Origin of the sequence: Streptomyces sp. NPDC047072 (genome assembly GCF_040643855.1) — a bacterium.
Taxonomy (GTDB): Bacteria; Actinomycetota; Actinomycetes; order Streptomycetales; family Streptomycetaceae; genus Streptomyces.
This window is the reverse complement of the sequence record NZ_JBEYVC010000027.1, coordinates 1-55,840: the sequence shown is the minus strand read 5'-3', so window position 1 is coordinate 55,840 and position 55,840 is coordinate 1. Positions and strand designations below refer to the sequence as shown.

Annotated in this window: 54 protein-coding genes and 1 pseudogene (1 of these 55 cut by a window edge); 34 read left to right on the top strand and 21 right to left on the bottom strand. The window is 71.2% G+C overall.

Translation table 11 applies throughout. From position 1 onward, the window contains the following. Both ABZ896_RS14970 and ABZ896_RS14965 read right to left on the bottom strand, forming a co-directional pair. A protein-coding gene (locus tag ABZ896_RS14970) for a DUF3097 domain-containing protein (RefSeq protein ID WP_360927559.1) crosses the window boundary here: on the bottom strand, nt 1-60 show its beginning. Its footprint begins 753 nt before the window's first position; the window shows 60 of its 813 coding nt (coding positions 1-60); it begins with the start codon at nt 58-60; the stop codon falls past the left edge of the window. 31 nt (nt 61-91) lie between these two features. Beyond that, entirely contained in the window at nt 92-823 is a 732-nt protein-coding gene (locus tag ABZ896_RS14965; protein WP_360927556.1) for an MBL fold metallo-hydrolase, read from the bottom strand. A 154-nt stretch (nt 824-977) separates the two neighbouring features. Here ABZ896_RS14965 and hrcA point away from each other — a divergent pair, with 154 nt between their 5' ends. From hrcA to ABZ896_RS14940, 5 genes are all read left to right on the top strand, one after another. Further along, a complete protein-coding gene (hrcA, locus tag ABZ896_RS14960) occupies nt 978-1,994 on the top strand; it encodes a heat-inducible transcriptional repressor HrcA (RefSeq protein WP_360927553.1) in 1,017 nt (338 codons plus the stop codon). After that, nucleotides 1,995-3,134: a molecular chaperone DnaJ gene (dnaJ, locus tag ABZ896_RS14955; RefSeq protein WP_360927550.1), complete on the top strand. Its 1,140-nt coding sequence runs from the start codon at nt 1,995-1,997 to the stop codon at nt 3,132-3,134. It abuts the gene before it with no gap. A gap of 197 nt (nt 3,135-3,331) precedes the next feature. Beyond that, the gene (locus ABZ896_RS14950) at nt 3,332-4,408 is read left to right on the top strand and encodes a nitronate monooxygenase (protein ID WP_360927548.1); all 1,077 of its coding nucleotides are present in this window, start codon (nt 3,332-3,334) and stop codon (nt 4,406-4,408) included. Beyond that, nucleotides 4,405-5,154: a 16S rRNA (uracil(1498)-N(3))-methyltransferase gene (locus ABZ896_RS14945; protein ID WP_360927545.1), complete on the top strand. Its 750-nt coding sequence runs from the start codon at nt 4,405-4,407 to the stop codon at nt 5,152-5,154. Before ABZ896_RS14950 ends, ABZ896_RS14945 begins: the two co-directional genes overlap by 4 nt. Before the next feature lie 22 nt (nt 5,155-5,176). Beyond that, nucleotides 5,177-5,569 carry a VOC family protein gene (locus tag ABZ896_RS14940; RefSeq protein ID WP_360927542.1) on the top strand — a complete coding sequence of 131 codons (393 nt, stop codon included), beginning with the start codon at nt 5,177-5,179 and terminating at the stop codon, nt 5,567-5,569. Here ABZ896_RS14940 and ABZ896_RS14935 read toward each other — a convergent pair. Next, nucleotides 5,511-5,915 carry a hypothetical protein gene (locus ABZ896_RS14935; RefSeq protein WP_360927539.1) on the bottom strand — a complete coding sequence of 135 codons (405 nt, stop codon included), beginning with the start codon at nt 5,913-5,915 and terminating at the stop codon, nt 5,511-5,513. The two genes, ABZ896_RS14940 and ABZ896_RS14935, sit on opposite strands and share 59 nt — an antisense overlap. 81 nt (nt 5,916-5,996) lie before the next feature. On the opposite strand from ABZ896_RS14935, the gene ABZ896_RS14930 reads away from it, so the two are divergent. From ABZ896_RS14930 to ABZ896_RS14910, 5 genes are all read left to right on the top strand, one after another. Next, complete coding sequence (locus ABZ896_RS14930) at nt 5,997-6,530, top strand: hypothetical protein (protein WP_360927536.1); 534 nt, start codon at nt 5,997-5,999, stop codon at nt 6,528-6,530. Nucleotides 6,531-6,575: 45 nt separating this feature from the next. Then, nucleotides 6,576-9,776 carry a S41 family peptidase gene (locus ABZ896_RS14925; RefSeq protein WP_360927533.1) on the top strand — a complete coding sequence of 1,067 codons (3,201 nt, stop codon included), beginning with the start codon at nt 6,576-6,578 and terminating at the stop codon, nt 9,774-9,776. 89 nt (nt 9,777-9,865) lie between these two features. Next, nucleotides 9,866-10,219 (top strand): histidine triad nucleotide-binding protein, encoded by a 354-nt coding sequence (locus ABZ896_RS14920; protein ID WP_360927530.1) that lies wholly within the window; start codon nt 9,866-9,868, stop codon nt 10,217-10,219. Between the two features lie 6 nt (nt 10,220-10,225). After that, nucleotides 10,226-11,131, top strand: coding sequence for a ribonuclease Z (locus ABZ896_RS14915; protein WP_360927527.1), 906 nt, complete (start codon nt 10,226-10,228; stop codon nt 11,129-11,131). A gap of 20 nt (nt 11,132-11,151) precedes the next feature. Next, nucleotides 11,152-12,141 (top strand): adenosine deaminase, encoded by a 990-nt coding sequence (locus ABZ896_RS14910; protein WP_360927524.1) that lies wholly within the window; start codon nt 11,152-11,154, stop codon nt 12,139-12,141. On the opposite strand, the gene ABZ896_RS14905 is transcribed toward ABZ896_RS14910, so the two are convergent. After that, a complete protein-coding gene (locus ABZ896_RS14905) occupies nt 12,026-13,312 on the bottom strand; it encodes an MFS transporter (RefSeq protein ID WP_360927521.1) in 1,287 nt (428 codons plus the stop codon). The genes ABZ896_RS14910 and ABZ896_RS14905 overlap by 116 nt on opposite strands. Before the next feature lie 213 nt (nt 13,313-13,525). Next, a complete protein-coding gene (locus tag ABZ896_RS14900; RefSeq protein ID WP_360927518.1) occupies nt 13,526-14,308 on the bottom strand; it encodes an IclR family transcriptional regulator in 783 nt (260 codons plus the stop codon). A gap of 99 nt (nt 14,309-14,407) precedes the next feature. Here ABZ896_RS14900 and ABZ896_RS14895 point away from each other — a divergent pair, with 99 nt between their 5' ends. Next, nucleotides 14,408-15,697 carry a glucarate dehydratase family protein gene (locus tag ABZ896_RS14895; protein WP_360927516.1) on the top strand — a complete coding sequence of 430 codons (1,290 nt, stop codon included), beginning with the start codon at nt 14,408-14,410 and terminating at the stop codon, nt 15,695-15,697. 204 nt (nt 15,698-15,901) lie between these two features. Continuing rightward, the gene (locus ABZ896_RS14890) at nt 15,902-17,032 is read left to right on the top strand and encodes a PfkB family carbohydrate kinase (RefSeq protein WP_360927616.1); all 1,131 of its coding nucleotides are present in this window, start codon (nt 15,902-15,904) and stop codon (nt 17,030-17,032) included. A 37-nt stretch (nt 17,033-17,069) separates the two neighbouring features. Here ABZ896_RS14890 and ABZ896_RS14885 read toward each other — a convergent pair whose 3' ends face one another. Next, nucleotides 17,070-17,789: an FAD binding domain-containing protein gene (locus ABZ896_RS14885; RefSeq protein ID WP_360927513.1), complete on the bottom strand. Its 720-nt coding sequence runs from the start codon at nt 17,787-17,789 to the stop codon at nt 17,070-17,072. 216 nt (nt 17,790-18,005) lie between these two features. Here ABZ896_RS14885 and ABZ896_RS14880 point away from each other — a divergent pair, with 216 nt between their 5' ends. From ABZ896_RS14880 to ABZ896_RS14845, 8 genes are all read left to right on the top strand, one after another. Beyond that, nucleotides 18,006-19,064, top strand: coding sequence for a PhoH family protein (locus ABZ896_RS14880; protein WP_360927510.1), 1,059 nt, complete (start codon nt 18,006-18,008; stop codon nt 19,062-19,064). 13 nt (nt 19,065-19,077) lie between these two features. Continuing rightward, nucleotides 19,078-19,575 carry an rRNA maturation RNase YbeY gene (ybeY, locus tag ABZ896_RS14875; RefSeq protein ID WP_360833383.1) on the top strand — a complete coding sequence of 166 codons (498 nt, stop codon included), beginning with the start codon at nt 19,078-19,080 and terminating at the stop codon, nt 19,573-19,575. Further along, nucleotides 19,572-20,882, top strand: a complete 1,311-nt coding sequence (locus tag ABZ896_RS14870) for a hemolysin family protein (RefSeq protein ID WP_360927507.1) — start codon at nt 19,572-19,574, stop codon at nt 20,880-20,882. Before ybeY ends, ABZ896_RS14870 begins: the two co-directional genes overlap by 4 nt. Continuing rightward, nucleotides 20,879-21,238, top strand: a complete 360-nt coding sequence (locus tag ABZ896_RS14865; protein WP_360927504.1) for an MmcQ/YjbR family DNA-binding protein — start codon at nt 20,879-20,881, stop codon at nt 21,236-21,238. The genes ABZ896_RS14870 and ABZ896_RS14865 overlap by 4 nt, the downstream gene beginning before the upstream one ends. Before the next feature lie 38 nt (nt 21,239-21,276). Further along, complete coding sequence (locus tag ABZ896_RS14860; protein WP_360927501.1) at nt 21,277-21,627, top strand: cytidine deaminase; 351 nt, start codon at nt 21,277-21,279, stop codon at nt 21,625-21,627. A gap of 218 nt (nt 21,628-21,845) precedes the next feature. Further along, nucleotides 21,846-22,319 carry a hypothetical protein gene (locus ABZ896_RS14855; RefSeq protein WP_360927498.1) on the top strand — a complete coding sequence of 158 codons (474 nt, stop codon included), beginning with the start codon at nt 21,846-21,848 and terminating at the stop codon, nt 22,317-22,319. A gap of 139 nt (nt 22,320-22,458) precedes the next feature. Further along, nucleotides 22,459-23,775 (top strand): beta-xylosidase, encoded by a 1,317-nt coding sequence (locus tag ABZ896_RS14850; protein WP_360927495.1) that lies wholly within the window; start codon nt 22,459-22,461, stop codon nt 23,773-23,775. 53 nt (nt 23,776-23,828) lie between these two features. Beyond that, complete coding sequence (locus ABZ896_RS14845) at nt 23,829-24,791, top strand: DUF916 domain-containing protein (RefSeq protein ID WP_360927492.1); 963 nt, start codon at nt 23,829-23,831, stop codon at nt 24,789-24,791. Between the two features lie 21 nt (nt 24,792-24,812). On the opposite strand, the gene ABZ896_RS14840 is transcribed toward ABZ896_RS14845, so the two are convergent. Continuing rightward, a complete protein-coding gene (locus tag ABZ896_RS14840; protein ID WP_360927489.1) occupies nt 24,813-25,151 on the bottom strand; it encodes a P-II family nitrogen regulator in 339 nt (112 codons plus the stop codon). Continuing rightward, a complete protein-coding gene (locus tag ABZ896_RS14835; RefSeq protein WP_360927486.1) occupies nt 25,148-26,440 on the bottom strand; it encodes an ammonium transporter in 1,293 nt (430 codons plus the stop codon). The genes ABZ896_RS14840 and ABZ896_RS14835 overlap by 4 nt, the downstream gene beginning before the upstream one ends. A 150-nt stretch (nt 26,441-26,590) precedes the next feature. Here ABZ896_RS14835 and era point away from each other — a divergent pair, with 150 nt between their 5' ends. Beyond that, entirely contained in the window at nt 26,591-27,544 is a 954-nt protein-coding gene (era, locus tag ABZ896_RS14830; RefSeq protein ID WP_360927483.1) for a GTPase Era, read from the top strand. A gap of 209 nt (nt 27,545-27,753) precedes the next feature. Here era and ABZ896_RS14825 read toward each other — a convergent pair whose 3' ends face one another. Further along, on the bottom strand, nt 27,754-28,611 hold the full coding sequence (locus ABZ896_RS14825) for a helix-turn-helix transcriptional regulator (protein ID WP_360927480.1): 858 nt from the start codon (nt 28,609-28,611) through the stop codon (nt 27,754-27,756). 119 nt (nt 28,612-28,730) lie between these two features. Between ABZ896_RS14825 and ABZ896_RS14820 the strand changes: the two genes are divergently transcribed. The 3 genes from ABZ896_RS14820 (at nt 28,731) to ABZ896_RS14810 (ending at nt 32,370) form a co-directional block, all read left to right on the top strand. Next, nucleotides 28,731-29,585, top strand: coding sequence for an NAD(P)-dependent oxidoreductase (locus ABZ896_RS14820; RefSeq protein ID WP_360927477.1), 855 nt, complete (start codon nt 28,731-28,733; stop codon nt 29,583-29,585). A gap of 182 nt (nt 29,586-29,767) precedes the next feature. Continuing rightward, nucleotides 29,768-30,076, top strand: coding sequence for a hypothetical protein (locus ABZ896_RS14815; RefSeq protein ID WP_360927474.1), 309 nt, complete (start codon nt 29,768-29,770; stop codon nt 30,074-30,076). Continuing rightward, the gene (locus ABZ896_RS14810; protein ID WP_360927471.1) at nt 30,073-32,370 is read left to right on the top strand and encodes a hypothetical protein; all 2,298 of its coding nucleotides are present in this window, start codon (nt 30,073-30,075) and stop codon (nt 32,368-32,370) included. Before ABZ896_RS14815 ends, ABZ896_RS14810 begins: the two co-directional genes overlap by 4 nt. On the opposite strand, the gene ABZ896_RS14805 is transcribed toward ABZ896_RS14810, so the two are convergent. Genes ABZ896_RS14805 through ABZ896_RS14790 form a run of 4 tightly spaced genes read right to left on the bottom strand, consistent with a single transcriptional unit; the run spans nt 32,367 to nt 36,365 of the window. Then, nucleotides 32,367-33,632: an MFS transporter gene (locus ABZ896_RS14805; protein WP_360927468.1), complete on the bottom strand. Its 1,266-nt coding sequence runs from the start codon at nt 33,630-33,632 to the stop codon at nt 32,367-32,369. The genes ABZ896_RS14810 and ABZ896_RS14805 overlap by 4 nt on opposite strands. Continuing rightward, nucleotides 33,629-34,963 carry a GH1 family beta-glucosidase gene (locus ABZ896_RS14800; RefSeq protein ID WP_360927465.1) on the bottom strand — a complete coding sequence of 445 codons (1,335 nt, stop codon included), beginning with the start codon at nt 34,961-34,963 and terminating at the stop codon, nt 33,629-33,631. The genes ABZ896_RS14805 and ABZ896_RS14800 overlap by 4 nt, the downstream gene beginning before the upstream one ends. A 46-nt stretch (nt 34,964-35,009) precedes the next feature. Next, nucleotides 35,010-35,276, bottom strand: coding sequence for a protealysin inhibitor emfourin (locus ABZ896_RS14795; RefSeq protein ID WP_360927462.1), 267 nt, complete (start codon nt 35,274-35,276; stop codon nt 35,010-35,012). A gap of 21 nt (nt 35,277-35,297) precedes the next feature. Continuing rightward, the gene (locus ABZ896_RS14790) at nt 35,298-36,365 is read right to left on the bottom strand and encodes a M4 family metallopeptidase (RefSeq protein WP_360927460.1); all 1,068 of its coding nucleotides are present in this window, start codon (nt 36,363-36,365) and stop codon (nt 35,298-35,300) included. Between the two features lie 304 nt (nt 36,366-36,669). Between ABZ896_RS14790 and leuA the strand changes: the two genes are divergently transcribed. The 5 genes from leuA to ABZ896_RS14765 all read left to right on the top strand — a co-directional run bounded on the left by leuA (nt 36,670) and on the right by ABZ896_RS14765 (nt 43,417). Next, nucleotides 36,670-38,391: a 2-isopropylmalate synthase gene (gene leuA / locus ABZ896_RS14785; RefSeq protein ID WP_360927457.1), complete on the top strand. Its 1,722-nt coding sequence runs from the start codon at nt 36,670-36,672 to the stop codon at nt 38,389-38,391. Nucleotides 38,392-38,578: 187 nt separating this feature from the next. Continuing rightward, the gene (locus ABZ896_RS14780; RefSeq protein ID WP_360927454.1) at nt 38,579-39,274 is read left to right on the top strand and encodes a TerB family tellurite resistance protein; all 696 of its coding nucleotides are present in this window, start codon (nt 38,579-38,581) and stop codon (nt 39,272-39,274) included. 128 nt (nt 39,275-39,402) lie between these two features. After that, nucleotides 39,403-41,475 (top strand): MMPL family transporter, encoded by a 2,073-nt coding sequence (locus ABZ896_RS14775; RefSeq protein WP_360927451.1) that lies wholly within the window; start codon nt 39,403-39,405, stop codon nt 41,473-41,475. Further along, nucleotides 41,472-42,755 (top strand): histidine kinase, encoded by a 1,284-nt coding sequence (locus ABZ896_RS14770; protein ID WP_360927448.1) that lies wholly within the window; start codon nt 41,472-41,474, stop codon nt 42,753-42,755. The genes ABZ896_RS14775 and ABZ896_RS14770 overlap by 4 nt, the downstream gene beginning before the upstream one ends. Beyond that, nucleotides 42,752-43,417: a response regulator transcription factor gene (locus ABZ896_RS14765; RefSeq protein WP_360927445.1), complete on the top strand. Its 666-nt coding sequence runs from the start codon at nt 42,752-42,754 to the stop codon at nt 43,415-43,417. The genes ABZ896_RS14770 and ABZ896_RS14765 overlap by 4 nt, the downstream gene beginning before the upstream one ends. Before the next feature lie 10 nt (nt 43,418-43,427). Here the strand turns inward: ABZ896_RS14765 and ABZ896_RS14760 are convergent, their stop codons facing one another. The 3 genes from ABZ896_RS14760 to ABZ896_RS14750 all read right to left on the bottom strand — a co-directional run bounded on the left by ABZ896_RS14760 (nt 43,428) and on the right by ABZ896_RS14750 (nt 45,940). After that, on the bottom strand, nt 43,428-44,363 hold the full coding sequence (locus ABZ896_RS14760) for a dihydrodipicolinate synthase family protein (protein WP_360927442.1): 936 nt from the start codon (nt 44,361-44,363) through the stop codon (nt 43,428-43,430). Nucleotides 44,364-44,447: 84 nt separating this feature from the next. After that, nucleotides 44,448-45,416: a hypothetical protein gene (locus ABZ896_RS14755; RefSeq protein ID WP_360927439.1), complete on the bottom strand. Its 969-nt coding sequence runs from the start codon at nt 45,414-45,416 to the stop codon at nt 44,448-44,450. Continuing rightward, nucleotides 45,413-45,940: a SigE family RNA polymerase sigma factor gene (locus tag ABZ896_RS14750; protein WP_360927436.1), complete on the bottom strand. Its 528-nt coding sequence runs from the start codon at nt 45,938-45,940 to the stop codon at nt 45,413-45,415. The genes ABZ896_RS14755 and ABZ896_RS14750 overlap by 4 nt, the downstream gene beginning before the upstream one ends. An 81-nt stretch (nt 45,941-46,021) precedes the next feature. Here ABZ896_RS14750 and ABZ896_RS14745 point away from each other — a divergent pair, with 81 nt between their 5' ends. After that, complete coding sequence (locus ABZ896_RS14745) at nt 46,022-46,468, top strand: protein-tyrosine phosphatase family protein (protein ID WP_360927433.1); 447 nt, start codon at nt 46,022-46,024, stop codon at nt 46,466-46,468. 34 nt (nt 46,469-46,502) lie between these two features. On the opposite strand, the gene bla is transcribed toward ABZ896_RS14745, so the two are convergent. Beyond that, the gene (bla, locus tag ABZ896_RS14740) at nt 46,503-47,351 is read right to left on the bottom strand and encodes a class A beta-lactamase (protein ID WP_360927430.1); all 849 of its coding nucleotides are present in this window, start codon (nt 47,349-47,351) and stop codon (nt 46,503-46,505) included. Nucleotides 47,352-47,526: 175 nt separating this feature from the next. On the opposite strand from bla, the gene ABZ896_RS14735 reads away from it, so the two are divergent. Continuing rightward, entirely contained in the window at nt 47,527-48,735 is a 1,209-nt protein-coding gene (locus ABZ896_RS14735; RefSeq protein WP_360927427.1) for an abortive phage infection protein, read from the top strand. Here the strand turns inward: ABZ896_RS14735 and ABZ896_RS14730 are convergent. Beyond that, complete coding sequence (locus ABZ896_RS14730; protein ID WP_360927424.1) at nt 48,723-50,207, bottom strand: alpha/beta hydrolase; 1,485 nt, start codon at nt 50,205-50,207, stop codon at nt 48,723-48,725. The genes ABZ896_RS14735 and ABZ896_RS14730 overlap by 13 nt on opposite strands. A gap of 66 nt (nt 50,208-50,273) precedes the next feature. Next, complete coding sequence (locus tag ABZ896_RS14725; protein ID WP_360927421.1) at nt 50,274-50,699, bottom strand: SRPBCC family protein; 426 nt, start codon at nt 50,697-50,699, stop codon at nt 50,274-50,276. Nucleotides 50,700-50,818: 119 nt separating this feature from the next. Here ABZ896_RS14725 and ABZ896_RS14720 point away from each other — a divergent pair, with 119 nt between their 5' ends. From ABZ896_RS14720 to ABZ896_RS14710, 3 genes are read left to right on the top strand one after another with little or no spacing between them, the layout of a single operon-like run. Further along, entirely contained in the window at nt 50,819-50,950 is a 132-nt protein-coding gene (locus tag ABZ896_RS14720) for a hypothetical protein (protein WP_360927418.1), read from the top strand. Then, nucleotides 50,947-51,696: a DNA repair protein RecO gene (recO, locus tag ABZ896_RS14715; protein WP_360927415.1), complete on the top strand. Its 750-nt coding sequence runs from the start codon at nt 50,947-50,949 to the stop codon at nt 51,694-51,696. The genes ABZ896_RS14720 and recO overlap by 4 nt, the downstream gene beginning before the upstream one ends. A gap of 32 nt (nt 51,697-51,728) precedes the next feature. Beyond that, nucleotides 51,729-52,577, top strand: a complete 849-nt coding sequence (locus ABZ896_RS14710) for an isoprenyl transferase (RefSeq protein WP_360927412.1) — start codon at nt 51,729-51,731, stop codon at nt 52,575-52,577. A 33-nt stretch (nt 52,578-52,610) separates the two neighbouring features. On the opposite strand, the gene ABZ896_RS14705 is transcribed toward ABZ896_RS14710, so the two are convergent. After that, nucleotides 52,611-55,013 (bottom strand): M4 family metallopeptidase, encoded by a 2,403-nt coding sequence (locus ABZ896_RS14705; protein ID WP_360927409.1) that lies wholly within the window; start codon nt 55,011-55,013, stop codon nt 52,611-52,613. Between the two features lie 208 nt (nt 55,014-55,221). After that, nucleotides 55,222-55,840, bottom strand: a pseudogene (locus ABZ896_RS14700) (hypothetical protein); the annotation flags it as partial.

The following is a 55,840-nucleotide window of genomic DNA, read 5'->3' as shown; positions in this document are numbered from 1 at the left end:
CCCGGGGACGGGCTTCGGCTTCTTCCAGGGAGGGGTCAGGTCGGCGGAGTACTGGCGCATTCGGATGACGATAGGAGAACCGGCCGCGGCGTCACCGCGACACGCCGAAACGGCGGGCCAGCGCGTCCCGCTGACGTCGGACGAACGCCGCGTCCACCACCGCTCCGTGACCGGGCACGTACAGCGCGTCCTCGCCGCCCAGCTCCAGGAGCCGGTCCAGCGCGGCGGGCCAGTGCGACGGTACGGCGTCCGGGCCGGACTGCGGTTCGCCGGACTCCTCGACCAGGTCGCCGCAGAAGACCACCTCGGGGGCGCCCGGCACCAGGACCGCGAGGTCGTGCGCGGTGTGGCCGGGGCCGACGTTCGCCAGCAGGACCTGGCGGCCGGGGCCGAGGTCGAGGGTCCACTCGCCGCTCACGTGGTGGCGGGGCGCGGCCAGGGCGTCCACCGCCTCGTCGGCGAGGTCCGCGTCGAGACCGTTGCGCACCGCGTCCGCGCGCAGCTCGGCCCGGCCGAGGCGGCCCGTCAGCACCGTCTCCACGCCCACCGCGCCGAACACCTCCACGCCCGCGAACGCTCCCGCGCCGAAGACGTGGTCGAAGTGCGGGTGGGTCAGCGCGAGATGGGTCACACGCCGGCCGGTGAGCGTCTCGGCCTGTGTCCGCAGCCGCGCGCCCTCCGCGAGGCTCGACCCGGAGTCGATCAGCAGGGCCGTCCCCTCGCCCACGACCAGCCCCGCCGTGCAGTCCCAGCCGGGCAGCCGGCACCGCCCCACCCCGGCCGCCACCCGCTCCCACCCGAGCTCTTCCCAAGTCACCGTCATACCGCGACGCTAACGGCAGGACCCCGCCGTACAGGACCGACCTTGCCCAGGGAGTACCCCGCCGCCGTACACTGGGCCGGGGAATGCTGGCACTCGAATATGAAGAGTGCCAGGCGGAAGGGCCCACGGGGACGACTTGCTGGAGGTGCGCGCGGTGCTGAGTGAACGCAGGCTCCAGGTGCTGCGCGCCATCGTCCAGGACTACGTCGGCACCGAGGAGCCGGTCGGCTCCAAGGCGCTGACCGAGCGGCACAACCTCGGCGTCTCCCCGGCGACCGTGCGCAACGACATGGCCGCCCTGGAGGACGAGGGGTTCATCGCCCAGCCGCACACCAGCGCCGGGCGGATCCCGACCGACAAGGGCTACCGGTTGTTCGTCGACAAGCTCGCGGGCGTCAAGCCGATGACCGCGCCCGAGCGGCGCGCGATCCAGAACTTCCTCGACGGCGCCGTAGACCTTGATGATGTCGTGGCGCGGACCGTGCGGCTGCTCGCGCAGTTGACGCGGCAGGTCGCCGTCGTGCAGTACCCCTCCCTGACCCGGTCCACCGTCCGGCACGTCGAACTGCTCTCGCTCGCGCCCGCGCGTCTGATGCTCGTGCTGATCACGGACACCGGGCGCGTCGAGCAGCGTATGGTCGACTGCCCGGCGCCCTTCGGGGAGGCCTCGCTCGCCGATCTGCGCGCGCGGCTCAACAGCCGGGTCGCGGGGCGCCGGTTCGCCGATGTGCCGCGGCTGGTCGAGGACCTGCCCGAGGCTTTCGACGTCGAGGACCGGGGTACGGTCTCGACAGTGCTCTCCATCCTGATGGAGACACTCGTCGAGGAGAACGAGGAGCGGCTGATGATCGGCGGCACCGCCAATCTCACCCGCTTCGGACATGACTTTCCCCTCACCATCCGGCCCGTGCTCGAAGCGCTGGAGGAGCAGGTCGTGCTCCTCAAGTTGCTTGGTGAGGCCGGGGATTCGGGCATGACCGTACGCATCGGTCATGAGAACGCGTATGAGGGACTCAACTCCACTTCCGTGGTGTCGGTCGGCTACGGTTCGGGCGGCGAGGCAGTCGCCAAGCTGGGCGTGGTCGGACCGACCCGCATGGATTACCCGGGAACGATGGGAGCGGTACGAGCGGTGGCACGGTACGTCGGACAGATCCTGACGGAGTCGTAAGTGGCCACGGACTACTACGCCGTTCTCGGCGTGCGCCGCGACGCGTCGCAGGATGAGATCAAGAAGGCGTTCCGTCGGCTCGCACGCGAGCTGCACCCGGACGTCAACCCGGATCCCAAGACCCAGGAGCGGTTCAAGGAGATCAACGCCGCCTACGAGGTCTTGTCGGACCCGCAGAAGAAGCAGGTCTACGACCTCGGTGGCGACCCGCTCTCGCAGGCCGGCGGCGGTGGCGCGGGCGGCTTCGGCGCGGGTGGCTTCGGGAACTTCTCGGACATCATGGACGCGTTCTTCGGTACGGCGTCGCAGCGCGGTCCGCGCTCGCGGACCCGTCGCGGCCAGGACGCGATGATCCGGCTGGAGATCGAGCTCGACGAGGCTGCCTTCGGCACGACGAAGGACATCCAGGTCGACACAGCGATCGTCTGCAACACCTGTAACGGTGAGGGCGCCGCGCCGGGGACCTCCGCGCAGACCTGTGACATGTGCCGCGGGCGCGGTGAAGTGTCGCAGGTGACGCGGTCCTTCCTCGGTCAGGTCATGACCTCGCGGCCGTGCCCGCAGTGCCAGGGCTTCGGGACCGTGGTTCCGACGCCGTGCCCGGAGTGCGCCGGTGACGGGCGGATCCGTTCCCGTCGGACGCTGACCGTGAAGATTCCGGCCGGTGTGGACAACGGCACGCGGATCCAGCTCGCGGGTGAGGGCGAGGTCGGGCCCGGTGGTGGTCCCGCCGGTGACCTCTACGTCGAGATCCACGAGCTGCCGCACGCGATGTTCCAGCGGCGCGGGGACGATCTGCACTGCACGGTCACGATCCCGATGACGGCCGCGTCCCTCGGCACCAAGGTGCCGCTGGAGACGCTCGACGGCATGGAGGAGGTCGACATCCGGCCCGGCACCCAGTCCGGCCAGTCGATCCCCCTGCACGGCCGGGGCGTCACGCACCTGCGCGGCGGCGGCCGCGGCGACCTCATCGTCCACGTCGAGGTCCAGACCCCGACCAAGCTCGACCCGGAACAGGAACGCCTCCTGCGCGAGCTGGCGAAGCTGCGGGGCGAGGAGCGGCCGACGGGGCAGTTCCAGCCGGGTCAGCAGGGGTTGTTCTCGCGGCTGAAGGACGCGTTCAACGGGCGTACCTGAGCTGTGGGACGACTGCCGGGGGTCCGGGGGTCGTCCCCCGGGTAGGCACAGTCAGCCCGGGCAGCAGGGGTTGTTCTCGCGGCTTAAGGACGCGTTCAACGGGCGTACCTGAGCCGCGTTCGGGCCCGGTGCCGGTGGTCTATGCCGGTGGGAAGGCCGGATTCGGACTTGTTCGGAGGACGTGACAACATGCCGTCATGTCCTCCGCACTGACCGATCTCTTCCCTCACCCGATCGTGCAGGCCCCCATGGCGGGCGGCGTCTCCGTGCCGCAGCTCGCCGCCGCCGTGTCCGAGGCGGGCGGGCTGGGGTTCCTCGCCGCCGGGTACAAGACCGCCGACGGCATGTACCAGGAGATCAAGCAGCTGCGGAGCCTGACGAGCCGCCCCTTCGGCGTCAACCTCTTCATGCCGCAGCCCGAATATGCCGACCCGTCGGCCGTCGAGGTCTACGCCCACCAGCTCGCCGGCGAGGCCTCCTGGTACGAGACCGAGCTCGGCGATCCGGACAGCGGCCGCGACGACGGATACGACGCCAAGCTCGCCGTACTCCTCGACAACCCCGTCCCCGTCGCCTCCTTCCACTTCGGCATCCCCACCCCCGAGGTCCTGGAGTCGCTGCGCCGGGCCGGCATCTTCACCCTCGTCACCGCGACCACGCCCGAAGAGGCCCTCGCCGTCCAGTACGCGGGTGCCGACGCGGTCATCGCGCAGGGCGTGGAGGCCGGCGGCCACCAGGGCACCCACCGCGACATCCCCGAGCACGACGGCTCCGGCCTCGGCCTGCTCTCCCTCGTCGCCCAGGTCCGCGAGACCGTGACGATCCCGGTCGTCGCCGCCGGCGGCATCATGCGGGGCAGTCAGATCGCCGCCCTGCTCGCCGCGGGCGCGAGCGCGGCCCAACTCGGCACCGCGTTCCTCGCCACCCCCGAGTCCGGCGCGCACGCCCTGCACAAGCAGGCCCTCACCAACCCCCTGTTCGTCCGCACCGAGTTGACGCGGGCGTTCAGTGGCCGGCCCGCCCGCGGACTCGTCAACCGCTTCCTGCGCGAGCACGGTCCGTACGCCCCCGCCGCCTACCCCGAGGTCCACCACCTCACCTCGCCGCTGCGCAAGGCCGCCGCCAAGGCCGACGACCCGCAGGGCATGGCGCTGTGGGCGGGCCAGGGCCACCGGCAGGCGCGCGAACTGCCCGCCGGGCAGCTCGTGGAGGTCCTCGCCGCCGAACTCGACGCGGCGAGGACAGCGTTGTCGACCAAGGGAGACTTCGCGTGACCGCGCCCGTCTTCGTCGTCGAGCACCTCGACGCGGGCGCCGGGGACCAGTACGTCCTCGACGGGCCCGAAGGACGCCACGCCGTCTCCGTGAAGCGGCTCCAGCCCGGCGAGGAGGTCGTCCTCACCGACGGGGCCGGGCGCTACGCGGAGTGCTCCGTGCTCGCCGCCGAGGGCAAGGACCGGCTGGTCGTCCGACTGGGCCCGGTGAGCGAGGAACCTCCGCCGCGGCCCCGGATCACCGTCGTCCAGGCGCTGCCCAAGGGCGACCGGGGCGAGGTCGCCGTGGAGACCATGACCGAGGTCGGCGTGGACGCCATCGTGCCCTGGCAGGCCGCCCGTTGCATCACGCAGTGGCGGGGCGACCGGGGTCTCAAGGCGCTCGGCAAGTGGCGGGCCACCGCGCGCGAGGCCGGCAAGCAGTCCCGCCGGGTCCGCTTCCCGGAGGTCGCGGACGCGGCAACGACCAAACAGGTTGCCGCGCTTCTCGCCAAAGCCGACTTCGCCGCCGTCCTGCACTCCGACTTCGGGCACGACAGCGCGCCGCTCGCCACCGCCGAACTCCCCGCCGAGGGTGAGATCGTGCTGGTCGTGGGCCCTGAAGGGGGCGTCTCCAAGGACGAGTTGGCGCTCTTCGAGGAGGCGGGCGCGAAGGCGTACGTGCTGGGGCCCAGCGTGCTGCGCACCTCGACCGCCGGTACCGCGGCGACCGCCCTGCTCCTCGGCCGCACCGGCCGCTGGTCCTGACCCGACCCCCGGAAGGACGTCCGTGGAACTCGCCCAAGTACGTCTGCTCGTCACCGACTTCGCCGCCTGCTACCGCTTCTACGGTGAAGTCCTGGGCCTCAAGCCCCAGTCGGGGGCGACGGGCGGACCGTACGAGAAGTTCAGCCCCGCGACCGGCTCGGCCGGCATCGCGCTCCAGGACCGCGCGATGATGGCCGCGGTCCTCGACGAACTCGGCGACACGGCCACGGGTCATCGTTCCCTGGTGGTGCTCAGGGTGGACGACCTGGACACGTACTGCGAGCAGATCACCGGCCGAGGCGCCGAACTCCTCCACGGCCCGGCCCCGATGACGGACCGCATGCGCGTCGCCCACCTCAGGGACCCGGAGGGCAACCTTGTGGAGCTTCAGGAGTGGCTGCTGCTGCGCGGCTGACGACGGCCGCCTCGAACAGCTCCCAGCCGTCCAGTTCACGGGAGCCCGGCAGCAGCCCGCGCCCTCGCGCCTCGTCGACCAAGGCCCGTACGACACCGGGTTCGTGCAGGTTGAGGAAGTTGCCCTGCCCGTCGGCCACACAGCCCGAGTGCCAGTAACCGGCGGCGACGTAGCGTCCGGAGCCCGAGCCGCCCGTCCGGAAGACGATCTTCGTGCGGTGGTTGCCGAGGGACAGGCTGAGCACCTCCCGGCACACGTCGCCGTCGTGGTGCTTGTGTCGCACGGTCCAGATGTAGGTGGTGTGCGCGTCCACGACGAGCTTTCGCGGCCGACGGTCGTTACGCATCCTCCCACCGTAGCCGTCAGGGCGCACGCGTGGCCGTATGCGCCCTTCCGTCGGACGGCACCCGGTGGCAGGCTGCCCTTCATGGGGGCGTTGAGACTGAACTGGCGTCGGCCGCGCGGTACCCGGGTGGCGGGCGGGGTGATGCTCGCCGTCATGGCGATCGGCGGGGTCGCCGCCTGTGATCCGGCCGGGGCGGTCAGTTCCGCGACCGTCGCGTACACCGCCGACCAGCTCGTCACCAAGGAGCTCAACCGGCAGAAGGCCGACGTCAACTGGCTGACCTGCACCGCCTCCTACGACGACAGCGGTCAGACGCCGAGTGCCAGTGTGAACGCCGTCGCCACCCTCGACTGCGAGGGCAAGACCAAGGACGGCAAGGACATCACCGTCAAGGGCAAGGTGACCAGGACCGTCAGCGGGGCGTGTGTGCGCGGCAACCTCACGGCCACCGTCGGCGGCAAGCAGTGGTTCCACGTGGAGGGGCTCGGCGACTGCACCGCCACCCCCACCCCGCCCGTCAACAACCCGAACCAACCCGGGCCCACGGTCACCGTGACGGTCACCAAGACCATCTGGTGCCAGAAGGACCCGCAGTGCTGGCCGGACGGCAAGTGATCGAAACCCCTGTGCACGGGAGCCGCCCGTGCTTAGGGTGATCGGGTGACACAGCCTGCGACGTCTGCATATCTCCGGTTTCCGCATCTGCGGGGCGAGTTGGTCACCTTCACCGCCGAGGACGACGTGTGGGTCGCGTCCCTCGACGGCGGGCGCGCCTGGCGGGTGAGCGCGGACAACGTCCCCGTCAACCACCCCCGGATCTCGCCCGACGGCACCACCGTCGCCTGGTCCTCCACCCGTGACGGCGCCCCCGAGGTGCACATCGCCCCGGCCGACGGCGGCCCCTCCAAGAGGCTGACCCACTGGGGCAGTTCGCGTACCCAGGTGCGCGACTGGACCCCCGACGGCCAGGTCCTCGCGATCACCACCCACGGCCAGGCGAGCCTGCGCCGCAGCTGGGCGCACGCCGTCCCGCTCGACGGCGGACCGGGCACCCGGCTGCCGTACGGCCCGGTCGGCCATGTCGCCGAGGGCCCGGCCACCGTCCTCCTCTCCGCGCCCATGGGCCGCGAGGCCGCCTGGTGGAAGCGGTACCGGGGCGGTACGGCGGGCAAGCTGTGGATCGACCGGGAGGGTGAGGGCGAGTTCGTCCGGCTCCACGACGACCTGGACGGGAACCTCGAATACCCCGTGTGGGCCGGCGACCGCATCGCCTTCCTCTCCGACCACGAAGGCACCGGCGCCCTCTACTCCTCGCTCGCCGACGGCTCCGACCTGCGCCGCCACACGCCCCTGGACGGCCACTACGCCCGCCACGCGGCCGGTGACGGCACCCGGATCGTGTACTCCTCCGCCGGTGAACTCTGGATCCTCGACGACCTCGACGGCGCCGAACCCCGCCGCCTGGACGTCCGGCTCGGCGGACAGCGCACCGACCGGCAGCCGTTCGCGGTCAACGCCTCCCGCTGGTTCGGCGCGGCCGCCCCCGACCACACCGCGCGCGGCAGCGCGATCGCCGTGCGCGGCGCCGTGCACTGGGTCACCCACCGCTCCGGCCCCGCCCGCGCCCTCGCCGTCACCCCCGGCGTCCGGGCCCGGCTCCCGCGCACCTTCCGCGCGGAGGGCGAGGAGTGGGTGGTGTGGGTGACGGACGCGGAGGGCGACGACGCCCTGGAGTTCGCGCCCGCGACCGGCGTCGCCCCCGGCGCCACCCCGCGCAGGCTCGCCGCGGGCCAGCTCGGCCGCGTCCTCGGCCTCGCGATGGCCCCCGACGGCAAGCGGGCCGCCGTAGCCGCGCACGACGGCCGCGTGCTGCTCGTCGAGCGCGAGACCGGCGAGGTCCGCGAGGTCGACCGCAGCGCCGACGGAGACGTCTCCGGGCTGGTCTTCTCACCCGACTCCGCCTGGCTCGCCTGGTCGCACCCCGGCCCGCGCCCGCTGCGCCAGCTCAAGCTGGCCAACACCACCGACCTGTCGGTCACCGAGGCCACCCCGCTCCGCTTCCAGGACTACGCCCCCGCCTTCACCCTGGACGGCAAGTACCTCGCCTTCCTCTCCAACCGCTCCTTCGACCCGGTCTACGACGAGCACGTCTTCGACCTGGCCTTCGTGGTCGGCGACCGTCCGCACCTGATCACCCTCGCGGCGACCACCCCGTCCCCCTTCGGCCCGCAGCGGCACGGCCGCCCCTTCGAGGCCCCCGACAAGGACGAGACCCCCGACAGCGAGGGCACCCCGGCCACCCGCATAGACCTCGAAGGGCTCGCCGACCGGATCGTGCCCTTCCCCGTCGAGGCCGGCCGCTACTCCACCCTGCGCGCCGCCAAGGACGGCATCCTCTGGCTGCGCCACCCCGTGCAGGGCGTCCTCGGCTCCTCCCGGGCCACCCCGGACGACCCCGACCCCAAGACCGACCTCCAGCGCTACGACCTCGCCCAGCAGCGCCTCGAACACCTCGCCGCCGACGCCGACCACTTCGCCGTCAGCGGCGACGGCAAACGCGTCCTGCTCTGGACCGACGAGCGGCTGAAGGTCGTACCGAGCGACCGCCGTGCATCGAACGACGACGAGAGCGACACCAACATCACCGTCGACCTCGGCCGGATCCGGCAGATCTGCGACCCGGCGGCCGAGTGGCGGCAGATGTACGAGGAGACCGGCCGCATCATGCGGGACCACTTCTGGCGGGCCGACATGTCCGGCCACGACTGGCCCGGCATCCTCGACCGCTACCGCCCGGTCGTGGAGCGGGTGGCCACCCACGACGACCTCGTCGACCTCCTGTGGGAGGTCCAGGGCGAACTCGGCACCTCGCACGCCTACGTCACGCCGCGCGGCGGCCACGGCCACGGCCCCCGCCAGGGCCTGCTCGGCGCCGACATCTCCCGCCACGACGACGGCACTTGGCGCATCGACCGGATCCTGCCCACCGAGACCTCCGACCCCGACGCCCGCTCCCCGCTCGCCGCGCCCGGCGTCGCCGTCCGCGCCGGGGACGCGATCGTCGCGATCGGCGGCCACCCGGTCGACCCGGTCACCGGTCCCGGACCGCTCCTCGTCGGTACGGCCGGCAAGGCGGTCGAGCTGACGATCTCGCCCTCCGGCGGCGGCGACCCGCGGCACGCGGTCGTCGTGCCCATCGCCGACGAGGAGCCGCTGCGCTACCACGCCTGGGTCGCCGACCGGCGCGCCTACGTCCACGAGAAGTCCGGCGGCCGCCTCGGCTACCTCCACGTCCCCGACATGCAGGCTCCCGGCTGGGCCCAGATCCACCGCGACCTGCGCGTCGAGGTGGCCCGCGAGGGCCTGGTCGTCGACGTCCGCGAGAACCGCGGCGGCCACACCTCCCAGCTGGTCGTCGAGAAACTCTCCCGCCGGATCGTCGGCTGGGCGGTGCCGCGCGGGATGAGCCCGTACAGCTATCCCCAGGACGCCCCGCGCGGCCCGGTCGTCGCCGTCGCCAACGAGTTCTCCGGCTCGGACGGCGACATCGTCAACGCGGCGATCAAGGCGCTCGGCATCGGCCCGGTCGTCGGCACCCGCACCTGGGGCGGCGTCATCGGCATCGACAGCCGCTACCGCCTGGTCGACGGCACGCTGATCACCCAGCCGAAGTACGCGTTCTGGCTGGAGGGCTACGAGTGGGGCGTGGAGAACCACGGCGTGGACCCGGACGTGGAGGTGGTCCAGCGCCCGCAGGACCACGCGGCGGGGAGGGACGTACAACTGGACGAGGCGGTGAGGATCGCGCTGGAGCAACTGGAGTCGGCTCCTGCCAAGACTCCGCCAGGCTTGCCGACCTAAAGGGGCGCGGGGAACTGCGCGACCAGCCACGAAATACCCGCACCCGCCGACGCTACGATGCACCCCAGACCCGACGCGAAAGGATCACCATGCCAGGGGAACCCCAGGACGACTGCCTGTTCTGCAAGATCGTCGCAGGCCAGATCCCCGCGACGATCGTCCGCGAGACCGACACCACCGTCGCCTTCCGGGACATCAACCCCCAGGCCCCCACCCACATCCTGGTGATCCCCAAGGTCCACTACGAGAACGCCGCCGCCCTCGCCGCCGAAGCGCCGCAGGCAGCCGCGGACGTCCTGCGCGAGACCCAGGTCATCGCCGACGAGGAGAAGCTGGAGGCCTACCGCACGGTCTTCAACACGGGCGCGGGCGTCGGCCAGACCGTCTGGCACGCCCACGCCCACATCCTCGGCGGCCGCGGCATGCAGTGGCCCCCCGGGTAACGACCGATGTCCGTACGCGAACTCGTCGTCCTCGGCACCGCCAGCCAGGTCCCCACCCGGCACCGCAACCACAACGGCTACCTCCTGCGCTGGGACGGCGAGGGCATCCTCTTCGACCCCGGCGAGGGCACCCAGCGCCAGATGCTGCGCGCCGGTGTCGCCGCGCACGACCTCAACCGGATCTGCGTCACCCACTTCCACGGCGACCACTCCCTCGGTCTCGCCGGGGTGATCCAGCGCATCAACCTCGACCGGGTCCCGCACGAGATCACCGCGCACTACCCGAAGTCGGGCCAGCGCTTCTTCGACCGCCTGCGGTACGCGACGGCGTACCGCGAGACGGTCGCGCTCACCGAGGCTCCGGTCGCGGCGGACGGGCCGATCGCACGGACTGGCGGCTACACGCTGGACGCCCGCAAGCTCTCGCACCCCGTCGAGTCCTACGGCTACCGCCTCACCGAACCCGACGGCCGCCGCATGCTCCCCGACCGGCTCGCCGCGCACGGCATCAAGGGCCCGGACGTCGGCCGCATCCAGCGCGAGGGCTCCCTGAACGGCGTCACCCTCGACGACATCAGCGAGGTCCGCCGCGGACAGCGCTTCGCGTTCGTCATGGACACCCGGCTCTGCGACGGCGTCCACGCGCTCGCGGAGGGCTGCGACATGCTCGTCATCGAGTCGACGTTCCTGGACGAGGACGAGCAACTGGCGGTCGAGCACGGCCATCTGACGGCAGGTCAGGCGGCGCGAGTCGCTCGCGATGCCGGCGTACGGCACCTCGTGCTCACCCACTTCAGCCAGCGCTACTCCGACCCGGACGAGTTCGAGCGGCAGGCGCGGGCCGCCGGGTACGAGGGCGAGCTGACCGTCGCGCACGACCTCCTGAGGGTGCCGGTTCCGAAACGGCGGTAAAGCGGCCGTACGATGCTTTGATGTCCCTCCCCAAAGCAGAACTGCACCTCCACATCGAAGGCACCCTGGAGCCGGAGCTGGCGTTCGCGCTGGCCGCGCGCAACGGCGTCGAGCTGCCGTACGGCTCCACGGACGAGCTGCGCAAGGCGTACGCCTTCGACGACCTCCAGTCCTTCCTGAACCTGTACTACGAGCTCATGGCCGTCCTGCGCACCGAGCGGGACTTCGAGGACCTGGCGAACGCGTATCTCACGCGGGCCGCGGCGCAGGGGGTGCGGCACGCGGAGATCTTCTTCGACCCGCAGGCGCACATCGCCCGGGGTGTGCCGATGGGGACGGTGGTCGAGGGGCTGTGGCGGGCGCTCGGCTCCAGTGAGGCCGTGCATGGTGTCTCCACGCAGCTGATCATGTGCTTCCTGCGGGACGAGTCCGCGGAGTCGGCCCTGGAGACGCTGGAGGCCGCGAAGCCGTATCTCGACCGGATCGTGGGGGTCGGGCTCGACTCCGCGGAGGTGGGGCATCCGCCGGTGAAGTTCCGGGAGGTGTACGAGGCCGCTGCCGCGCTGGGGCTGCGGCGGGTGGCCCACGCGGGGGAGGAGGGGCCGCCGGAGTACATCGTCGAGGCGCTCGATGTGCTGGGTGTGGAGCGGATCGACCACGGGCTGCGGTGCATGGAGTCGCCGGAGCTGGTTTCCCGGTTGGTGCGGGATCGCGTGCCGCTGACCTTGTGCCCCTTGTCCAACGTGCGGCTTCGTACGGTTGATGTTCTGGGGGATCATCCGTTGCCGGCGATGTTGGACGCGGGGCTCTTGTGCACCGTGAACTCCGATGACCCTGCCTATTTCGGGGGGTATGCGGGGGACAACTTCGATGCCGTGCGCTTGGAGTTGGGGCTCAGTGAGGAGCGGTTGCGGGAGCTCGCTCGGAACTCCTTCCTGGCGTCGTTCCTGGAACACGATGAGTCGTTGCGGGCCAGGTATCTTGCGGAAGTTGAGGCGTACGAGTTCTGAGTTCGGCTGCGGGTTCGGTGGGGGCTGGTCGCGCAGTTCCCCGCGCCCCTGGGTGGGTTGACATTGCCACAGTTGTCATGGGGACGGCGATGATCAACAGGCCCACCGCCAGCGACGCTCCCATCGCTGCGAAGCCCACCTGTGTTGACAGGACGCTGCCCGTCAAGGGGCCTGCTGCCGTGCCCAAGGATGAGGCTGAGCCGACCAGCACAGCCCAGCGGCCCTTGGGGTCCAAGGACGCGGCCAAGCCGATGACGTACGACAGGACTATCGGGTAGAGGGTGTTCCACGCGATCTCGCCTGTGGCGAAGGTGGTGAGGTCCGTTGCTGAGGCGCTCAGGGTGATGCAGGCCGCGATCAGGACCGTGCCCAGGCCGATCGGTAGTGCTCGGCCCAGGCGGGGGCCCAGTGCGCCCGCGCCGATCACGCCCAGGAGGCCCGCGCCCAGGGCGATCGCGAAGACCGCGCCGACCGTTGTCTCGGAGAGGCCCGCCTGGGTGAGGCCGATGCGGCCGCTGACGCCCCAGAGGGCGTTCTGGGCGAGGGACCAGCAGGGGAGAGTGGCGGCGAGGAGGAGACCTGCGCGGAGGTGGGGGAGCGGGGTGCGTTCGCGGTGGGTCGCGCGGGTGGTCGTACGGCGAGGCAGGCGGGCTGTCAGAGGCCAGACCGCCAGGGCCGTGAGGGCGATCGCGGCCAGCGGTTGGCCGTGGCCCGGGCCCAGGTGCGGGACCGTCAGGTAGACCACGCCCGCGAGCGCGGAGACCGCGAGGAGGCCGACGGTGGTGGTGCGGTGCGGATCCCGCTGGGCGGCGATGCCGGTCGCGGCCACCGCCGTCGTCGTACCGGATCCGAAGCCGCCGAGCAGGGCGCCGACGACGACGGCCCACACGGTGTGGGTGAGCGCGGCGCCGCCGTAGCCGAGGACGGCCAGGGTCAGGCCGACGCGGGCCAGTCGGCGGGCGCCGACGCGGTCGACGCGGGAGGCGAGCAGGAACCCCGCCGCGGCCGAGCAGAGGAGCAGGGCGCTGCCGACGGCACCCGCCTCCGTGGCGGTGAGGGGGAGTCCCGTGTCGAGTCTGCCGACGGTGGTCGGCAGGAGGTACGGGGCGAGATACCCGGCCGTGAAAAGGGCGACGAGGGGCCAGGGCAGGGTGGAGCGACGGGCGGACACGGGCGTTCCCAGGGCATGCGAAAGAAGCGGCTCAAGAAGGGGGTTGGGCGCAGGCCGTCGACGGACAGGAACGCGCGAAGAATTTGTATCAAGCACACGGTTCCCACAAGTAGCCCGGGATGCGTGATGTGGCTCACGTTTCGTTTGGGGTGCGTGGGGCCGGGTAGACGAGCGCTTTTCTTCTCGCTGGGCCGGGGGCGGCGGCCGTGGCCGCTAACGCCAGTGCGGGGCGCCGCTCGTGCTCGGGGGCGTGGCCTCGATCCTCGTCCTGATGTCCTGCATCACCGTGACGATCCGGCGTTCGTGGTCCGGGGTGAGGCGGGTGAGGGGGACCGAGCAGCTGATGGCGTCCTGGGCGGGGGAGTCGTAGCGCAGGGCGAAGCCGAAGCCGGTGATGCCGAGGACGCCCTCCTCGCGGTCGACGGAGTAGCCGCGGGCGCGCACCTCGGCGAGGTCGGCGAGGAGTGCGGCCCGGGTGGTGTGGGAGTTCGGGGTGAGCGCCTCGTACGGTCCCTCGGGGAGCTCGGCGTCGGGGCGCTCGGCCAGCAGGGCCTTGCCCAGGGCGCCGACGTGCGCGGGGAGCCGGCGGCCCACCCGGCTGATGGTGCGCAGGTACTCGTGCGACTCGCGTGTCGCCAGATACGCCACGTCCCGGCCGTCGAGGCGGCCCAGATGGATCGTCTCGCCCAGCGCCTCGGACGCCTCGTCGAGATACGGCCGCACGGTCCGCACCCGGGGGTCGGAGTCGAGATAGCCGGTGCCGGTGAGCAGGGCGTGGATGCCGATGCCGTAGAGCGAGCCGGTGGTGTCCGTGCGGACCCAGCCGCGCGAGATCAGGGTCTGGAGCAGCGCGTACATCGAGCTGCGCGGCACCTCCAGGCGGTCCGCCAGCTCCTGCAGCCGCGCCGGGCGGTCGCCGCGCGCGGCCAGCAGTTCGAGCAGCTCGACCGTGCGCGCCGCGGACTTCACCTCGCGCACGCCTGGTGTCTCCGACATGCGCCGATGGTAATCGGGCCGGGTGCCATTGACGGTTGCGGTTCGCATATCTAGCCTTCATCTTCATATGTAGATGACTTCTGGACAGGGAGCCGGACTGTGAACCTCACGATCACCGACGTACGCCTGACCCCGATCCTCGTCGCCGACCCGCCCCTGCTGAACACGCAGGGCGTCCACCAGCCGTACACCCCCCGGCTGATCGTCGAGGTCGAGACCGCGGACGGGGTCGTGGGCATCGGCGAGACCTACGGCGACACGAAGTACCTGGAGCTGGCACGGCCGTACGCGCGAAAGCTGATCGGTCGTCAAGTCGGCGACCTGAACGGGTTGTTCACCGTCGCCGACGAACTGGCCGTCGACCGGGCGCGGGTCTCGGGACAGGTCGACGTCGGCGGGCTGCGCGGGGTTCAGACCGCCGACAAGCTGCGGCTGTCCGTCGTCTCCGGCTTCGAGGTCGCCTGCCTGGACGCCCTCGGCAAGGCGCTCGGCCTGCCCGTGCACGCGCTGCTCGGCGGGAAGGTGCGGGACGCCGTCGAGTACAGCGCGTACCTGTTCTACAAGTGGGCCGACCACCCCGAGGGCGTGGCCTCGGAGAAGGACGACTGGGGGGCCGCCGTCGACCCGGCGGGCGTGGTGGCGCAGGCGCGGCTGTTCACGGAGCGGTACGGCTTCACCTCCTTCAAGCTCAAGGGCGGGGTCTTCCCGCCGGACGAGGAGATCGCCGCGGTGCGGGCGCTGGCCGAGGCGTTCCCGGGACATCCGCTGCGCCTCGACCCCAACGGCGCCTGGAGCGTGCCGACTTCGCTGCGGGTGGCGCGCGAACTCGGGGACGTCCTGGAGTACCTGGAGGACCCCGCGCTCGGCACCGACGCGATGGCCGAGGTGGCCGCCGGGACGGACGTGCCGCTCGCCACCAACATGTGCGTGACGACCTTCGCGGAGATCCGGGAGGCGTTCACCAAGGGAGCCGTGCAGGTCGTGCTCTCCGACCACCACTACTGGGGCGGGCTGCGCAACACCCAGCAACTCGCCGCGATCTGCCGGACGTTCGGGGTCGGGGTGTCCATGCACTCCAACACCCACCTCGGCATCTCGCTGGCCGCGATGACCCACGTGGCCTCGACCGTCCCCGACCTCCACCACGCCTGCGACTCCCACTACCCCTGGCAGAGCGAGGACGTCCTCACCGAGCGCCTGGTCTTCGAGGGAGGGAAGGTCACGGTCCCGGACGCGCCCGGGCTCGGCGTCGAACTCGACCACGGGAAGCTGGAGTTGCTGCACCGGCGGTGGCTGGACGACGACGGTTCGCTGCGCGAGCGGGACGACGCGGCGGCGATGCGGGTCGCGGAGGCGGGGTGGGAGACACCGGCGGTGCCGCGGTGGTGACGGCGGGAGCGGGGGCCGGATTCGGACACCGCCGGCCGGGGTGCCGGTGACCCGTGGGGCGTACGACCGTACTGACGCACCCCGCGTACGCCCGTACACCGTCGGTGATCCGACACGGACCTTCACGCTCCGCAGGTGGACCGGCCCCCGAAACGGGGGTGGCAGACTGGCCTGATCGGTACCACGTCCAGGGAGCTCGCCGTGATCGCGTTCGGGAAGGGACCCTCGTACAGCAACGGAAAGACCGGGCAGTGCCAGGCCCAGGTCGATCCCCTCGCCGCCCTGCGCGCGCCCGGCGATCCCCCCTGGGACGTCTACCTCACCGGCACCGTCTTCCTCGACATCGTCTTCACCGGCCTCGGCTCCGCCCCCGTGCGCGGCACCGAGTCCTGGGCCCGCGGCATGGGCTCCAGCCCCGGCGGCGTGGCCAACATGGCGACCGCCCTGGCCCGCCTCGGCCTGCGCACCTCCCTCGCCGCGGCCTTCGGCGACGACCACTACGGCGAGTACTGCTGGGACGCCCTGGAGCAGGGCGAGGGCATCGACCTCTCCCCGTCCCGCAAGGTCCCCGACTGGCACTCCCCGGTCACCGTCTCCATGGCCTACGAGGGCGAGCGCACGATGGTCTCCCACGGCCACGAACCGCCCCCGGAGGAGCCCGCCCCCGACTGCCCGCCCCGCGCGCGTGCCGCCGTCGCCTCCCTCGAACCCGGCAAGCGCGCCCCCTGGATCGCCCAGGCCGCGGGCAAGGGCACCCGGATCTTCGCCGACGTCGGCTGGGACGACACCGGCGCCTGGGACCTCGCGGGCCTCGTCGACCTGGAGCACTGCGAGGCGTTCCTGCCCAACGCCGAGGAGGCCATGCGGTACACCGGCGCGTCCTGCCCCCGGGCCGCCGCGCACGCCCTCACCGCGCACGTGCCGCTCGCCGTCGTCACCCTCGGCGCGGAGGGGGCGTACGCCGTGGACCGGCGGACCGGGGAGACCGCGGAGGTCCCGGCGATCGAGGTGGAGGCGCTGGATCCGACCGGCGCCGGGGACGTCTTCGTCGCCGGGTTCGTCGCCGGGACGCTCGCGGGCTGGCCCCTGGCCGACCGGCTGGCCTTCGCCGGACTGACCGCCGCGCTCTCCGTCCAGGAGTTCGGCGGCTCGCTCTCCGCGCCGGGCTGGTCCGAGATCGGCGCGTGGTGGCGCAAGGTCCAGTCCGTCGACGCCCAGGACCCGGCGGCCCTGCGCCGCTACGCCTTCCTCGCCGACCTGGTCCCGGCGGCGGATACCCGCCCCTGGCCGCTGCGCCGAGCGGTCCCGACGATCGGCTTCGGCAGATCGGCCTGACGGCTTCTGCGGTACGGCTTCCAGGGGGGGCGTCGGCCTAGCGCTCGCCCGCCCGCTCCAGCACCGACGCCACCTGCTCCCGGACCACCGCCCGCCCCTCGGCCGACAGCGTCCCCATCGACGTACGGGACAACTCGTCGAGTACGGCATCCGCGCCCGCGTCGCACGGCACGCCCTCGCTGAGGAACTCGTAGCCGTCGCGTACGGCGATCCGCAGCACACGCCTCGCGCCCGCGCCCGCGGACGCGTGGACCGCCGTCGCGACGACGAACGGGATCTCGCCGCCCGGAACCTTGCGATAGCCGCTGACCACCGGTTCGCGCCAGCTCAGGCTCAGCAGCAGCGGCTTCTTGGCGAGGAGTTCGGCGAGGTCCGTCTCGAACGGCCCCTCCGCCGCCAGCACCCGCGCCCGCGCGTCCAGCACCAGCGCCGCGGGCAGCAGACAGCGCAGTGTGCTGCCGACGATGTTCCCGCCGACCGTCGCGGTCCGGCGCACCGCGCCCGTGCCCACCCCGGCGGCCGCCCGCCGCAGCACCTCCGGCACCCGCTCGTCGATCCGGTGCAGCAGGACCGCCCCGCCCAGCTCCCCGGCGCCGAGGACGTTCGCCTCCGGCACCTCGCGCAGGGAGACCGCCTCGTCCGGGAACCCGTCGCGTTGCCAGGCCGCCCACACGAGGGTGGCACCACCGACGGGTATCGCCCCCTCGGCCAGGCACCGTTGTGCCTCCGGCAGGGACGTGGGCAGACGCAACAGCACGTGCTTCCTGCTTTCTTTCGAACGCGTGTGGCAGTGAGCGCATTCTTCCCCGCCCCGGCGGGGGAGCATGCAGGGCTCACCGTTTCACTCAGGGCGCCCTCACCGTCGAAAAGCCCTACGGCGTTGTCAGTGCACCGTCGTACCCTGGAAGCCGCGAGGCCGCCTTCAGCTGTGCGGCCCTGACGAGGAGGAACCGCAGGCGTTGAGCGCCGGCCCATGACTCAGACACCCACAGGTCACAGCCCCGCGCAGGGGCAGGCGAGAGCTCAGTTCACCGTCCCCGCCCAGCACCCCATGGTCTCGGTCCTGGGGTCCGGAGACTCCCTCCTGCGCGTGATCGAGAAGGCCTTCCCGGCGGCCGACATCCATGTCCGGGGCAATGAGATCAGCGCGACCGGCGCGGCGGCGGACGTCGCCCTCGTGCAGCGCCTGTTCGACGAGATGATGCTGGTGCTCCGCACCGGACAGCCGATGACGGAGGACGCAGTGGAACGCTCGATCGCCATGCTGCGAGCGAGTGAGAACGGGACGAGCGACGGCCAGGAGACCCCGGCCGAGGTGCTCACACAGAACATCCTGTCCTCGCGCGGCCGCACCATCCGCCCCAAGACCCTCAACCAGAAGCGGTACGTCGACGCGATCGACAAGCACACGATCGTCTTCGGCATCGGCCCCGCGGGCACCGGCAAGACCTACCTGGCCATGGCCAAGGCGGTCCAGGCCCTCCAGTCCAAACAGGTCAACCGCATCATCCTGACCCGCCCCGCGGTGGAGGCGGGAGAGCGTCTGGGCTTCCTGCCCGGCACGCTCTACGAGAAGATCGACCCGTACCTCCGCCCCTTGTACGACGCCCTGCACGACATGCTGGACCCGGACTCGATCCCGAAGCTGATGGCTTCGGGGACGATCGAGGTCGCGCCGCTGGCGTATATGAGGGGTAGAACCCTCAATGACGCCTTCATCATTCTCGACGAGGCTCAGAACACCTCGCCCGAGCAGATGAAGATGTTCCTCACGCGGCTGGGGTTCGAGTCGAAGATCGTGATCACGGGTGACGTGACGCAGGTCGACCTGCCGAACGGCACCAAGTCGGGGCTTCGGCAGGTGCAGGACATTCTGGAGGGGCTGGACGACGTCCACTTCTCCCGGCTGTCGTCCCAGGATGTCGTCCGGCACAAGCTGGTCGGCCGTATCGTCGACGCGTACGAGAAGTACGACAGCCAGAACGGTACGGAGAACGGCACCCACAAGGGCGGCCGCACCAAGCGGAAGTAGCAGACACAGCACCATGTCGATCGACGTCAACAACGAGTCCGGAACCGAGGTCGACGAGCAGGCGATCCTCGACATCGCCCGCTACGCGCTCGCGCGGATGCGCATCCACCCGCTCTCCGAGCTCTCGGTGATCGTCGTGGACGCGGACGCCATGGAGCAGCTGCACATCCAGTGGATGGACCTGCCGGGGCCGACCGATGTCATGTCGTTCCCGATGGACGAGCTCCGGCCGCCCAGCAAGGACGACGAGGAGCCCCCGCAGGGGCTCCTCGGTGACATCGTGCTCTGCCCCGAGGTCGCCAAGAAGCAGGGCGAGGAGGCCGAGACGCAGCACTCCATGGACGAGGAGCTCCAACTCCTCACCGTCCACGGGGTGTTGCATCTGCTCGGTTACGACCACGAGGAGCCGGACGAGAAGGCCGAGATGTTCGGCCTCCAGGCGGCCATCGTGGACGGGTGGCGCGCCGAGAAGGGTCTGACCGGCCCGTCTCCCGCCCCGACCGTCTCATGAGCCTGCCCCTCGTCTCCGGCGCGATCGCCCTGGTCGTCGTCGCCTGGCTCGCCGCCTGCGCGGAGGCGGGCCTCGCGCGCGTCTCCAGCTTCCGCGCCGAGGAGGCCGTCAAGGCGGGCCGCCGGGGCAGCGCCAAGCTCGCCCAGATCGCCGCCGACCCGACCCGCTATCTCAACGTGGCGCTGCTGGTCCGCGTCGCCTGCGAGATGGCGGCCGCGGCCCTGGTGACGTACGCCTGTCTCCAGGAGTTCCCGGGCACCACCCGCGCCCTGCTGGTCGCGATCGGGGTGATGGTGCTCGTGTCGTACGTCGCCGTCGGGGTCTCCCCGCGCACCATCGGGCGCCAGCATCCGCTCAACACGGCGACGGCGGCGGCGTACATCCTGCTCCCGCTGGCCCGGATCATGGGCCCGATCCCCTCGCTGCTGATCCTCATCGGCAACGCGCTGACCCCCGGCAAGGGCTTCCGCCGCGGCCCCTTCGCCTCCGAGGCGGAGCTGCGCGCGCTGGTCGACCTCGCCGAGAAGGAGTCGCTGATCGAGGACGACGAGCGCCGGATGGTGCACTCCGTCTTCGAGTTGGGCGACACGCTGGTGCGCGAGGTGATGGTGCCGCGCACCGATCTCGTCGTCATCGAGCGCTATAAGACGATCCGTCAGGCGCTGACGCTGGCGCTCAGGTCCGGTTTCTCGCGGATCCCCGTCACCGGGGAGAGCGAGGACGACATCGTCGGGATCGTGTATCTGAAGGACCTGGTCCGCAAGACGCACATCAGCCGGGACGCGGAGTCCGAGCTGGTGTCCACGGCGATGCGGCCGGCCGCGTTCGTGCCGGACACCAAGAACGCCGGTGACCTGCTGCGCGAGATGCAGCAGGACCGCAACCACGTGGCCGTCGTCATCGACGAGTACGGCGGTACGGCGGGGATCGTGACGATCGAGGACATCCTGGAGGAGATCGTCGGCGAGATCACCGACGAGTACGACCGCGAGCTGCCGCCGGTGGAGGAGCTGGGCGACGACCGCTTCCGGGTGACCGCCCGTCTCGACATCACCGACCTCGGCGAGCTGTACGGCCTCGACGAGTACGACGACGAGGACGTGGAGACGGTCGGCGGACTGCTCGCGAAGGCGCTCGGCCGAGTGCCGATCGCCGGGGCGTCCTCGCTGGTCGAGCTGCCCGACGGCCGTGCGCTGCGGCTCACCGCGGAGGCCGCCGCGGGGCGCCGGAACAAGATCGTGACGGTGCTCGTCGAGCCGGTGGGTCCGGGTGACCCACCGGCGGATGAGAAGGAGTCGGAGGAGTGACCCCTCAGGAGCTGCGCGCCTTCTGCCTGTCCTTCAACGCGGCGGTGGAGGACTTCCCGTTCAGCCCGGAAGTCTCGGTCTTCAAGGTGCTCGGCAAGCTGTTCGCCCTGAGCCGGCTGGACAACCAGCCGCTGACGGTCAACCTCAAGTGCGACCCGGAGGACGCGATCCGGCTGCGCGCCGACCACCCGGGCCTGATCATCCCCGGCTACCACATGAACAAGCGGCACTGGAACACCGTCACCGTCGACGGCGACCTCCCGGACCGCCTGGTCCGGGAGCTGGTCGAGGACTCGTACGACCTCGTCGTCGCCGGTCTGCCGCGGGCCGAGCGGCTGCGTCTGGACCGCCCCTGAGCGCGCCCGCCCGAGGGCGTGATCCGTATGCTCGGGGCATGACCGAGAGTGTGCTTGATCCCGAGGACCGCAAGATCGTCACCCTGGCCCGTTCGGCCCGCGCGCGCAACGGCGTGGCCGAGGGCGCGGCTGTGCGCGACGAGACCGGGCGGACCTATGTGGCCGGAACCGTCGCCCTGGAGTCGCTGCGGCTGAGCGCGCTGCGGACGGCGGTGGCGATGGCCGTGGCGTCGGGCGCGAAGTCCCTGGAGGCGGCGGCGGTCGTCACGGAGGCCGGGTCCCTGCCGGGGGAGGACCTGGCGGCCGTGCGGGACCTGGGGGGCGTGGGCACTCCGGTGCTGGTGGCGGGGACCGACGGCACGGTACGGGCCACGCTGGCGGCGGGCTGACCCTGCTGAAGCCCGAGCCCGGGCTGATACCGCCGGTAACACATGGCTGGAATTCCGCCTTGCCGTTCCGCTTCCCTCACGCATCAATGGAACCGGTGGTTCCGACGGACCGTCAGATTCCAGCTCGCGCGGCGTACCGCACCACGTCCGTGCCGACCCGTCGGTACCCCTCCCGTCCGTCCCCACATGGCATCCCCACGGGAAGGAACCCGGTACCCATGAAAGGCAAGCGCATAGGAACTGGTGCGGCACTCGCGGTCGGCACGCTCGCGGCCACCGCGCTCGCGTTCGCCCCCGCCGCTCTGGCCGTCACCCCCGACACGGCGACGATCACCGCGGACTGCGGCGCGTTCGGCAGCGGCGAGGCCACCCTCGTCGCCACCCAGGACGGCACCGCCGCGACCGTCACCGTCACCTCGGCGATCGCCGCGCCCATCCCCCTGTCCGAGGACTCGATCACCTCGACGCTCACCTTCGTGAACGGCAACGGCGGCACCACCGTCTTCACCGGCACGGAGAACCCCGCCATCGCGACCGGCGACCCGGTCACCGTCGGCCCGCTCAGCGGGACCGTGGCCTCCGGCGACAGCCTGGAGTCCTACGGCGGCTCGCTCCAGATCGTGGTCCTCGGGATCACCGTCACCTGCACGGCCACCGGGCCGCAGTCGCCGGGCCCGTTCGTGTTCGACTGAGAAGTGCCAACGGGCCGTCAGTTCCCGTGTGCCACATGGGAACTGACGGTCCATCAGCTCATTTCGCCGCCTCCATTGACTTCTCACGCGATCCCCACATCAATGCCCCCAGTGAGCGCAGAAGGAAGGGGGCACACCCATGGGTTTCACAACCCGAAGACGCCGCTGGGGCACGCTGCTCGGGGCGACCGCGCTCGCGGTCACCGCGGGGGGCGCGCTGGCCTGTCCCGCCCAGGCGGGCACGGACGTCCAGTTCGCCACGCACTGCATTCCGCCCGCCATCGCGGGCCTCCCGCCGATCGACGGCACCACGACGGCCAACATCACGGTCGACGACCCCACGCCCGACGTCGGCCAGACCGTCACCGTGACCTACACGGTGGTCCAGCCGGCCGCGAGCAACCCGACCGCGATCAACCTGCCGGCCGACATCATGACCCCGTCCGGCAAGGTCGTGCTCGGCGGCGACCAGACCGGCACGGTCACGGTCACCGGACCGAAGAAGAACGACCCGGTGGCGGGCAACGCGCCCTTCCCGTCGTTCAGCATGACCGGCACCTTCACGGTCACCCACGCCGGTTCGATCACCCTCTCGCCCGGCGACTACAACATCCACACCAGCTACCTCCTGGAGCTGGACACCCCCTGCACGGTGACCAACCCGCCCGCCCCGGTCTCCCAGACCGTCACGGCGACGGACGTCCCCGTGCCCAACACCCGGGCCATCCAGCTGGGTTCGGCCTCCGGCAACCCCGGTGACAGCGTGACCGTCACCGGTCAGAACTTCACGCCGGGTGCCACCGTCACCCTCGTCGGCCGCTCCGGGTCCGCCCAGACCGCGGACACCGCGACCGTGACGGCGAACGCCTCGGGTGCCATCAGCGGTCCGATCACCGTCAACGACAAGACGACGACGGGGATCGTGGCCTACGAGGGCGCGGCCTGGAGCGACTCTCTCGGTGCGGGCCCCGCGGCCTACACCGTGATCGACAACACGCCTGTTCCGGACGGGAGTCAGAAGCTGACGACCACCGTCAGGGCGGGCAGCCTGTCCATGTCCCAGACCGGCGACACCGTCGGCCTCTCGCCGGTGGACTACGGCAAGGGCGGGGCGTCGACCGGCAACCTGAACACCGTCACCGTGCAGGACTTCCGCGGTGGCCCCGCGGGCTGGTCGCTGACCGGCAAGGTCACCGACTTCACCGGTCCCGGCGCCAAGATCGATGCCGGGGCGCTCAGTTGGACCCCCGCCTGCACGACCAAGGCGGGCAGCCCGAGCACCTGCCAGGCGGGTTCCGCGGGCACGGTCGGCTCCTTGGGGGCGACCCTGGCGTCCACCCCCAACGGCACGCTCACCGGCGGTGAGTTCACCGTGGACGCGGGACTCTCCCTGAACGTACCGGCGTACACGCCTGTCGGCACGTACTCCGGCGTCCTCACCCTCACGCTCAGCTGACCGACCGTACGGGCGTCCGCACCCGCCCGTCCAACTCGTGGGGGTCCGCACCCATGCGCAAGCTGTACGTGGTTGTCCTGAGCCTGCTGTCGATGGTCCTGACCGTGCCGGCGTCCTCCGCGGCCGACAACGGCAGTTGGTCCGTCTACCCGGCCGCCTCCGCGATCGCGGCGCGGCCGTATTTCTATCTCTCGGCCGATCCGGGGCAGAGCGTCTCGGACAAGGTCGTGGTCACCAACAAGACCGGTGAGGCGCTGAAGTTCCGGCTGTACGCGGCCGACGCGTACAACACGGCGCGGGACGGGGGGTTTGCCGTCCGGTCCCTTGAGGAGAAGCAGCGGGGGGTCGGGGTGTGGGCGAAGCCCTCGAAGACCCGGGTGACTGTTCCCGCCCACGGGAAGGTCACTGTTCCGTTCACGCTGACGGTGCCCGTGGGGGCCGAACCGGGAGATCATCCGGGGGCGTTGGTGGCGCTCGACGAACGGGTCGACAAGGGGGACGGGTCGGTCGCGCTCGGGGTGCGGCGGGCTGTCGCCGCGCGGATCTATCTGCGGGTCGGTGGGCCCGTGGTACCCGCGATCGCCGTCGAGGATGTGCGGGTCAGTCATCATCAGCCGCTGGTACCGGGGTTGGGGGAGAGCGGGGCGACCGTCTCCTACACGCTGCACAACACGGGGAATGTGACGCTGAATCCGAAGGTGGAGTTGCGGGCTACGGGGTTGTTCGGGCGGACGTTGCTCGCTCGTGAACTTGCCCGGATTCCCTCGGAGTTGTTGCCGGGGCAGCGGGTTCGGTTGAGGGAGCCCTGGAAGGGGTCTCCTCAACTTGACTGGGGGCAGGTGAAGTTGACGGCGAGTGCGAAGGACACGCGTGAGTCGGCGAGTGCGGGGTTCTTTGCGTTGCCGTGGTTGGTTGCGGTGGTGTTGTTCGGGGCGGTTGTGGTGGGTGGGGGTGTTTGGGTTCGTGGTCGGGTGCTGCGCCGTGGGGGCTGGTCGCGCAGTTCCCCGCGCCCCTAGGTTGCGATAGCCCCGCTGATTTCAAAGTGCGTCGGGACCACGTTCGCCCGTCCTCACCCGTACGACCGTCTCCACCGGCAGGGCCCAGACCTTGCCGTCGCCGATCTTGCCGGTCTGGGCCGCCTTGACGATCGCGTCGATGACCGGCTCGGAGTCCGCGTCGTCGACCACTACCTCGATGCGGACCTTGGGGACCAGGTCGACCTGGTACTCGGCGCCGCGGTACACCTCGGTGTGGCCGCGCTGGCGGCCGTAGCCGCTGGCCTCCGTCACGGTCAGGCCGTGGACGCCCAGCTCCTGGAGCGCGGTCTTGACCTCGTCGAGGCGGTACGGCTTGACGATCGCGGTGATCAGCTTCACTGGGTCTTGACCTTCTGGGCGGAGGAGACGGGGGACGCGCCGACCGGGGCACCGTGGCCCAGGACGCCGTGATCGTATGCGGTCTCGGCGTGCACCGTAAGGTCCAGGCCGGTGTGCTCCTGCTCCTCGCTCGCGCGGAAGCCCATGGCCTTGTCGATCAGCTTTCCGATGCCGTACGTCATGAGGAAGGCGTACGCCCCCACGGCCACCACGCCCACCAGCTGCTTGCCGAGCTGGGCGAGCCCGCCGCCGTAGAGGAGACCCTCGGTGCCGCCGGTCATCGCCTCCTCCGCGAAGACGCCGATCAGGAGGGTGCCGATGATGCCGCCGATCAGGTGGACGCCGACGACGTCGAGCGAGTCGTCGTAGTTGAGCCTGAACTTCCAGCTCACGGCGTACGAGCAGACGACGCCCGCGGCGAGGCCGACGACCAGGGCGCCGAGCAGCGAGACCGAGCCGCAGGACGGGGTGATCGCGACCAGGCCCGCGACCGCGCCGGACGCGGCGCCGAGCGTGGTGGGGTGGCCGTCGCGCTTCTGCTCGACGAAGAGCCAGCCGAGCAGGCCGGTGCAGCCGGCGGCGAGGGTGTTGAGGAAGGCGGCCGCGGCGAGGCCGTTCGCGCCGAGGGCCGAGCCCGCGTTGAAGCCGAACCAGCCGAACCAGAGGAGACCGGCGCCGAGCATGACCATCGGGAGGTTGTGCGGGCGCATCGCGTCCTTCTTGAAGCCCAGGCGGGGGCCGAGGACCAGGGCGAGGGCGAGGCCGGAGGCGCCGGAGGTGATCTCGACGGGCATACCGCCCGCGAAGTCGAGTGCGCCGAGTTTGTCCAGGATCCAGCCGCCCGGGCCCCAGACCCAGTGGGCTACGGGAACGTATACGAGGAGCGTCCAGACGGGGACGAAGACCAGCCAGGCGCCGAACTTCGCGCGGTCCGCGATCGCGCCGCTGATCAGGGCCGCCGTGATGATCGCGAAGGTGAGCTGGAAGGTGGCGAAGAGGAGGGTGGGGACCGTGCCCTGGACGCTGTCGGGGCCGATGCCCGCGAAGCCGGCGTGGTCGAGGCCGCCGATCAGGCCGGCGAAGGTGTCGTCGGTGAAGGCGAGGGAGTAGCCGGCGGCCAGCCACACCACCGTGACCAGGGCGATCGACACGAAGCTCATCATCAGCATGTTGAGGACGCTCTTCGTGCGGACCATGCCGCCGTAGAACAGGGCGAGGCCCGGGGTCATCAGCAGGACGAGGGCGGTGGCGGCGAGCAGCCAGGCGGTGTCGCCGGTGTCGATGCGCATGCGGGTCTCCAACGGGTGGGGGCTCGTCAGAGGGTCACCGCTGTGTATTTCTGCTTGCGTACGTATATGTTTCCGAGACGTTTCGTTGCGTACGGGTTACCGGAACCTCACCGTGCGGCAGGGGTCTGTGGATCAGGGAGAATGGGCCGCATGAGCGTTCGCAGTCAGTCATCCGAGCCGTCGGCGGCGGCCCCCCACCGCGCCGGCTTCGCCTGTTTCGTCGGGCGCCCCAACGCGGGCAAGTCCACCCTCACGAACGCTCTGGTCGGCCAGAAGGTGGCGATCACCGCCAACCAGCCGCAGACCACGCGGCACACGGTACGGGGGATCGTGCACCGGGAGGACGCCCAGCTGATCCTGGTCGACACCCCCGGGCTCCACAAGCCGCGCACGCTGCTGGGGGAGCGGCTGAACGACGTCGTCCGTACCACCTGGGCCGAGGTGGACGTGATCGGCTTCTGCCTGCCGGCGAACGAGAAGCTCGGTCCGGGTGACCGCTTCATCGCGAAGGAGCTGGCGTCGATCAAGAAGACGCCGAAGATCGCGATCGTCACCAAGACCGACCTCGTCGATTCCAAGACCCTCGCCGAGCAGCTCATCGCGATCGACCAGTTGGGCAAGGAGCTGGGCTTCGAGTGGGCGGAGATCGTGCCGGTATCGGCGGTCGGCGACAAGCAGGTGGGTCTGCTGGCCGACCTGATCGTCCCGCTGCTGCCGGAGGGCCCGGCGCTCTACCCCGAGGGCGACCTCACGGACGAGCCTGAGCAGGTGATGATCGCCGAGCTGATCCGTGAGGCGGCCTTGGAAGGCGTCCGCGACGAACTGCCGCACTCCATCGCGGTGGTCGTCGAGGAGATGCTCCCCCGCGAGGACCGCCCCGCCGACAAGCCCCTCCTCGACATCCACGCCTTCGTCTACATCGAGCGCCCCAGCCAGAAGGGCATCATCATCGGCCCCAAGGGCAAGCGCCTGAAGGAGGTCGGCATCAAGAGCCGCAAACAGATCGAGGCGCTGCTCGGCACACCTGTCTTCCTGGACCTGCACGTGAAGGTGGCGAAGGACTGGCAGCGGGATCCTCGGCAGTTGCGGAAGTTGGGGTTCTGAGCAGGGGTGGGCGGGGGTGCGGTGGTGGCCGCCCTGGCTTGCGTCTGAAGGAGGTCGGCATCGAGAGCCGCGGGCAGAGCGAGGCTCTGTTGGGCACGCCGGCCGCGCGGCGGTAGCCGCTAATTGATGCAGTCTGGACCTCCGTGTGAAGGTGGCGAAGGACTGGCAGCGGGATCCTCGGCAGTTGCGGAAGCTGGGGTTCTGAGGGGTTACGGGGTTTCGGCTGTTGAGGGGGTCAGGTCCTGTAGGCCCACCACCCTCAGGAGCTGGAGGCGTTCGTAGGAGTCCGTGCCCGGGCGGGCCGAGTGGACGATCAGGAGGTGGTGGTGTTCGTGGCTGAGCATCACCTCGCAGTCCAGTTCCAGGAGACCCACCAGCGGGTGCAGGAAGCGTTTCGTCGCGCGGTGACGGTAGGAGACCTCGTGTTCGTCCCAGAGGGTCGCGAACTCCTCGCTTGACGCGCGGAGTTCGGCGACCAGTGCGGACGGTTCCGGGTCGTCGGGGCGGGCCGCGGCCACCGCACGCAGGCTCGCCACATGCGCGCGGGCATGCACATCGTGGTCCTCGGGAGGGATGAGCGAGCGCGCCTCCGGGTCCAGGAAGAAGAGCCGCAGCAGGTTGCGCTCCCGCCGGGGCCGTGACATCACGTCCCCCACCAGCGCCTTCGCCATCGCGTTCTGCGCCAGCACCTCCCCGCAGTCGTTCAGCAGCTGCGCCGGAGTGTCGTACAGCCGGTCCAGGATCAGCAGCAGTCCCGGCCGCACATGCGACGACGCCGTCTCCCGCCGCGGCGGCTCCTCGCCGACCAGGTGGAACAGATGGTCCTGCTCGGCGACGGTCAGCCGCAGCGCCCGCCCGAGCGCCGTCAGCATCTGCCGGGAGGGCCGCGGCCCCCGCGACTGCTCCAGGCGCGTGTAGTAGTCCACCGACATGCCGGTCAGCTGGGCCACCTCCTCCCGGCGCAGTCCCGGAGTGCGGCGCCGGGCGCCCGCGGCCAGGCCCACGTCCGACGGGTTCAGGCGGCTTCGGGAGCGGCGCAGGAAGTCGGCGAGTTCGTCACGGTCCACCCCTCAAGACTGCGGCAGCGCGCCCGGCTTATCCAGGGACTGCGGGTCCCCCGATCAGGAGGTCTCTCCCAGCCGCCGGCCCCTCTCCCGAAGCTGGTCCGTGACGAGAGGAGCAGCACATGCTGACACTGGTGACAGGTACGACGGGACAGGTCGGACGGCGCTTCGTCCCGAGGCTGCTGGCACAGAGCCGGCCGGGGGAGCGCGTACGCGTACTCGTACGGGACGCCGGCCGAGGAGAGCCCTTCGCCGAACTCGGCGCCGAGGTCGTCGTCGGCGACCTGCGGGACACCGAGGCGCTCGGCAAGGCGGTCGCCGGGGTGGACGCGGTCGTGAACGTCGCCGCGTCCTTCCGAGGGGTTCCGGACGAGGAGGCGCGGGCCGTCAACCGGGACGCGGCGGTGGAACTCGGCCGCGCCGCGCTGGCCGCGGGGGTCAGCCGGTTCGTGCAGGTCAGCACGGGCCTGGTCTACGGCACCGGACGCGGCCGCCCGCTGACCGAGGACGACGAGTCCCGGCCCGGCGGCACGATGTGGGGTGCCTACCCCGAGTCCAAGGCGGCGGCCGAGCGGGAGCTGCGCGCACTGGAGGGCCTGGACCTGCGCATCGCCCGTCTTCCGTTCGTGTACGGCGAGGGGGATCCGCATCTCGCGCAGTCGCTGATGTGGGCGAAGAACTGGGCGTCGAACCAGCGGCTGCACGTGGGCCACCACGCGGATGTCGCCCAGGGGTTGCTGCGGATCCTGCACGCGCCGGGGATCGGGGGACGGGCGTACAACATCGCCGACGACGCTCCGGTGACGGCGGTGGAGTTGCACCAGCTCAACGGGGCCGAGATTCCGGGGGAGTTGTACGAGCGGGTCGACCCCGACCCGTGGCTGGTGATCATGTCCACGGAGCGGATCCGGCGGGAGCTGGGGTATCGGCCGGTGTACCCGTCGGTCTACGCGGCAAGGGACGCCGGCGCCCTCTAGATACAGCGCGGAGACCCGGGGCGAAGGACAGTTGGCCGTTTACCTGACAAGGCGTCAATCGGATGCTTTGCTGTGAAATGGTTTCGCCGCAAATCGGGATCTCTGCCATCGGGGGAAGCGAAATGACAGAAAACGTCACGTTCAATACTCATGGCGACCATAGTGGTAATCAAATTGGTCATGTGGCGGGCAATGTCCACATCACCATGGGCCGGGACGGGCAGCCGCAGAACCTGTCCCTCGCCGACCGCGTCACCTCCCTCCGCCAGGCCTTGGAATCGGCCCGCGAGCGGAACGACGTCGATGCCGGTACCTACGCCGAAGCCCAGCAGGTACTGGACGAGGCCGCCCGACTCACCGAGCCCGCCGGAGAGGAGGAGAGGGGCGCCTTCGTCCGGGCGCTGCGCAAGCTCAAGGGCCTGGTGGAGGACGTGGGCGGACTCGCCGGCGCCGTGACCGCCGTGATCGCCGTCGTGACGGGGCAGCGATGAACCCGGTACCCGGGCAACCGGGCGGCCCGGGACCGGCGTTCAACGCCATGGCCGGCTCCTGGGTGGGTGCACAGATAGGCGTCGTCCACGGCGACGTGTACCAGCCCGGCTCCCAGGCACCCCCCGAGGAACTGTTCAGATTCGGCGTCCGCGAACTCGGGAGCAACAACCGGCTCAGTGCCCTGCGGTTCCTCGAAAAGGCCTTCGAGGCGGAACGAACCCCCGAGCACGCCTACTATCTGATGCTCGCGATCCTCAGCGACCGGCCCTATGAACTCCTGGGCGAGAAACACATGGAGTTACTCCGCCAGGCAGCCGCCTTCGCGGACGCACCGGATGAACCGGGCGGGGCGGGCGGGCCGAGTGGGCCGGGCGGGCCGGGTGGGCCAGGCAGGCCGCGTGCGCCGGGTGCCTCGGACGATCCCGACGGACACCGGGCGGCCATCGGCATCGTCTGCCGGCTGCTGAGCCTCGTGAGCCGGCCGCCGGAGGCCGTGCACGCCGACGGCAGTCTCCTTGCCCTGTTCGAGGGCGTCGACGCACTGCCCGCCAGCCGGCGTTCGGAGATCCTGCAGCACCTCCAGATGCTCATGAACGGAGCGGTCCGCGACCGGCTGGACGCATGGGACGCGGCGGAGGTGCGGGAGAACCGCCGGGCCGGCCGACGCGAGGCCCGGGCCCACAAGTTCTTCCTCCCGGACCCCGTGGCGCCCAAACAGCGCACGGCCGCCCCCGCCGGTCTCACCGGCGTCGACCAGGCCGCGCTGGCGGGCGCCGCGGTCCTGGGCGTGGTCGGCTTCGCCCTCGCGCTCGCGGTCCTCCTCCGGGGCTCGGTCGCCACCGCCTTCTTCGTCCTGCTCGCCGTCGGCGCGGGCGGGGCGGCCGCCGCGTGGTGCGGTGTCGAACGCCGGTGGCTCGGCGAACGCCTCGCCGAGGAGAACCGCCGCCACTTCCCTTCGACGGCGGGGCAGGGGCCCTGGCACCACGGTGCCGTCCCCTTCGACCCGGCGGTGGTCCCCGGTGCCTACCGCATCGCCTGGCCCACCCGGCAGTACGAGGACTTCCACACCGCCATCTCCCACGTCATCGCCGCGGCCTTTGAGAGCCGGCTCCGCCAGGGCGAGGACCCGTCGGCCTGGGCCCGGCACTCCGCGGGCATCCGTCTCACCCTGGCCAACGAACTCACGGTCGCCTTCGCCGGCACGAACAGCACGGCAGGGCTGGAGTGGCTCGTCGGGATGCACGCGGAGGACACCGCCGTCGCCTGGCGCAACGGCACGCTCTTCGACTACCAGCGGCGGCTGCGCACTCCGGTGCAGATCTCCTTCGGTTTCTGGGCCGGCGTGGTCTGCTTCGGCATCGGCGCACTCGCCGGCGTGGGCGACCTCTTCTCGCTCGACGCGGGCAAGGGGTTCGGGGCCGTGGTCGTGCTCGCCGCGGCCGTCCTTCTGGGTCTCAGGACCGGATACGAGGTCCACGCCAGGCGCCGCACCCGCGCCGCCGACGTCCATGACTTCGGCGTCCGGTACGAGAACGAGCTGCGGGTCTGGCAGCAGTGGCGCGACTACCTCGCCGACCGCCCCACCGACAACGAGATGGCGAAGTGGCTCGACTACGACCTGCGGGCCCTGCGCCGCGAATCACTCGACCACTACGGCCTGAGCAACCACGACGTCCGCACCTCCTTCTTCGTCACCGAAGCCGCCCCCGGCTGCCATCGCGCCCGCGTCCGCTGCGGTCCGCCGCGCTACTCGTCGTACATCATCCGTCTCTTCCTGCTCACCGAGGGCGGTGTCCGCCAGCACAGATGGACCATGGACTTCGTCACCGCCGACCACTTCCGGGAGGACCGCACGGCCTTCCGCTACGACGCCATCGGCTCGGTCGCCGTCGCGCAGGTCAGCATCCGCGGCGTCGGTGAACTCCGCAAGGTCGTACGCCTGGACAAGGACTCCGCCGCCCTCGGTACCGGAACCCGGCCCCAGGACGAGGTCATCCTCGGGCAGGCGCTGTGCCTCTCCCTGCTCAACTCCGAGAGCATCGAGATCGTCGTCGAGAACTTCCGCGACTTCGTCGACCGCATCGCCGAGGACCCCGCCCAGCTGTACCAACTCGCCCTCGACTCCTCCGGCATCTCCACCGCCCTGCGCATCCTCGAGTCCGTCGCCGCGGAAGGCCGGGACTGGTTCGCGGCCCAGCGTGCCTCGATCCAGCGCCGTCTCGGGGGCGCGAACCTCCTCGCCACCTCGGAGTCGCGCGGCCTCGCCCCCGGGACGAACGGCGAGGAACCCTAGTCGACGCTTCTGATACGGCCCACCAGGACCGCTCCCGCCAGACCCACCGCCGCCGCCACCCCGTACAGCACCCGGTATCCCCCGAGGTGCGTGACGATCGGTGCGGCCAGGGCGGGGGCGGCGACCTGGGGGAGGGCGTTGGCGATGTTGATGACGCCCAGGTCCTTGCCCCGGTCCAGGGCCCTGGGGAGGACGTCGGTCATCAGGGCGAAGTCGACCGACATGAAGACGCCCAGGCCCACCCCCAGGAGCGCCGCCGCGACGATCGCGCTGGGCCAGGTCTGCCAGAAGGACAGCAGGGCGGTGGCCAGCGCCATCAGGACGCCGGACCACTTCACGAAGGGCTTGCGGCGGCCCGTCCGGTCCGACCAGACGCCGCCCACCACGACCGTGGCCAGCAGGGCCACGCTGTCGACCGCGGTCAGGATCAGGACGCCCTGCTCGGGATCGTCGTAGTGCAGCCGGTCCCGGAGGTAGTACAGGAGGTAGAGGATCACCAGCGCGTTGCTGAGGTTGATCAGGAAGCGGGTCAGCCAGGCCCAGCCGAAGTCCGGGTAGCGGCGCGGGCTCAGCCAGAAGCCGCGGACGAAGGCGCGCGAGGACCAGGGCGGCCGGTCCGCGGGCGCCAGCCGGAGGTCCCGGTGGCGGAGCACGTACGGCGCCACACCCGCCAGGGTGAACACCGCGCAGGCCGCGTACCCCGCCGCGATCCCGCCCGCCGCCGTCGCGAGCGCCGTGCCGACAACCGCGCCGAGGATCTGTGCCGCGCCCAACCAGCCTCCCACCACGCCCCGTTGGAGCCGCGGCACCCGGTCGGGGACGGCCGCCGTGACGGCCGCGAAGGACGCGTTCAGGGTCAGCTGGACCAGGCACCAGCCGAGCGTCATCAGCCACAGGCCGTCCGCGCCGGCGAGCAGCAGCAGCGACAGCGCGCCGCCCGCGGACCCGGCCACGATCCACGGCGTACGGCGGCCCCGGCGGGCCGTGGTCCGGTCCGACAGCGCGCCGAAGAACGGGTTCGCGACCAGGGACACGGCCGCCCCCACCCCCGTCACCCACGCCAGCAGCGTCTCCTTCGACATGCCCGTGCCCGGCGCGAAGTCCTCCGCCTGGCGGGCCAGCAGGATCTGGAGCGGGCCGTACCAGCCCACCCAGATCGCCACGTTGGCCAGCGAGAGCGAGGCCGTCCAGCCCCGGCCGACCCGCGCGACGGGCTCGGCCAGGGCGTCCCCTAACGCGTCCGACGGGTCGGTCGTGGTCACCGCTGGTCCCTCAGAAGGTCGCGGTACCAGGCGTACGAGGCCTTCGGCGTCCGCACGAGGCTGTCGAAGTCGACGTGCACCAGCCCGAACCGCTGCGCGTACCCCTCCGCCCACTCGAAGTTGTCCATCAGCGACCACACGAAGTACCCGCGCACGTCCACGCCCGCCTCAACTGCCTTGTGCAGGGCGCGGACATGGCCGTCGAGGTAGGCGATGCGCGCCCGGTCGTCGAGGCCGTCGTAGGAGCAGCCGTTCTCGGTGATGACGACGGGCGGGAGCCGGTCGCCGTAGCGCTCGTGGAAGGCCGTGAGCACCTCCGTGAGCGCCTCGGGGACCACCGGCCAGCCGAAGTCCGTCACCGGGACGCCCGCGATCTCCTGGACGGAGAAGGGGAGTTCGGCCGGGATGGTCAGTCCGCCGAACTCGATGTCCTCGCCCTGCGGGGCGCCCACGCGCGTCGGCGCGTAGAAGTTGACGCCGTAGAAGTCCAGCGGCTCACTGATCACCTTGAGGTCCGCCGCCACGTCCCCCGGCATCAAGTCGCCGAGCCCGGACGGGTATTCGCCGAGCAGTACCGGGTCGGCGAAGAGCCGGTTGAGCAGCAGGTCGTAGAAGTCGGCCGCCTCCAGGTCGGGTTGGTCCTGGGAGGCGGGCCAGGTCGGGCCGTGCGAGTTGGCGATGCCTATGTCGCTCGCCCCGGCCGCGCGCAGCGCCTGAACGGCCAGTCCATGGCCCAGGAGTTGGTGGTGGGCGGCGGGCAGCGCGTCGAACATCAGCTGCTTGCCGGGTGCGTGGGCGCCCAACGCGTGGCCGAACAGGGTGTGTTCGGCGGGCTCGTTGACGGTGATCCACTTCTTGACGCGGTCGCCGAGACGGTCGGCGACGGCGGAGACGTACTCGGCGAAGGCGGACGCGGTGTCCCGGGCCAGCCAGCCGCCCTTCTCCTCGAAGAACACCGGCAGGTCCCAGTGGAAGAGGGTCGGGACCGGACGGACGCCCGCCGCGACCAGGTCGTCCACGAGACGGTCGTAGAAGTCGAGGCCCTTGTCCGTCCGGACCCGCGGCCAGGAGATCGAGAAGCGGTACGCGTCCACGCCCAGGCCCGCCAGCAGGTCCACGTCCTCGCGCCGACGGTGGTAGTGGTCGCAGGCCACCGCCGCCGTCGAGCCGTCCTTCACCCGCCCCGGCTCGGCCGTGAACGCGTCCCACACGGAGGGCTCGCGCAGATCCACCGCCCCCTCGATCTGGTGGGCCGAGGTCGAGACACCCCACAGGAAGCCGGCCGGGAACTGGGGGATCGCACGGTCTTGAGTCGCCATGCGCCGGATCATCGGTACCGGCGGGTAGCTAAGTCAACGGGTGGGCGTGAACTAGCAGTTACGCGCCCTCTTTGAGTACCTTCGAGACCAGTTCGCGCTGCTCCTGGGTCAGTCGGGGATCGGCCGCGTACACCGTCTTCCCGTCCACCGTGATCTCGTAGCTGAAGCCGTCCGGCACGCCGATCGGGCGCGTGGTCCGGCCGGCGGCCAGCGCCTGTTCCGCCAGGGCCTGCCATTCGTGGGCATCGGGCCGCCCGGAGGTGTCGACCTCCTTGTGCCGCTCGATGCCCGCGAACCCGCCCGTGCGCCTCACCTGAATACGCATGGGTCCCTGTCTAGTACGGACTTACAGGATCCGCACCCCGACCTGCTCCCACGCCTTCTGTACGGCCTGGAGTTCCTCGCCGTCGTTGAAGCGGGACTTCGCCGCCGCGACCGTGAGCTTGGCGAAGTCGGTGAACAGCGCGCGGTCGCTCAGTTCGCCGCCGGTGAGGACGTCGTACCAGATCTGTCCCGCCTTCTCCCAGGCGTGGCCGCCGAGGGCGGTCGCGACCAGGTAGAACGCGTGGTTGGGGATACCGGAGTTGATGTGGACGCCGCCGTTGTCGCGGCCGGTGCGGACGTAGTCGTCCATCGTCGCGGGCTGCGGGTCCTTGCCGAGCACGTCGTCGTCGTACGCGCTGCCCGGCTCCTTCATCGAGCGCAGGGCCTTGCCGGAGACGCTGGGGGCGAGCAGGCCCGCGCCGATCAGCCAGTCGGCCTCGGCGGCGGTCTGGCCGAGCGTGTACTGCTTGATGAGCGAGCCGAAGACGTCGGACATCGACTCGTTGAGAGCGCCCGGCTGGCCGTAGTACGTGAGGTTCGCCGTGTACTGCGTGACGCCGTGGGTGAGTTCGTGGCCGATGACGTCGATCGGGATGGTGAAGTCGAGGAAGATCTCGCCGTCGCCGTCGCCGAACACCATCTGCTCGCCGTTCCAGAAGGCGTTGTTGTAGTTCTCGTCGAAGTGCACGGTCGCGTCGAGCGGGAGGCCGTCGCCGTTGATCGAGTGCCGCTGGTACGCCTTCAGGTAGAGGTCGAAGGTGGCGCCGAGGCCGGCGTAGGCGCGGTTGACGGTGGCGTCCTGACCGGGGTCGCTTCCCTCGGCGCGGACTTCCGTGCCGGGGAGGTCGGTCTTGTGCTCGGCGTCGTAGATGGTGCGGAGCGGTTGGTCCGACGGTGCCTTCGCCTGCGGCACGGCGGCGAGGTTGAACTCGGTGGTCACGCGGCGACGGCCGCGCAGTTCGCTGTCGCGGACCAGGGTGCGTTGTGCCGGGCCGGCGAGTGCGGGGTCCTCGTTTCGGGCCAGCTTGTCGAGGACGTGTGGTGGTACGACCGTGCAGAAGACGGGCTCGAAGCCCCCGTTTGTCGTCATGCCCGGCACCCTTGCACTGAGTCATGGCCGTGTCACCACCCGCAACCATGATTGGTGAAATGTAGGGATACGTAGCCCCGTGGCTGGTTGCTCTGTGCTACCGAAGGCTTCCGCGGTCCCGCATACTGATACGGAACCGCCTATCCGGAATCGGCTCGGCTAGAGTGGCTCGCATCATGCGTTTCGGGCTGCTTCTTCTTAGCTGCCGCGGCGAGGGCCTGTAAGCCAGGTCGACTCCCTCCCCGCGGAGCTTCGTGTTGCGTGTCGGCCGTCCTTTCCGGACACCAAGAGGAGCCCCGCAATCATGGCGAACCGCCAGCAGCCCAGCAGCATGCCGATCCACAAGTACGGCCGCTACGAGCAGGTCGACATCCCCGACCGCACCTGGCCGAACCAGCGGATCACCCAAGCCCCCCGCTGGCTCTCCACCGACCTGCGCGACGGCAACCAGGCCCTGATCGACCCGATGTCGCCCGAGCGCAAGCGCCGGATGTTCGACCAGCTGGTCAAGATGGGCTACAAGGAGATCGAGGTCGGGTTCCCGGCGTCCGGGCAGACCGACTTCGACTTCGTACGCTCGATCGTCGAGGAGCCGGGCGCGATCCCCGACGACGTCACGATCTCCGTGCTGACCCAGGCCCGCGAGGACCTGATCGAGCGGACCGTGGAGTCGCTGAAGGGCGCCAAGCGGGCCACCGTCCACCTGTACAACGCCACCGCGCCGGTCTTCCGCCGGGTCGTCTTCCGGGGCTCCAAGGACGACATCAAGCAGATCGCCGTCGACGGCACGCGCCTGGTGATGGAGTACGCGGAGAAGCTGCTGGGCCCGGAGACGGAGTTCGGCTACCAGTACTCGCCGGAAATCTTCACCGACACCGAGCTGGACTTCGCGCTGGAGGTCTGCGAGGCGGTCATGGACGTCTACCAGCCCGGCCCGGGCCGCGAGATCATCCTGAACCTGCCGGCGACGGTCGAGCGCTCGACGCCCTCCACCCACGCGGACCGCTTCGAGTGGATGCACCGCAACCTCTCCCGCCGTGAGCACGTCTGCATCTCGATCCACCCGCACAACGACCGCGGCACCGCCGTCGCCGCCGCCGAGCTGGCCCTGATGGCCGGCGCCGACCGCGTCGAGGGCTGTCTGTTCGGACAGGGCGAGCGCACCGGCAACGTCGACCTGGTCACCCTGGGCATGAACCTGTTCTCGCAGGGCGTCGACCCGCAGATCGACTTCTCCGACATCGACGAGATCCGTCGTACGTGGGAGTACTGCAACCAGATGGAGGTCCACCCGCGCCACCCGTACGTGGGCGACCTGGTCTACACGTCCTTCTCCGGCTCCCACCAGGACGCCATCAAGAAGGGCTTCGACGCGATGGAGGCCGACGCGGCCGCGAAGGGTGTCACCGTCGACGACATCGAGTGGGCGGTGCCGTACCTGCCGATCGACCCGAAGGACGTCGGCCGCTCCTACGAGGCGGTCATCCGGGTCAACTCGCAGTCCGGCAAGGGCGGAATCGCGTACGTCCTGAAGAACGACCACAAGCTGGACCTGCCGCGCCGGATGCAGATCGAGTTCTCGAAGATCATCCAGGCGAAGACGGACGCCGAGGGCGGCGAGGTCAAGGGCTCCGACATCTGGGCGGTCTTCCAGGACGAGTACCTGCCGAACCCCGAGAACCCGTGGGGCCGGATCCAGGTCAGGAACGGCCAGTCGACGACGGACACGGACGGCGTGGACACGCTGAAGGTGGAGGCCGTCGTGGACGGCGAGGAGACCGTCCTCACCGGCTCCGGCAACGGCCCGATCTCGGCCTTCTTCGACGCGCTGGCGAAGGTGGACATCGACGCCCGGCTGCTGGACTACCAGGAGCACACGATGAGCGAGGGCGCCTCCGCGCAGGCCGCCTCCTACATCGAATGCGCGATCGACGGCAAGGTCATGTGGGGGATCGGCATCGACGCGAACACGACGCGTGCGTCACTGAAGGCGGTCGTCTCGGCCGTCAACCGAGCCGCTCGATAATCCCTCTGACCGGCGGTTTCGGGGCCTTGATCGCTGTATACGGCGATCAAGGCCCCGTCGTTTATCGGCCATCCGCGGGTGAAGGTCACGAGCAGGTCTCGTCAGGGGTGCTGACTGGGGATGCCTGATGTGGCTAACATCACGCAAGCGCGGCGATGTTGCCGCGGCGTTAAGCGGAGGTGCTGACGTGCTGCCTGGACGGGGACGAAACGGCCGTGCCGTAGGGCCTGCGCGCCTCCTGGGCATGCGCACCGCGTGGACGACCGTCGGTGACGGCGAGTTCTTCTGCCCCGGCTGCGGGGGCGACCGCAACTACCAGCGCCTGACGGGCCGTCGACGGCTCGTCCTGCTGGGCGTGCCGGTGCTGCCCCGCGGCGACACCGGGCCGGTCGTCGAATGCGCGGCCTGCCAACGGCACTTCGGCACGGATGTGCTGGACCACCCCACCACCACCCGCTTCTCCGCGATGCTCCGCGACGCCGTCCACACGGTCGCCCTCGCGGTCCTGGCGGCGGGCGGCACCTGCTCCCGTACGTCCCTGGAGGTGGCGGCCACCACGGTCCGCGCCGCCGGCTTCGAGGACTGCACCGAGGACCAGCTCGCCGCGCTCGTCGAGGCCCTCGCCGCCGACACCGGCCGCACCTACGACCGCCCCTGCGGAGCGGGCCTGGCCATAGAGCTCCACGAGGCCCTCGACCCCCTGGCCCCCCACCTCGCCCCACCCGGCCGCGAGTCGATCCTCCTCCAGGCGGCCCGCATCGCCCTCGCGGACGGCCCGTACACCCCCGCGGAACGCGACGCCCTGACGACGGTCGGCTCGGCCCTGACCATCTGCGCGGACGACGTGACCCGCCTACTGGCAGCGGCCCGCACGCCCTCCTGATACTCCCCGGGGAGTAGTCGCGCCCCCGGGTCACCCCTGGCAGTAGCCCCCAACTCGCCCTCCCGTCCGACGAATCGGATCCTCCCCGCCGGGAGGCTGGGACCGGATCGGACAGTCGAGTGGAGGGGATGGGGGCCATGGGGACAGGTGTGCGGGGGCGGGGGGTGCCCTGGGTGGTGTTGGGGTTGTGGGTTGTGTTGTTGGCGGTGGCCTCGCCGTTCGCTTCCAGGCTTGCCGATGTGCAGCGGGACCGGCCGGTGGACTATCTGCCCGCCAGTGCCGACTCGACGCAGGTCGCGAAGGTGCAGGAGCGGTTGCCCGGGGGCGGGGCGACGCAGATGGTCGTCGTGTATCACCGGGATGGTGGGCTGAGCACCGGGGATCGGGCGACCGCGGCGAAGCAGGTCGCGCGGATCGCCGACGCGCACGCGCTCACCGCCGAGCCGAAGGGGGTTCCGTCCGCCGACGGGACCACGCTCATGTACCCGATCGCCAGTACCGAGCCGGGGACCGACGAGAAGGCCCGGGACCGGCTCGTCAATGACGTGCGGGGCATCGCCCACGAAGAGAACGGGCTCAGCGTGGACGTGGGCGGCGAGGGCGCGCTCGCCACCGATGCCGGCGAGGTCTACAACTCGCTCGGCGGGCCGTTGCTCTACACCACCGCCGCCGTGGTCGCGATCCTGCTGGTCGTCATCTACCGCAGCCCACTGCTGTGGCTCGTGCCGCTCGGTGTCGCCGGGATGTCGGAGTTCCTCGGACGGGCCGTCGCCTACGGGCTCCACCAGGGGTTCGGGACGTCCGTGACCGGCCAGAGCTCCGGGATCATGACCATCCTCGTGTTCGGCGCGGGCACGGACTACGCGCTGCTGCTCGTCTCCCGGTACCGGGAGGAGCTACGGCGGGTCGAGCGGCCGTACGACGCCATGCTCGCCGCCCTGCGCGGCTGCGGGCCCGCCGTGCTCGCCTCCTCCGGCACCGTGGCCGCCGCCCTGCTGTGTCTGCTCGCCGCCGACCTCAACAGCAGCCGCGGGATGGGCCCGCTCGGCATGGTCGGCATCCTGTGCGCGCTGGCCGCGATGATGACGCTGCTGCCCGCCGTGCTGGTGCTGCTCGGGCGCCGGGTCTTCTGGCCGCTGGTGCCCCGGTACGGCAGCACGCCCAAGGCCCGCCGGTCGCTGTTCGCGGCGATGGGCTCCTCCGCCGGACGGCGGCCGCTCACCGTGCTCGCCGGCGGTGCCGCCCTGCTCGGGGCGCTCGCGCTCGGCGTGCTCAACCTCCCCGGCACGCTCAAGCAGGAGGACTCCTTCACCACCAGGCCCGACGCGGTCACGGCCATGCGGACGCTCGCCGCGGCCTACCCCGAGCGAGGCACCCAGCCCGTCACCGTCATCACGCCCACCGACCGCGCCGCCGAGACCCTCGCGGAGGTCCGGGGCACCCGGGGAGTCGACAGCGCCCGGCAAGGCCGTAGCGGAGACGGCTGGACCGAGATCTCCGTCATCGCCGCGAACGCGCCCCAGTCCGCCGGGGAGACCGCGACCATCGAGCGGCTGCGGGACACACTCGACGGCTCCTACGTCGGCGGGCCCAGCGCCCAGCAGATCGACCTGAAGGACACCAACGCCCGGGACCGGATGGTCGTCGTGCCGATCGTGCTGGTCTCCGTGCTGCTGATCCTCGTTCTGCTGCTGCGGTCGCTGGTCGCGCCGCTGATCCTGGTGGCCGCCGTGGTCGCGGTGTGGGCCGCCGCCCTCGGGATCGGCGGGCTGGTCTTCGGGCCGGTGTTCGGGTTCGCGGGCACCGATCCGGGGCTCGGGCTGCTGTCCTTCGTGTTCCTGGTCGCCCTCGGTGTCGACTACGGCATCTTCCTGATGCACCGGATGCGTGAGGAGTCCCTCGCCGGTGCCGACGCCGTCCCGGCCGCGCTCACCGCGCTGCGCACCACCGGCGGGGTCATCGCCTCGGCGGGGCTGGTCCTCGCGGCCACCTTCGCGGTGCTCACCAACATGCCGCTGGTCCCGCTCGTCGAACTGGGCTTCGTCATCGCGGTCGGCGTGCTGCTCGACACGTTCCTGGTGCGGACCTATCTCGTGACCAGCGCGGCCGTCGCGCTGGGGCGGAAGGTGTGGTGGCCGGGGCCGCTGTCCCGGGCGCCACAACCTCGGGTACGGACCGAGCGCCAGGCGGAACGCGTGTGACGAGGTCACTTCTGGGCGCCCCTCCCTCCCGGAAGGGCGCCCTCCGCCCCGAGGATGAGGGCGTGCAGCCAACCACCGGACCCCGACTCGGCGAGCGGATCATGGCGGCGGTCAACCGCGACCCCCGGACCGCCCCGCACGGCACCCGCAACGACGCCCTGCTCGCCGTGGTGCTCGCGGCGGCCGCCGTGTGCGTCGGACTCTTCACCGACGAGGCCCGCCGCCCGGACGCCGTCGGCTGGACGCTGCTGCTCGCCGCGCACGTACCGATCGTGTGGCGGCGGCGCCGCCCGATGCCGGTACTGGCCGCGCTGGTGGCGCTGATCGTGCCGTACCACGCCCTCGACAACAACCACCTCGCCCCCACCCCGGTCGCCTACGTCGCCCTCTACACGGTCGCCGTCACCGGCCGTCCGCTGCGGACGATCCTGACCGGCGTCACCGTCGTCGGCCTCTCCACGAGCGTCATGCTCACCGTCAGCACCCACCAGGCCGTCGAACTGCTGCGGATCTCCGGCTGGATCATCGCCGTCCTGTTCTGCGGGATCGACGTCCGCTACTACCGCGAATACGTCAGAGCGATCGTCGAGCGCGCCGAGAAGGCCGAACGCACCCGCGAGGAGGAGGCCCGCCGCCGGGTCGCCGAGGAGCGCCTGCGCATCGCCCGCGACCTGCACGACCTCCTCGCGCACACCATCACCCTCATCGGCGTCCAGACCTCCGTCGCCGCGCACGTCCTGGCCGCCGACCCCGAGCGCCTCGACCGGGAGGCGGTCGCGGGGGCCCTCGACGACATCGCCGAGACCTGCCGCACCGCGCGCGGCGAACTCCGTACGACGCTGGAGGTGCTGCGCGAGCACGGCACCCCGGACGCCCGCGGACCGCTGCCCGGCCTCGACGGACTGCCCGACCTGGTGGCCGCCGCCCGGCTCGCGGGCGCCCGCGTCGACCAGGACCTGCGCGTGCGCACCGACCCGCCGCCGGCCGTCGGCGCCGCCGCCTACCGCATCGTCCAGGAGGCGCTCACCAACGCGGTACGGCACGCGGGGCCCGAACCCGCCGTACGTCTGCGGCTGTACGACGAACCCGGCGCCCTGCGCGTGTCGGTGACCGACGACGGCACCGGGCCCACACCCGGCGGCACCCCCGGATTCGGGCTGGTCGGCATGCGGGAGCGGGCCCGCAGCGTGGGTGGCACACTCGACGCCGGACCACGGCCGGACGGCGGCTTCGAGGTGACGGCAGCGCTGCCGCTCACGCTGGGGGAGGGAACCGTATGACCATCCGCGTGCTGCTCGCCGACGACCAGACGCTGGTGCGGGCCGCGTTCGCCATGCTCGTCGAGTCGGCGCAGGACATGGTGGTCGTCGGGGAGGCGGGCAGCGGACGGGAGGCCGTGGGGGCGGCCCGTGAAGTGCGGCCCGACCTCGTGGTGATGGACATCCGCATGCCCGACCTCGACGGCATCGAGGCGACCCGGCTGATCGCCGGGGACGCGGCGCTCGCCGGGGTCCGGGTGCTCGTCCTGACCACCTACGACACCGACGAGAACATCGTGGAGGCGTTGCGGGCGGGGGCGTCCGGGTTCCTGGTGAAGGACACCCGGCCGGCCGAACTCCTCGACGCCATCCGGACGGTGGCCGCCGGGGAGGCCCTGCTGTCGCCGGGGCCGACTGCCCGGTTGATCGAGCGGTTCCTGCGCAGCCCGTCCGTGCCGGTGAGCGCGGTCGGGCCGGAGTGCCTGTCCGAACGGGAGCGCGAGGTGCTCACCCTGGTCGCGCGGGGGCTCAACAACACCGAGGTGGGTGAGGCGTTGGGGCTGAGTCCGCTCACCGCGAAGACCCACGTCAGCCGGATCATGGGGAAGCTGGGGGCGCGGGACCGGGCTCAACTGGTCATCGTGGCCTATGAGTCGGGGATGGTGACGCCGGGGGCGGGGTGAAGAGCGGGGTCTAGAGCAGCCCAGCCGCCGCGAGGAACTTCCCCACCCGCTCCGTCTCCCGCTCCGACAGCGGTACTTGGGGCTCCGCCGTCGCCGGGCAGTCGATCACGCCCCGCAGATGCAGGGCCGCCTTGAAGGCGCCGAGGGCTGAGGACGAGGGGCCCATGCGGGCCGGGTCGCCGACGCCCACCAGGCCGAACAGGGCGCACAGACGCTCCTGTTCGGCGCGGGCCGCTTCCAGGTCCCCGGCGCGGAACAGGCGGTCGAGACGGACGTATCCGGCCGGGTCGACGTTGGCGAGGCCGGGGACCGCCCCGTCCGCGCCGAGCGCGAGCGCGGAGTCGACGACGAGTTCCGAACCGGTCAGCACGCTGAAGCCGGTGATGTCGGAGCGGTCGCGGCGGCCCGTGACGACCTCGCGGAAGGCCGCCAGGTCACCGCTGGAGTCCTTCAGCCCGGCGAGCACGCCCTCGGCGGCCAGGTCGAGCACGACGTCCGAGGGCAGCTTGGTGTGCACGGCGGCCGGGATGTCGTACGCGACGACCGGCATCGGCGAGGCGGCCGCGACCAGCCGGAAGTGGCGGGCGATCTCGGCGGGGTGGGTGCGCGTGTAGAAGGGCGCGGTCACCACCACGGCGTCCGCGCCCGCCGCCGACACCGCGGCCACATGGTCCAGGACGCGCGGCGCGGTCATGTCGATCGCCCCTGCCAGGACCGGGAGTTGGCCCCCGACATGGGCGGTCACCGTCCGCACCACCAGAGCGCGCTGCGCGTCGCGCAGATACGCCGCCTCCGACGACGACCCCAGCACGAACAGCGCGTCCACTCCACCCTGGACGAGGTGGTCGACCAGCCTGAGCAGGGAGGGGACGTCCACCTCGCGGTCCGGTGTCAGCGGCGTGCAGACGGGCGGGACGACACCGGTGAGCGGGGCGGGGAAGGTCATCGGGGCTCCGTGGAGTGGTTCGAGCGGGGCGGCCGGGGGCGCCGACCCCTGTACGGCGCCCCCATCCTCCTCGCTCGTACCGCTCTACGGCAGGGTTTGTTCGTACGACTTGTCCGTTGCCGAGTCGTAGAGGAGCTTGCCGTCCGCGTCGTAGCCCTTGATGTGGGGGGACGCCGTGACCTGCTGGTTCAGCGTTGCCGAGGCGACGAACCAGCCGTGGTCCAGGACCGCCTCGGCGGTGGAGCCGCCGTAGGAGACGGTCACCTTCGCGACCGAGGGCTCGACCGTGCCGATGACACCCCAGCGGAACGGCAGTTTCCAGTTGCCCTTGTCGATGAAGGACTGCTGGTAGAGCTTGCCGCCGTTGATGTCGGCCAGCACCGGCGGGGCGTCCGGGATGTCGTCGTTGCCGACGCTGCTGCCCACGCTCGCCGCCTCGCCGTCCACGACCCGGCAGAGCAGCCGGGTCTGCTTCGGCTGCTCCTTCACTGCGACCACCCATATGCCGTCGCCGGTCGCGTTCGAGTCACCGGTGCTGTGCATCGCCAGGATGATCCGGTACTCGTCGGCGTCGCCCAGGTCGGGCGGGGTCCAGGCGGGGGTGGGCGAGCCGGTGCCGGCGGTCACCGCGGTGGCGTTCGCCCGGCTCGCCTGCGTCTCCTGGTCGTAGGCGATGCACTTGGCGAGACCGTCCGCGGCCTGCTCCAGCGTGATCCCGTCGAGGAGCTGCCGCTGCGGCGAGACGGGTCCGACGGGACCGCTGGGCGTGGGGGAGGGCTTTGGTGTGGCCGCCTGGGTGGCGCTCGCCGACGCGCCGAGCGTCGCCGCCGTGTCCGCCGTCGCCGCGCCGCCGCCGGTCAGCGCGAACGCGCCCACCGGTACCGCGGCCAGCGTCACCAGGGCCGCGCCGGCCACCGCCACCCGCCGGCGCCGCTCGATCACGCCCTGCCGCCGGATCGCCGGGTACGGCACCGGCGAGGGCCGGATCGTGTACGCGTCGTCCGCGAGCAGCTCCCGCAGTTGCTCCTCGAACTCCCGCTCCGTCTCACTCATTTCGTGCCTCCCTGCGGGGCGTGGTCCATGACCTGCCCGAGCCCCGGATACGAACGCAACTTCGCCAGCCCCTTGGACGCCTGGCTCTTGACCGTGCCCTGCGAGCAGCCGAGCGTCTCGGCGACCTCCGCCTCCGACAGGTCCTCCCAGTAGCGCATGACCACCACCGCCCGTTGCCTGGGCGGCAGTCGGGCCAGCGCCTTCAGCAGGACCCGCCGCTCGTCGACCCGGGCGACCCCCTCGTCGCTGACCGCCGACTCCGGCGGTACGTCGGTCAGCGCCTCCCGCACGCGCCGCTTGCGGAAGCGGTCGCTGTTGCAGGTGACGAGCATCCGCCGGACGTACGCCTCCGGACTGTCGCTGGCCGCCACGCGCCGCCAGGAGCGGTACGCCTTCGCCAGCGCCGTCTGCGTCAGATCCTCGGCGTGATGGGCGTCGCCGGTGAGCAGATACGCGGTGCGCACGAGGTGCGACCATCTCGCTCTGACGAATTCCTGGAACCGATCCTCTAGTTCGGCCTGCATCAAGCACCCTCCCTCGCCCTCCAGACCACCGGGACGCGGGAATCGGTTGCCCGGGCTTCGGCGGGGAGTTCGAATGGGCCCATGGTGACCGGAGAGCGCTGGGACGAACAGGACGAAGGGGTACTCCGACTGCCGTCGGGACGCCTGGTGCGGGGGCGGGGCCTGCGGCGGCCGCTGGACGCGGGGGCGCCTGTTCCGTCGTACGGCGTCTACCTGCTCGGCCACCGCCCTCCGGAGTTCCCCTGGACCTCCCGCTGGCTCTCCTGGCCGGACTTCCGCCTCCCGAAGGACCGCGCGGAGGCGCGGGAGACCCTGCGGGAGGCGTGGGAGCGGGCGGCGGAGGAGCGCGTGGAGATCGCCTGCGGGGGAGGCCGGGGCCGCACGGGGACGGCACTGGCGTGTCTGGCGGTCCTGGACGGCGTACCGCCGGGGGAGGCGGTGGCGTATGTGCGGGAACGCTATGACCGGCGTGCGGTGGAGACCCCGTGGCAGCACAGATACGTCCGGCGGTTCGGAGAGCGTCTTTAGGGGCGCCGGGTTGTACCCATGCGGTACTTCGCCGTCAGCCGAGGGTGTCCGCGAGGAGTGCTGCCGTCTCGGCGATCAGGGCGTCGATCCGTACGGCGTCCGGGTCCGGCCGGGTCGACAGGATCGACAGGACGATCGGGGCGCCCTCCTCGGTCCAGGCGATGCCCACGTTGTTGTTGGTGCCGTAGGAACCGCCGCCCGTCTTGTCGGCGACCGTCCACGTGCTCGGCAGACCGGCCCGAAGGCGTGTCCCGCTGGTCGTGTTGGTGAGCAGCCAGTGCGTGAGCAGCTCCCGGTCCCGGCGGTTCAGCGCGTCGCCGAGGACCAGCCGGCCGTAGGTGCGGCCGATCGCGCGCGGGGTCGTGGTGTCCGTGATCCGGTCCGGTTCGGCCGAGTTGAGCTCGGGCTCCCAGCGGTCGAGGCGGGTGACCGGGTCACCGAGGGAGCGGCAGAAGCGGGTGATCGCGGTGGGACCGCCCAGCTCGCGCAGCAGGAGGTTGCCGGCCGCGTTGTCGCTGAACGTGATGGCCACGTCGGCGAGTTCGGCGACGGTCATGCCCTCGGCGAGGTGCGCCTTCGTCTGGTCCGAGCCCGGCTCCACCAGGTCGTCGGCGGTGTAGTGGATCCGGCGCGACAGCACCTCGCCGTGCCGGTCCAGATCGCGCAGGACGGCCGCGGCGGCCAGGGTCTTGAACAGGGAGCACATCGGGAACAGTTCGTCGGCGCGGTGGGTCACCGAGCGCTTCGTGGCGAGGTTGTGCGCGAACACGCCCAGACGGGCGCCGTGTTGTTCCTCCAGCTCGCGAAATCGGTTGCCGGTGGCGGCCCTTGCGGTGGCGGCCTGTGCGGTGGCGGCCCGTGCGGTGGGGATGCTCGTCACCAAGGCCGTGGCGGTACCGGCGGCGAGGAGCTTACGTCGGGTGAAGATCCCGCTCTCCTTTGTTCGGTGGACGGAAACGATCTCTTCAGTGACCGACGCCGGACGTCGTTCCTTGGTTGCGGAGCCGTCGACCATCGGCGGACGGACAGCGCGCCCGGCGCCCGGCACAGTGACCGGCATGGAGAATAAAACGGGGATCAACCGGGCGCGGTTCCTGGCGGGGACGGCGGCCGTGGGAGCGGCGGCGCTGCTGCCGGCGGGGCGGGCCGAGGCGGTCGTACGCCCCACGGAACCGGCCCGTCCGAAGCCGGCCGAGGCGGCCGTACGACCATCAGGACCGACCCGTCACGAGCGGGCGCGGGGCCGGCGTGGGCGCGGTCTCACCCGGCACGGTGTCGTCTACACCGTTGGCGCCGGCGAGACGCCCGGCACCGCCTGGAGCACCGCGCGCATGCGGGCCGACGTCCGGGCGATCCGGGACGAGCTGCACGCCGACACCCTCGACGTCACCGGTGACGGTGTCGAGCGGCTCACCGCGACCGCCGCCGAGGCCGCCGAACGCGGGCTGCACGTCTGGCTCCAGCCGACCCTCGGGGACGTCCCGGAGCGGGACATCCTCGAACACCTGGCGGAGACCGGCCGGTTCGCGGAGCGGCTGCGTCGGCAGGGCGCGAGCGTGGAGTTCAGCGTGGGCTGCGAGTTCTGGCTGTTCGTACCGGGCATCGTGCCGGGCGCCGACGTCTTCGAGCGCATCGAGAACCTCCAGAAGGGCACCGTCGACCCGGTGAGGATGCAGCGCCGCCTGGACCGCTTCACCGCGAAGGCGGCCGCGGTCGGACGCTCGGTCTTCCACGGCCGCCTGAGCTACGCGGCCGCCCAGGACGACGAGGTCGACTGGCGCCTCTTCGACGTGGTCGGCATCGACTACTACTCGTACCACCGCGAACCAGCCTCCTACGTACGGGAGTTGCGGAAGTACCTGCGCTGGGGCAAGCCCCTCGCCATCACCGAGTTCGGCACCTGCACATACGCCGGCGCGCCCGAGGCGGGCGGCATGGGCTGGGACGCGGTCGACCACACGAAGAACCCGCCGGAGATCAAGGGCGGCCTCAGGCGCAGCGAACACACCCAGGCCGCCTACCTCACCGACCTCCTCGACGTCTTCACCTCCCTGGACCTCTACGCGGCGATGGTCTTCGAGTTCGTCACCCCGGACGCCCCGCACCGCCCCGACGACCCCCTGCACGACCTCGACATGGCGAGCTACAGCATCACCAAGGCGGTCAAGAACCGCCCGAACGACCCGAGTTCGACCTGGCACTGGGAACCGAAGGAGGCGTTCCGGGCGGTGGCGGGGCGGTACCGCGGGTGCGCTCAGCGGCAGTAGAGGTCCTTCCCGGGCCGCTCGCCCGTGGCCAGGAAGCGGGACACCGTCCGGTCGCCGCAGGGGGTGCCGTTGTCGAGATAGGCGTCGTGGCCGGTGGAGTTGTTGGTCACCATGACGGCGCGGCGGCCGAGCGCCTCGCGGAGTTTCAGGGCGCCGCTGAGCGGGGTGGCGACGTCGCGTTCGTTCTGGACGAGGAGGATGTTCGACGGGCCGTGGTCGGTGACCTGGAGCGGGGGCTCCTGCGGTGCGTGGGGCCAGGCGGCGCACGCCATGGCACCGCGCGGCATGCCCGCCGTCAGGGGGTACTTGACCCGGCTCGCGGCCACGTCCTTCTCGTACGCCGTCGCCTCGCCCGGCCAGTCGACGTCGTTGCAGATGGTGGCCGCGCCGACCGCGGTGACGTTCTGCAGGACCTCCTCCGGCGGGGCCGCCGGAGCGGGCGGGACCTCTCCCTTCCGCGCGGCGAGGATCAGCCGGGCCAGGGCCGGGTAGTCGTCGGGGTCGTAGAAGGAGTCGAGCATCGTCTGGCGCAGGACGTTGCCGTTCAGCTCCGCCGGGTTGGCGCCGGGCCAGGGGATCGGCTCGCGGTCGAGGCGGGCCGCGAGGTCCAGGAACTGGGGGCGCACCTCGGCGGCCGTCCGCGCGAGGCGCAGCGGGTTGCCGGGCGCGGCGGCCCACGCGGCGAACTCCGGGAAGTTGTCCTCGACGCCCACCTCGAAGGCGGCCAGCCAGGCGCGCTCCGCCAGCACCGGGTCGGGGCGGTCGCTGCTGTCCAGCACGAAGCGGTCCGTGCGCCGCGGGAACAACTCGGCGTAGGCGGCGCCGACATACGTGCCGTACGACACTCCCCAGGCGGACACCTTCCGCTCGCCGAGGGCGGCCCGGACGCGGTCCAGGTCGCGGGCCTCGTTGAGGGTGCTGATGTGCCGGATCAGCTCGCCGCCGTTGCGGGCGCAGGCCTCGGACACGCGCCGGGCGGTGGCGAGGTTCGCGTCGACGGAGCCGTCCGCGGCGGGCCAGGGCAGCAGGGCCGTCCGGGCCAGGTCGCGGTGTTCGAGTCCGCAGTCCACCGCGGTCGAGGGGGCCATCCCGCGCGGGGCGAAGCCGACGAGGTCGTAGGCGTCGCGGACCTCCTGCGGGAGTCTTCGGCCCTTGCCGGACGGGTCGCCGAGGCTGTCACCGCCCGGTCCGCCCGGGATCAGCAGCAGGGCGCCCCGGCGGGCCGCCGCGTTCTCGCTCGGGATCCGGGAGATCGCGATGTCGATGCTCGGGCCCTCCGGGTCGGCGTAGTCCATCGGTACGGAGACGGTCGCGCACCGCTGGCGCGGATCGAGGCCGTCGCCCTCGCACGCGGTCCATTTCAGCGGCGCCGAGGTGCTGTCGGTCGCGGACGCGGAGAGGGGGGTCAGGACCCCGAAGACGACACCGGAAGCGGCGGCGATCAGGGCGAGGCTTTTCGTCATCTGCTTCATGCGGACGAGCCTCGCGGATCGCGCGCCGCCGCCCCATCCGGTCAACTGCCTTGTTCGGCGGGGGGTTTACCCCCGCCCCATGGTCTCCGCGAGTTTCTGGAACTCGCCGAGGTCGTAGTTGGCGAGGGTCGAGTCGAGGTTGGTCAGGGCGCCGAGGTGCTCGACGAAGCCCTTCGGGTCGTACTCGATCTGGAGCGTCACACGGCTCGACGTGTCGCCGAGCCGGTGGAAGGTGACCACGCCCGCGTGGTGGACGCCCTCCACGGTGTGCCAGGCGATGCGGTCCCGCGGGACGACCTCGTCCAGCTCGGCGACGAAGTTCTTGTCGGCGCCCGGGAGTTGGAGCTGCCAGGCGAAGCGGCGCCCGTCCAGCCGCTCCACCAGGCGCACATGGCTGAGAAAGGCCGGCCAGCGGGTGACATCGCTCCACAGGGCCCAGGCGACGTCGACGGGTGCCTCGATGTCGACCGTCTCCACGAGGGACGCGGACATGCTCTACCTCTCCTCCGATCGGCCGGGGAACCGCCCCGACGGCTGCTGTCCGAAGCGGATACCCCCGCCGGAAGGGCACACACGGCTCACCACGTCCCGGCGTGCGCGAGAATGGGCTCATGAGCCTGTTCCGTGACGACGGCATCGTCCTGCGCACCCAGAAGCTGGGTGAGGCGGACAGGATCATGCTGTCGTCCCCCGGGGGACAACCCCCGGACCCCCGGCCGGAGCCCGAGCGGGGTGCACGATGAGCCTCTTCCGGGACGACGGCATCGTCCTCAGGACCCAGAAACTCGGCGAGGCGGACAGGATCATCACGCTGCTCACGCGCGGGCACGGACGGGTGCGGGCCGTGGCGCGGGGGGTGCGGCGGACCAAGTCGAAGTTCGGGGCCCGGCTGGAGCCGTTCTCCCATGTGGACGTGCAGTTCTTCGCGCGGGGGAGCGAGCTGATCGGGCGCGGGCTGCCGCTGTGCACGCAGAGTGAGACCATCGCGCCGTACGGTGGCGGGATCGTCTCCGACTACGCGCGGTACACCGCCGGGACGGCCATGCTGGAGACCGCCGAGCGGTTCACCGACCACGAGGGCGAGCCCGCCGTACAGCAGTACCTGCTGCTGGTCGGGGCCCTCAGGACCCTCGCCCGCGGTGAGCACGCCCCCCACCTCGTCCTCGACGCCTTCCTGCTGCGCTCCCTCGCCGTCAACGGCTACGCCCCGAGCTTCAGCGACTGCGCGAAATGCGGCATGACCGGCCCGAACCGCTTCTTCTCCGTCGGCTCCGGCGGCTCCGTCTGCGTCGACTGCCGGGTGCCCGGCAGCGTCGTACCCTCGCCGCAGACCCTGGAACTCCTCGCCGCGCTGCTTACGGGAGACTGGGAGACCGCGGACGCGAGCGAGCCGCGGCATGTCCGGGAGGGCAGCGGGCTGGTGTCGGCCTATCTCCACTGGCATCTGGAGCGTGGGCTGCGCTCCCTGCGGTACGTGGAAAAACAGTAGAGAAACAACCGTAAGAGGAGACGAGAACCATCATGGTCGTACGCGGGATCCTGGGGCGTCAGCGCCGTGAGTACCGGGCGCCGGAGCCGCACCCGTCCGGCGCCCGCGCGCCGAAGCTCCCGGGCGAGCTGATCCCCGAGCACGTGGCGATCGTCATGGACGGCAACGGCCGCTGGGCGAAGGAGCGCGGGCTGCCGCGCACCGAGGGCCACAAGGTCGGCGCCGAGCGGGTCCTCGACGTGATCCAGGGCGCGATCGAGCTGGGTGTGCGCAACGTCTCCATCTACGCCTTCTCCACCGAGAACTGGCGGCGCTCGCCCGAGGAGGTGCGCTTCCTCATGGGCTTCAACCGCGACTTCATCCGCAAGACCCGCGAGGAGCTCGTCGAGCTCGGGGTGCGGGTGCGCTGGGTGGGCCGGATGCCCAAGCTGTGGAAGTCGGTCGTCAAGGAGCTCCAGGTCGCCGAGGAGCGGACCAAGGACAACGACCTGCTGACCCTGTACTTCTGCATGAACTACGGCGGCCGTGCCGAGATCGCCGACGCGGCGCAGGCCCTCGCCGAGGACGTCAAGGCGGGCCGCCTCGACCCGTCCAAGGTCACCGAGAAGACCTTCCAGAAGTACCTGTACTACCCGGACATGCCTGACGTGGACCTGTTCCTGCGGCCCAGCGGCGAGCAGCGCACCTCCAACTACCTGCTCTGGCAGAGCGCGTACGCCGAGATGGTCTTCCAGGACGTCCTGTGGCCGGACTTCGACCGCCGTGACCTGTGGCGGGCCTGCGTCGAGTTCGCCTCCCGCGACCGCCGCTTCGGCGGGGCGGTCCCCAACGAGGAGCTGCTCGCGATGGAGGAAGCGATGAAGGGCGAGCCGGAGGACTGACCTCCGACCCGCCCCGCACCGCCTACGAAGGACTCAGCCGGTCGTCACCGCCGTGTCGTCGATCACGAAGCTGGTCTGGAGCGAGGAGTCCTCGACGCCGCTGAACTTCAGGGCGACGGTCTGACCGGCGAAGGCCGACAGACTGAAGGACTTCTGGACGTAACCGCTGGCCGCGTTGAGGTTCGAGTACGTGGCCAGGGTCGTCGACCCGGCGGTGACCGTCAGCTTGTCGTACTGCGTGCTGGTGGTGGTCTCGGCCGTGTCGATGTGGATGTAGAAGGTGAACGTCGTCCCGGTGCAGCCGCTCGGGATCGTCACCGACTGCGAGAGCGTGTCGGTGTGGGTGGAGCCGTAGCCGTCCAGCCACGCCTTGTACGAACCGGTGCGGGCGGCCTGGCTGCTGGAGCTGGTGATCACCCCGCTGGTCGCGGTCCAGGTGGTGTTCCCGGACTCGAAGCCCGCGTTGCCCAGCAGCTGCGTCGAGGTGCAACTACCGCCACCGCCGGACGAGTTGACCGTCCAGGTGAAGGACGCCGTGCCCGTCGCCCCCGTGCTGTCCGTCACCGTGACCGTGGTGCTGTAGGTCCCGGCCGTGGTCGGGGTGCCGGTGATCGCGCCGGTCGAGCTGCTGATCGACAGGCCGGTGGGCAGACCGGTGGCCGCGTAGGTCAGCGAACCGCTGTTGGTCGAACTCGCGCTGATCTGGAGGCTTACGGCCGTCCCGACCGTCGAGGTCTGGCTGCCCGGGTTGGTCACCGTCACGCCGGTCGTCGGCACGGTGATGTGGCTGCCGACGTTGATGCCCGCGAAGGCGTTGCCGACCCCGGCGTACTGCGTGGAGCTGGTGCCGTACAGGGCCGCGGCCGCGTTCAGCGCGGCGGTGCGGGCGCCGGCGTAGTTGGTGCTGGACGTCATGTACGTCGTCAGCGCCTTGTACCAGATCTGCAGGGCGGCGGCCCGGCCGATCCCGGCGACGGCGACGCCGTCCGAGGTCGGGCTGTTGTAGGTGACGCCGTTGATGGTCTTGGAGCCGCTGCCCTCGGACAGCAGGTAGAACATGTGGTTCGCGGGACCGGACGAGTAGTGCACGTCGAGGTTGCCGACGCCCGAGTACCAACTGTCCGCCGACGAGCCGTCCTTGTCGGGCTCGTCCATGTAACGCAGCGGCGTGCCGTCGCCGTTGATGTCGATCTTCTCGCCGATGAGGTAGTCGCCGACGTCGGTGGAGTTCGCGGCGTAGAACTCCACGCCGGTGCCGAAGATATCGGAGGTCGCCTCGTTCAACCCGCCTGATTCACCGGTGTAGTTGAGGCCCGCCGTGTTGGAGGTGACGCCGTGGCTCATCTCGTGCCCGGCCACGTCCAGCGAGGTCAGCGCGTGCGTGCCGCCCGAGCCGTCGCCGTAGGTCATGCAGAAGCAGTCGTCGTCCCAGAAGGCGTTGACGTACGCCGAGCTGTAGTGGACCCGGGAGTAGGCGGCCACCCCGTCGTTCTTGATGCCGCTGCGCCCGAAGGTGTTCTTGTAGAAGTCCCAGGTGACCTGCGCGCCGTAGTGCGCGTCGACGCCGGCGGTCTGGGTGTTGGAGCCGGAGCCCGTCCCCCAGGTGTCGTCGCTGTCGGTCATCAGCGTGCCGGTGCCCGACGTGCCGTTGTTGAGGCTGTACGTCTTGTGGCCGCCGCGCGTGGTGTCGTACAGCTGGTACGTCGAGCCGGACAGCGTGGTCCCGATGGTGACCGTACCGCTGTACTGGCTGTTGCCGGTGCCGGTCTCGATGCCCTCGAAGCGGGAGAGCTCGGCGCCGGTGGTGGCGTCGGTGATCACGTGCAGCTTGCTGGGCGTCCCGTCGTCCTGGAAGCCGGTGACGACCGTCTCCCAGGCCAGCTTCGGGGTGCCCTCGCCGGCCCAGATCACCTTGCGGGCGCTCTCCGCGGCCGGGTCCGTCGCGTCGAGGGCCTTGGCGGTCTTCAGCGCCTTCGTCTCGGCGGACGCCTTGCCGTACGTGGCGGTCGTCGACTTGACCGAGACGGTACGGCGGTTGTTGTTGAAGGTCGCGCCGAGCGTGCCCGTCGCCTGTGCGGCCGGGGCCGTGTGCACGACCAGGTCGCCGCCGAGGACGGGCAGGCCGTCGTAGGTGCGCTCGTAGCGGGTGTGCAGGGTGCCGTCGTTGTCCTTGACGACGTCCTTGACGACCAGCTTCTCCTTGGCGCCGAGACCGAGGGACTTCGCGGTCGCCCCGGTCCTGCCCGACGCGCTCTGGATGAGCGCGGTGCGCTGGGCCGGGGAGAGCTTCGCCTCCAGTCCGCCGGCGCGCAGCGGGCTGGGGTGGGGGGAGGCGGGCCCGGCGGCGGCGGGGACCGTCTGGATACCTACGGCGAGCAGGGACGCGGCGGCCACGAGGGACGCGGCGACGGCAGATCTTCGTGGGGAGGGGCTCACTCGTACTCCTACTGCGACGACGGGGTGGAGGTGCCGTGCGGGAACTGCGGAGAGCTGGAGGGAGAGTGGCACGGTTGTCCGGGTCATGTCATGCAGGGGTGGGCGAGTCAAGGGTTAACCCTCGACGAACCTGTGAGCGTGCCATGAGACGGCGGGGCCTCCTGGCGCACTGGCCAGGAGACCCCGCCGATCGTGCTGCTGGTGCCGGTCAGAACATCGACGACAGACCGCTGGTGATCGAGGAGACCAGCTCCTTGCCCTCCTGCGCGACCTGCTTCACCACAGGGGCCACCCGCTTGGCGACCGGCGTGATCCACCGGGACTGGCCGTAGGTGACCAGGCTCAGCGCGGTACCGGCCGCGGACCACAGGAACTCGCTGCTGGTGAAGCCGTATTCGATGCCGGTGAACAGGGTGCCCAGCGCGCCGGCTCCCATGGCGATGCCACCGAAGATCGCCGCGGCCGGGACACCCACGACGGCGAAGGGGGGAAAGACGAGGCTCGCGAACCCGAGACCGGCGGAGATCAACCCGGCGCCCACGCTGACGTAGTTGAAGGCGTCGGCCCACCATCCGGCGTCCGAGTACCACTCGTCGTTGTCCTCGCCGCTGCCGTTCTGGTTGACGTCGTCATTGGTCTCGTTGTCGGCCGGGTTGCTGCCGTTGTTCCGGTCCTCCTGCGCCTTCTCCGCGGCCTCCCGGGCCTTCTCGCGGGCCTCCGCCGCGCTCTTCTGGACGACGATGGCGCGCGCCTCGTTCGCCGCCGCGGCCGCCGCGCGCGCGTCCGCGCCCGCCGCGAGCGCGGACGCGCGGGCGCTCGTCGCGGAC

Excerpts from the sequence above, each read along its gene's own strand:
- ABZ896_RS14965 (WP_360927556.1), bottom strand. The coding sequence starts at position 823 with ATGACGGTGACTTGGGAAGAGCTCGGGTGGGAGCGGGTGGCGGCCGGG.
- ABZ896_RS14950 (WP_360927548.1), top strand. The coding sequence starts at position 3,332 with ATGTCCTCCGCACTGACCGATCTCTTCCCTCACCCGATCGTGCAGGCC.
- ABZ896_RS14935 (WP_360927539.1), bottom strand. The coding sequence starts at position 5,915 with ATGCGTAACGACCGTCGGCCGCGAAAGCTCGTCGTGGACGCGCACACC.
- ABZ896_RS14930 (WP_360927536.1), top strand. The coding sequence starts at position 5,997 with ATGGGGGCGTTGAGACTGAACTGGCGTCGGCCGCGCGGTACCCGGGTG.
- ABZ896_RS14920 (WP_360927530.1), top strand. The coding sequence starts at position 9,866 with ATGCCAGGGGAACCCCAGGACGACTGCCTGTTCTGCAAGATCGTCGCA.
- ABZ896_RS14915 (WP_360927527.1), top strand. The coding sequence starts at position 10,226 with ATGTCCGTACGCGAACTCGTCGTCCTCGGCACCGCCAGCCAGGTCCCC.
- ABZ896_RS14910 (WP_360927524.1), top strand. The coding sequence starts at position 11,152 with ATGTCCCTCCCCAAAGCAGAACTGCACCTCCACATCGAAGGCACCCTG.
- ABZ896_RS14900 (WP_360927518.1), bottom strand. The coding sequence starts at position 14,308 with ATGTCGGAGACACCAGGCGTGCGCGAGGTGAAGTCCGCGGCGCGCACG.
- ABZ896_RS14880 (WP_360927510.1), top strand. The coding sequence starts at position 18,006 with ATGACTCAGACACCCACAGGTCACAGCCCCGCGCAGGGGCAGGCGAGA.
- ybeY (WP_360833383.1), top strand. The coding sequence starts at position 19,078 with ATGTCGATCGACGTCAACAACGAGTCCGGAACCGAGGTCGACGAGCAG.
- ABZ896_RS14870 (WP_360927507.1), top strand. The coding sequence starts at position 19,572 with ATGAGCCTGCCCCTCGTCTCCGGCGCGATCGCCCTGGTCGTCGTCGCC.
- ABZ896_RS14860 (WP_360927501.1), top strand. The coding sequence starts at position 21,277 with ATGACCGAGAGTGTGCTTGATCCCGAGGACCGCAAGATCGTCACCCTG.
- ABZ896_RS14855 (WP_360927498.1), top strand. The coding sequence starts at position 21,846 with ATGAAAGGCAAGCGCATAGGAACTGGTGCGGCACTCGCGGTCGGCACG.
- ABZ896_RS14850 (WP_360927495.1), top strand. The coding sequence starts at position 22,459 with ATGGGTTTCACAACCCGAAGACGCCGCTGGGGCACGCTGCTCGGGGCG.
- ABZ896_RS14845 (WP_360927492.1), top strand. The coding sequence starts at position 23,829 with ATGCGCAAGCTGTACGTGGTTGTCCTGAGCCTGCTGTCGATGGTCCTG.
- ABZ896_RS14835 (WP_360927486.1), bottom strand. The coding sequence starts at position 26,440 with ATGCGCATCGACACCGGCGACACCGCCTGGCTGCTCGCCGCCACCGCC.
- era (WP_360927483.1), top strand. The coding sequence starts at position 26,591 with ATGAGCGTTCGCAGTCAGTCATCCGAGCCGTCGGCGGCGGCCCCCCAC.
- ABZ896_RS14820 (WP_360927477.1), top strand. The coding sequence starts at position 28,731 with ATGCTGACACTGGTGACAGGTACGACGGGACAGGTCGGACGGCGCTTC.
- ABZ896_RS14810 (WP_360927471.1), top strand. The coding sequence starts at position 30,073 with ATGAACCCGGTACCCGGGCAACCGGGCGGCCCGGGACCGGCGTTCAAC.
- ABZ896_RS14800 (WP_360927465.1), bottom strand. The coding sequence starts at position 34,963 with ATGATCCGGCGCATGGCGACTCAAGACCGTGCGATCCCCCAGTTCCCG.
- ABZ896_RS14795 (WP_360927462.1), bottom strand. The coding sequence starts at position 35,276 with ATGCGTATTCAGGTGAGGCGCACGGGCGGGTTCGCGGGCATCGAGCGG.
- ABZ896_RS14790 (WP_360927460.1), bottom strand. The coding sequence starts at position 36,365 with ATGACGACAAACGGGGGCTTCGAGCCCGTCTTCTGCACGGTCGTACCA.
- leuA (WP_360927457.1), top strand. The coding sequence starts at position 36,670 with ATGGCGAACCGCCAGCAGCCCAGCAGCATGCCGATCCACAAGTACGGC.
- ABZ896_RS14775 (WP_360927451.1), top strand. The coding sequence starts at position 39,403 with ATGGGGGCCATGGGGACAGGTGTGCGGGGGCGGGGGGTGCCCTGGGTG.
- ABZ896_RS14765 (WP_360927445.1), top strand. The coding sequence starts at position 42,752 with ATGACCATCCGCGTGCTGCTCGCCGACGACCAGACGCTGGTGCGGGCC.
- ABZ896_RS14760 (WP_360927442.1), bottom strand. The coding sequence starts at position 44,363 with ATGACCTTCCCCGCCCCGCTCACCGGTGTCGTCCCGCCCGTCTGCACG.
- ABZ896_RS14755 (WP_360927439.1), bottom strand. The coding sequence starts at position 45,416 with ATGAGTGAGACGGAGCGGGAGTTCGAGGAGCAACTGCGGGAGCTGCTC.
- ABZ896_RS14750 (WP_360927436.1), bottom strand. The coding sequence starts at position 45,940 with ATGCAGGCCGAACTAGAGGATCGGTTCCAGGAATTCGTCAGAGCGAGA.
- ABZ896_RS14745 (WP_360927433.1), top strand. The coding sequence starts at position 46,022 with ATGGTGACCGGAGAGCGCTGGGACGAACAGGACGAAGGGGTACTCCGA.
- ABZ896_RS14735 (WP_360927427.1), top strand. The coding sequence starts at position 47,527 with ATGGAGAATAAAACGGGGATCAACCGGGCGCGGTTCCTGGCGGGGACG.
- ABZ896_RS14730 (WP_360927424.1), bottom strand. The coding sequence starts at position 50,207 with ATGAAGCAGATGACGAAAAGCCTCGCCCTGATCGCCGCCGCTTCCGGT.
- ABZ896_RS14725 (WP_360927421.1), bottom strand. The coding sequence starts at position 50,699 with ATGTCCGCGTCCCTCGTGGAGACGGTCGACATCGAGGCACCCGTCGAC.
- ABZ896_RS14720 (WP_360927418.1), top strand. The coding sequence starts at position 50,819 with ATGAGCCTGTTCCGTGACGACGGCATCGTCCTGCGCACCCAGAAGCTG.
- recO (WP_360927415.1), top strand. The coding sequence starts at position 50,947 with ATGAGCCTCTTCCGGGACGACGGCATCGTCCTCAGGACCCAGAAACTC.
- ABZ896_RS14710 (WP_360927412.1), top strand. The coding sequence starts at position 51,729 with ATGGTCGTACGCGGGATCCTGGGGCGTCAGCGCCGTGAGTACCGGGCG.